At 29.5% G+C, this 55863-nt stretch carries 76 protein-coding genes and 3 pseudogenes; 13 read left to right on the plus strand and 66 right to left on the minus strand.

The window, feature by feature from the left end; all coding sequences use genetic code 11:
• The 5 genes from bpuSUM_RS06860 to bpuSUM_RS06880 all read left to right on the plus strand — a co-directional run bounded on the left by bpuSUM_RS06860 (position 1) and on the right by bpuSUM_RS06880 (position 4410).
• Positions 1 to 1098, plus strand: coding sequence for a plasmid maintenance protein (locus bpuSUM_RS06860; protein WP_247067323.1), 1098 nt, complete (start codon positions 1 to 3; stop codon positions 1096 to 1098).
• Between the two features lie 9 nt (positions 1099 to 1107).
• Positions 1108 to 1668: a DUF226 domain-containing protein gene (locus bpuSUM_RS06865; protein WP_247067240.1), complete on the plus strand. Its 561-nt coding sequence runs from the start codon at positions 1108 to 1110 to the stop codon at positions 1666 to 1668.
• Positions 1644 to 2405: a ParA family protein gene (locus bpuSUM_RS06870; RefSeq protein WP_247067242.1), complete on the plus strand. Its 762-nt coding sequence runs from the start codon at positions 1644 to 1646 to the stop codon at positions 2403 to 2405. The genes bpuSUM_RS06865 and bpuSUM_RS06870 overlap by 25 nt, the downstream gene beginning before the upstream one ends.
• A gap of 51 nt (positions 2406 to 2456) precedes the next feature.
• Positions 2457 to 2978 carry a chromosome replication/partitioning protein gene (locus bpuSUM_RS06875; RefSeq protein WP_247067256.1) on the plus strand — a complete coding sequence of 174 codons (522 nt, stop codon included), beginning with the start codon at positions 2457 to 2459 and terminating at the stop codon, positions 2976 to 2978.
• Between the two features lie 379 nt (positions 2979 to 3357).
• Positions 3358 to 4410: an ERF family protein gene (locus bpuSUM_RS06880; RefSeq protein WP_247067264.1), complete on the plus strand. Its 1053-nt coding sequence runs from the start codon at positions 3358 to 3360 to the stop codon at positions 4408 to 4410.
• 57 nt (positions 4411 to 4467) lie between these two features.
• Here bpuSUM_RS06880 and bpuSUM_RS06885 read toward each other — a convergent pair whose 3' ends face one another.
• The 28 genes and pseudogenes from bpuSUM_RS06885 to bpuSUM_RS07020 all read right to left on the minus strand — a co-directional run bounded on the left by bpuSUM_RS06885 (position 4468) and on the right by bpuSUM_RS07020 (position 23906).
• Positions 4468 to 4821, minus strand: coding sequence for a BBA14 family lipoprotein (locus bpuSUM_RS06885; RefSeq protein ID WP_247067069.1), 354 nt, complete (start codon positions 4819 to 4821; stop codon positions 4468 to 4470).
• Between the two features lies 1 nt (position 4822).
• Entirely contained in the window at positions 4823 to 5158 is a 336-nt protein-coding gene (locus bpuSUM_RS06890) for a BlyB family putative holin accessory protein (RefSeq protein WP_247067078.1), read from the minus strand.
• Positions 5155 to 5352, minus strand: coding sequence for a BlyA family holin (locus bpuSUM_RS06895; protein ID WP_247067265.1), 198 nt, complete (start codon positions 5350 to 5352; stop codon positions 5155 to 5157). Before bpuSUM_RS06895 ends, bpuSUM_RS06890 begins: the two co-directional genes overlap by 4 nt.
• Positions 5353 to 5435: 83 nt before the next feature.
• Positions 5436 to 6353, minus strand: coding sequence for a DUF685 domain-containing protein (locus bpuSUM_RS06900; RefSeq protein ID WP_247067267.1), 918 nt, complete (start codon positions 6351 to 6353; stop codon positions 5436 to 5438).
• Between the two features lie 17 nt (positions 6354 to 6370).
• Positions 6371 to 6976: a DUF735 family protein gene (locus tag bpuSUM_RS06905; RefSeq protein WP_247067325.1), complete on the minus strand. Its 606-nt coding sequence runs from the start codon at positions 6974 to 6976 to the stop codon at positions 6371 to 6373.
• 15 nt (positions 6977 to 6991) lie between these two features.
• On the minus strand, positions 6992 to 7873 hold the full coding sequence (locus tag bpuSUM_RS06910) for a DUF276 domain-containing protein (RefSeq protein WP_247067327.1): 882 nt from the start codon (positions 7871 to 7873) through the stop codon (positions 6992 to 6994).
• Positions 7870 to 8202, minus strand: a complete 333-nt coding sequence (locus bpuSUM_RS06915; RefSeq protein ID WP_247066849.1) for a contractile injection system sheath initiator — start codon at positions 8200 to 8202, stop codon at positions 7870 to 7872. The genes bpuSUM_RS06910 and bpuSUM_RS06915 overlap by 4 nt, the downstream gene beginning before the upstream one ends.
• A 47-nt stretch (positions 8203 to 8249) precedes the next feature.
• Positions 8250 to 8792 (minus strand): DUF777 family protein, encoded by a 543-nt coding sequence (locus tag bpuSUM_RS06920; protein WP_247067276.1) that lies wholly within the window; start codon positions 8790 to 8792, stop codon positions 8250 to 8252.
• 2 nt (positions 8793 to 8794) lie between these two features.
• Positions 8795 to 9769 carry a DUF693 family protein gene (locus bpuSUM_RS06925; RefSeq protein WP_247067278.1) on the minus strand — a complete coding sequence of 325 codons (975 nt, stop codon included), beginning with the start codon at positions 9767 to 9769 and terminating at the stop codon, positions 8795 to 8797.
• Between the two features lie 4 nt (positions 9770 to 9773).
• A complete protein-coding gene (locus bpuSUM_RS06930) occupies positions 9774 to 10409 on the minus strand; it encodes a DUF792 family protein (protein WP_247067280.1) in 636 nt (211 codons plus the stop codon).
• Between the two features lie 4 nt (positions 10410 to 10413).
• The gene (locus bpuSUM_RS06935; protein WP_247067282.1) at positions 10414 to 11688 is read right to left on the minus strand and encodes a DUF759 family protein; all 1275 of its coding nucleotides are present in this window, start codon (positions 11686 to 11688) and stop codon (positions 10414 to 10416) included.
• On the minus strand, positions 11685 to 11921 hold the full coding sequence (locus bpuSUM_RS06940) for a DUF1322 family protein (protein ID WP_025407617.1): 237 nt from the start codon (positions 11919 to 11921) through the stop codon (positions 11685 to 11687). Before bpuSUM_RS06940 ends, bpuSUM_RS06935 begins: the two co-directional genes overlap by 4 nt.
• 16 nt (positions 11922 to 11937) lie before the next feature.
• Positions 11938 to 12360: a DUF1473 family protein gene (locus bpuSUM_RS06945; RefSeq protein ID WP_247066929.1), complete on the minus strand. Its 423-nt coding sequence runs from the start codon at positions 12358 to 12360 to the stop codon at positions 11938 to 11940.
• A 22-nt stretch (positions 12361 to 12382) separates the two neighbouring features.
• Positions 12383 to 12802: a DUF1463 family protein gene (locus bpuSUM_RS06950; protein ID WP_247066930.1), complete on the minus strand. Its 420-nt coding sequence runs from the start codon at positions 12800 to 12802 to the stop codon at positions 12383 to 12385.
• 3 nt (positions 12803 to 12805) lie between these two features.
• On the minus strand, positions 12806 to 13933 hold the full coding sequence (locus bpuSUM_RS06955) for a DUF787 family protein (protein WP_247067284.1): 1128 nt from the start codon (positions 13931 to 13933) through the stop codon (positions 12806 to 12808).
• A complete protein-coding gene (locus bpuSUM_RS06960; RefSeq protein ID WP_247066934.1) occupies positions 13934 to 14479 on the minus strand; it encodes a DUF764 family protein in 546 nt (181 codons plus the stop codon). It lies immediately after the preceding gene.
• On the minus strand, positions 14476 to 14844 hold the full coding sequence (locus tag bpuSUM_RS06965) for a hypothetical protein (RefSeq protein ID WP_247067298.1): 369 nt from the start codon (positions 14842 to 14844) through the stop codon (positions 14476 to 14478). The genes bpuSUM_RS06960 and bpuSUM_RS06965 overlap by 4 nt, the downstream gene beginning before the upstream one ends.
• Positions 14835 to 15215, minus strand: a complete 381-nt coding sequence (locus bpuSUM_RS06970; RefSeq protein ID WP_247067300.1) for a DUF1506 family protein — start codon at positions 15213 to 15215, stop codon at positions 14835 to 14837. Before bpuSUM_RS06970 ends, bpuSUM_RS06965 begins: the two co-directional genes overlap by 10 nt.
• A complete protein-coding gene (locus tag bpuSUM_RS06975) occupies positions 15212 to 15607 on the minus strand; it encodes a DUF3890 domain-containing protein (RefSeq protein ID WP_247067146.1) in 396 nt (131 codons plus the stop codon). The genes bpuSUM_RS06970 and bpuSUM_RS06975 overlap by 4 nt, the downstream gene beginning before the upstream one ends.
• A gap of 29 nt (positions 15608 to 15636) precedes the next feature.
• Positions 15637 to 16515: pseudogene (locus tag bpuSUM_RS10085) on the minus strand (hypothetical protein); the annotation flags it as partial.
• An 884-nt stretch (positions 16516 to 17399) separates the two neighbouring features.
• Positions 17400 to 17951: a DUF228 domain-containing protein gene (locus tag bpuSUM_RS06985; protein ID WP_247066943.1), complete on the minus strand. Its 552-nt coding sequence runs from the start codon at positions 17949 to 17951 to the stop codon at positions 17400 to 17402.
• 15 nt (positions 17952 to 17966) lie between these two features.
• The gene (locus bpuSUM_RS06990; RefSeq protein ID WP_247067304.1) at positions 17967 to 18752 is read right to left on the minus strand and encodes a DUF228 domain-containing protein; all 786 of its coding nucleotides are present in this window, start codon (positions 18750 to 18752) and stop codon (positions 17967 to 17969) included.
• Positions 18752 to 19309 carry a DUF228 domain-containing protein gene (locus bpuSUM_RS06995; protein ID WP_247067306.1) on the minus strand — a complete coding sequence of 186 codons (558 nt, stop codon included), beginning with the start codon at positions 19307 to 19309 and terminating at the stop codon, positions 18752 to 18754. The genes bpuSUM_RS06990 and bpuSUM_RS06995 overlap by 1 nt, the downstream gene beginning before the upstream one ends.
• Positions 19310 to 19324: 15 nt before the next feature.
• A complete protein-coding gene (locus bpuSUM_RS07000; RefSeq protein ID WP_247066949.1) occupies positions 19325 to 20011 on the minus strand; it encodes a DUF1357 family protein in 687 nt (228 codons plus the stop codon).
• Between the two features lie 12 nt (positions 20012 to 20023).
• Positions 20024 to 21235, minus strand: a complete 1212-nt coding sequence (locus tag bpuSUM_RS07005; RefSeq protein ID WP_247067308.1) for an anti-CBASS protein Acb1 family protein — start codon at positions 21233 to 21235, stop codon at positions 20024 to 20026.
• A 165-nt stretch (positions 21236 to 21400) separates the two neighbouring features.
• Positions 21401 to 21934 carry a Bdr family repetitive protein gene (gene bdr / locus bpuSUM_RS07010; protein WP_247067309.1) on the minus strand — a complete coding sequence of 178 codons (534 nt, stop codon included), beginning with the start codon at positions 21932 to 21934 and terminating at the stop codon, positions 21401 to 21403.
• Between the two features lie 41 nt (positions 21935 to 21975).
• Entirely contained in the window at positions 21976 to 23328 is a 1353-nt protein-coding gene (locus tag bpuSUM_RS07015) for a PBSX family phage terminase large subunit (protein WP_247067311.1), read from the minus strand.
• 11 nt (positions 23329 to 23339) lie between these two features.
• On the minus strand, positions 23340 to 23906 hold the full coding sequence (locus bpuSUM_RS07020; RefSeq protein ID WP_247067313.1) for a DUF603 domain-containing protein: 567 nt from the start codon (positions 23904 to 23906) through the stop codon (positions 23340 to 23342).
• A 164-nt stretch (positions 23907 to 24070) separates the two neighbouring features.
• Between bpuSUM_RS07020 and bpuSUM_RS07025 the strand changes: the two genes are divergently transcribed.
• A complete protein-coding gene (locus bpuSUM_RS07025; RefSeq protein WP_247067335.1) occupies positions 24071 to 25000 on the plus strand; it encodes an Mlp family lipoprotein in 930 nt (309 codons plus the stop codon).
• 471 nt (positions 25001 to 25471) lie between these two features.
• Positions 25472 to 26230, plus strand: coding sequence for a tyrosine-type recombinase/integrase (locus bpuSUM_RS07030; RefSeq protein WP_247066967.1), 759 nt, complete (start codon positions 25472 to 25474; stop codon positions 26228 to 26230).
• A 294-nt stretch (positions 26231 to 26524) separates the two neighbouring features.
• Here the strand turns inward: bpuSUM_RS07030 and bpuSUM_RS07035 are convergent, their stop codons facing one another.
• The 5 genes from bpuSUM_RS07035 to bpuSUM_RS07055 form a co-directional block, all read right to left on the minus strand.
• Positions 26525 to 27313, minus strand: a complete 789-nt coding sequence (locus bpuSUM_RS07035) for a DNA adenine methylase (protein ID WP_247067317.1) — start codon at positions 27311 to 27313, stop codon at positions 26525 to 26527.
• Entirely contained in the window at positions 27276 to 27692 is a 417-nt protein-coding gene (locus bpuSUM_RS07040; RefSeq protein WP_247067163.1) for a DUF261 family protein, read from the minus strand. The genes bpuSUM_RS07035 and bpuSUM_RS07040 overlap by 38 nt, the downstream gene beginning before the upstream one ends.
• A gap of 69 nt (positions 27693 to 27761) precedes the next feature.
• A complete protein-coding gene (locus bpuSUM_RS07045) occupies positions 27762 to 28133 on the minus strand; it encodes a single-stranded DNA-binding protein (RefSeq protein WP_247066503.1) in 372 nt (123 codons plus the stop codon).
• Positions 28134 to 28149: 16 nt separating this feature from the next.
• Positions 28150 to 28359, minus strand: a complete 210-nt coding sequence (locus bpuSUM_RS07050) for a hypothetical protein (protein ID WP_247067319.1) — start codon at positions 28357 to 28359, stop codon at positions 28150 to 28152.
• 10 nt (positions 28360 to 28369) lie between these two features.
• Positions 28370 to 29710, minus strand: coding sequence for a DUF244 domain-containing protein (locus bpuSUM_RS07055; protein ID WP_247067321.1), 1341 nt, complete (start codon positions 29708 to 29710; stop codon positions 28370 to 28372).
• A gap of 184 nt (positions 29711 to 29894) precedes the next feature.
• On the opposite strand from bpuSUM_RS07055, the gene bpuSUM_RS07060 reads away from it, so the two are divergent.
• From bpuSUM_RS07060 to bpuSUM_RS07080, 5 genes are all read left to right on the plus strand, one after another.
• A complete protein-coding gene (locus tag bpuSUM_RS07060) occupies positions 29895 to 30992 on the plus strand; it encodes a plasmid maintenance protein (protein ID WP_247067323.1) in 1098 nt (365 codons plus the stop codon).
• 9 nt (positions 30993 to 31001) lie between these two features.
• Positions 31002 to 31562, plus strand: coding sequence for a DUF226 domain-containing protein (locus tag bpuSUM_RS07065; protein ID WP_247067240.1), 561 nt, complete (start codon positions 31002 to 31004; stop codon positions 31560 to 31562).
• Positions 31538 to 32299 (plus strand): ParA family protein, encoded by a 762-nt coding sequence (locus bpuSUM_RS07070; RefSeq protein WP_247067242.1) that lies wholly within the window; start codon positions 31538 to 31540, stop codon positions 32297 to 32299. Before bpuSUM_RS07065 ends, bpuSUM_RS07070 begins: the two co-directional genes overlap by 25 nt.
• A 51-nt stretch (positions 32300 to 32350) precedes the next feature.
• Complete coding sequence (locus tag bpuSUM_RS07075) at positions 32351 to 32872, plus strand: chromosome replication/partitioning protein (protein ID WP_247067256.1); 522 nt, start codon at positions 32351 to 32353, stop codon at positions 32870 to 32872.
• Between the two features lie 377 nt (positions 32873 to 33249).
• The gene (locus bpuSUM_RS07080; protein ID WP_247067264.1) at positions 33250 to 34302 is read left to right on the plus strand and encodes an ERF family protein; all 1053 of its coding nucleotides are present in this window, start codon (positions 33250 to 33252) and stop codon (positions 34300 to 34302) included.
• A gap of 57 nt (positions 34303 to 34359) precedes the next feature.
• Here bpuSUM_RS07080 and bpuSUM_RS07085 read toward each other — a convergent pair whose 3' ends face one another.
• From bpuSUM_RS07085 to bpuSUM_RS07235, 33 genes and pseudogenes are all read right to left on the minus strand, one after another.
• On the minus strand, positions 34360 to 34713 hold the full coding sequence (locus bpuSUM_RS07085) for a BBA14 family lipoprotein (RefSeq protein ID WP_247067069.1): 354 nt from the start codon (positions 34711 to 34713) through the stop codon (positions 34360 to 34362).
• Position 34714: 1 nt separating this feature from the next.
• The gene (locus tag bpuSUM_RS07090; protein WP_247067078.1) at positions 34715 to 35050 is read right to left on the minus strand and encodes a BlyB family putative holin accessory protein; all 336 of its coding nucleotides are present in this window, start codon (positions 35048 to 35050) and stop codon (positions 34715 to 34717) included.
• Entirely contained in the window at positions 35047 to 35244 is a 198-nt protein-coding gene (locus tag bpuSUM_RS07095; protein ID WP_247067265.1) for a BlyA family holin, read from the minus strand. Before bpuSUM_RS07095 ends, bpuSUM_RS07090 begins: the two co-directional genes overlap by 4 nt.
• Before the next feature lie 83 nt (positions 35245 to 35327).
• The gene (locus tag bpuSUM_RS07100) at positions 35328 to 36245 is read right to left on the minus strand and encodes a DUF685 domain-containing protein (protein ID WP_247067267.1); all 918 of its coding nucleotides are present in this window, start codon (positions 36243 to 36245) and stop codon (positions 35328 to 35330) included.
• A gap of 17 nt (positions 36246 to 36262) precedes the next feature.
• On the minus strand, positions 36263 to 36388 hold the full coding sequence (locus bpuSUM_RS09900) for a DUF735 family protein (protein ID WP_283848861.1): 126 nt from the start codon (positions 36386 to 36388) through the stop codon (positions 36263 to 36265).
• Entirely contained in the window at positions 36385 to 36867 is a 483-nt protein-coding gene (locus tag bpuSUM_RS07105; protein ID WP_283848862.1) for a DUF735 family protein, read from the minus strand. The genes bpuSUM_RS09900 and bpuSUM_RS07105 overlap by 4 nt, the downstream gene beginning before the upstream one ends.
• Before the next feature lie 15 nt (positions 36868 to 36882).
• Positions 36883 to 37419, minus strand: a complete 537-nt coding sequence (locus tag bpuSUM_RS07110) for a DUF276 domain-containing protein (RefSeq protein WP_430644665.1) — start codon at positions 37417 to 37419, stop codon at positions 36883 to 36885.
• Between the two features lie 89 nt (positions 37420 to 37508).
• Positions 37509 to 37754, minus strand: a complete 246-nt coding sequence (locus bpuSUM_RS07115) for a DUF276 domain-containing protein (protein ID WP_247067271.1) — start codon at positions 37752 to 37754, stop codon at positions 37509 to 37511.
• Between the two features lie 128 nt (positions 37755 to 37882).
• On the minus strand, positions 37883 to 38098 hold the full coding sequence (locus tag bpuSUM_RS07120; RefSeq protein WP_247067273.1) for a hypothetical protein: 216 nt from the start codon (positions 38096 to 38098) through the stop codon (positions 37883 to 37885).
• A 188-nt stretch (positions 38099 to 38286) separates the two neighbouring features.
• Positions 38287 to 38555 (minus strand): annotated as a pseudogene (locus tag bpuSUM_RS09905) (DUF777 family protein).
• The gene (locus bpuSUM_RS09910; RefSeq protein WP_283848863.1) at positions 38495 to 38677 is read right to left on the minus strand and encodes a DUF777 family protein; all 183 of its coding nucleotides are present in this window, start codon (positions 38675 to 38677) and stop codon (positions 38495 to 38497) included. The pseudogene bpuSUM_RS09905 and the gene bpuSUM_RS09910 overlap by 61 nt, the downstream one beginning before the upstream one ends.
• Positions 38661 to 38948, minus strand: a complete 288-nt coding sequence (locus bpuSUM_RS07130) for a contractile injection system sheath initiator (RefSeq protein WP_247067274.1) — start codon at positions 38946 to 38948, stop codon at positions 38661 to 38663. The genes bpuSUM_RS09910 and bpuSUM_RS07130 overlap by 17 nt, the downstream gene beginning before the upstream one ends.
• Positions 38949 to 38995: 47 nt before the next feature.
• On the minus strand, positions 38996 to 39538 hold the full coding sequence (locus tag bpuSUM_RS07135; protein WP_247067276.1) for a DUF777 family protein: 543 nt from the start codon (positions 39536 to 39538) through the stop codon (positions 38996 to 38998).
• A gap of 2 nt (positions 39539 to 39540) precedes the next feature.
• The gene (locus tag bpuSUM_RS07140) at positions 39541 to 40515 is read right to left on the minus strand and encodes a DUF693 family protein (protein WP_247067278.1); all 975 of its coding nucleotides are present in this window, start codon (positions 40513 to 40515) and stop codon (positions 39541 to 39543) included.
• Positions 40516 to 40519: 4 nt separating this feature from the next.
• The gene (locus bpuSUM_RS07145; RefSeq protein WP_247067280.1) at positions 40520 to 41155 is read right to left on the minus strand and encodes a DUF792 family protein; all 636 of its coding nucleotides are present in this window, start codon (positions 41153 to 41155) and stop codon (positions 40520 to 40522) included.
• Between the two features lie 4 nt (positions 41156 to 41159).
• A complete protein-coding gene (locus bpuSUM_RS07150; protein ID WP_247067282.1) occupies positions 41160 to 42434 on the minus strand; it encodes a DUF759 family protein in 1275 nt (424 codons plus the stop codon).
• A complete protein-coding gene (locus tag bpuSUM_RS07155; RefSeq protein WP_025407617.1) occupies positions 42431 to 42667 on the minus strand; it encodes a DUF1322 family protein in 237 nt (78 codons plus the stop codon). Before bpuSUM_RS07155 ends, bpuSUM_RS07150 begins: the two co-directional genes overlap by 4 nt.
• A 16-nt stretch (positions 42668 to 42683) precedes the next feature.
• Positions 42684 to 43106 carry a DUF1473 family protein gene (locus tag bpuSUM_RS07160; RefSeq protein WP_247066929.1) on the minus strand — a complete coding sequence of 141 codons (423 nt, stop codon included), beginning with the start codon at positions 43104 to 43106 and terminating at the stop codon, positions 42684 to 42686.
• A gap of 22 nt (positions 43107 to 43128) precedes the next feature.
• Positions 43129 to 43548, minus strand: a complete 420-nt coding sequence (locus bpuSUM_RS07165; protein WP_247066930.1) for a DUF1463 family protein — start codon at positions 43546 to 43548, stop codon at positions 43129 to 43131.
• Between the two features lie 3 nt (positions 43549 to 43551).
• Complete coding sequence (locus bpuSUM_RS07170) at positions 43552 to 44679, minus strand: DUF787 family protein (RefSeq protein ID WP_247067284.1); 1128 nt, start codon at positions 44677 to 44679, stop codon at positions 43552 to 43554.
• Positions 44680 to 45225, minus strand: coding sequence for a DUF764 family protein (locus tag bpuSUM_RS07175; RefSeq protein WP_247066934.1), 546 nt, complete (start codon positions 45223 to 45225; stop codon positions 44680 to 44682).
• On the minus strand, positions 45222 to 45590 hold the full coding sequence (locus bpuSUM_RS07180) for a hypothetical protein (protein WP_247067298.1): 369 nt from the start codon (positions 45588 to 45590) through the stop codon (positions 45222 to 45224). The genes bpuSUM_RS07175 and bpuSUM_RS07180 overlap by 4 nt, the downstream gene beginning before the upstream one ends.
• A complete protein-coding gene (locus bpuSUM_RS07185) occupies positions 45581 to 45961 on the minus strand; it encodes a DUF1506 family protein (protein ID WP_247067300.1) in 381 nt (126 codons plus the stop codon). The genes bpuSUM_RS07180 and bpuSUM_RS07185 overlap by 10 nt, the downstream gene beginning before the upstream one ends.
• Positions 45958 to 46353: a DUF3890 domain-containing protein gene (locus bpuSUM_RS07190; protein WP_247067146.1), complete on the minus strand. Its 396-nt coding sequence runs from the start codon at positions 46351 to 46353 to the stop codon at positions 45958 to 45960. The genes bpuSUM_RS07185 and bpuSUM_RS07190 overlap by 4 nt, the downstream gene beginning before the upstream one ends.
• A gap of 29 nt (positions 46354 to 46382) precedes the next feature.
• Positions 46383 to 47261: pseudogene (locus bpuSUM_RS10090) on the minus strand (hypothetical protein); the annotation flags it as partial.
• Positions 47262 to 48145: 884 nt separating this feature from the next.
• Entirely contained in the window at positions 48146 to 48697 is a 552-nt protein-coding gene (locus tag bpuSUM_RS07200) for a DUF228 domain-containing protein (protein ID WP_247066943.1), read from the minus strand.
• 15 nt (positions 48698 to 48712) lie between these two features.
• Complete coding sequence (locus bpuSUM_RS07205) at positions 48713 to 49498, minus strand: DUF228 domain-containing protein (protein WP_247067304.1); 786 nt, start codon at positions 49496 to 49498, stop codon at positions 48713 to 48715.
• A complete protein-coding gene (locus bpuSUM_RS07210; protein WP_247067306.1) occupies positions 49498 to 50055 on the minus strand; it encodes a DUF228 domain-containing protein in 558 nt (185 codons plus the stop codon). Before bpuSUM_RS07210 ends, bpuSUM_RS07205 begins: the two co-directional genes overlap by 1 nt.
• 15 nt (positions 50056 to 50070) lie before the next feature.
• Positions 50071 to 50757 (minus strand): DUF1357 family protein, encoded by a 687-nt coding sequence (locus bpuSUM_RS07215; RefSeq protein WP_247066949.1) that lies wholly within the window; start codon positions 50755 to 50757, stop codon positions 50071 to 50073.
• Between the two features lie 12 nt (positions 50758 to 50769).
• Positions 50770 to 51981: an anti-CBASS protein Acb1 family protein gene (locus tag bpuSUM_RS07220; protein WP_247067308.1), complete on the minus strand. Its 1212-nt coding sequence runs from the start codon at positions 51979 to 51981 to the stop codon at positions 50770 to 50772.
• Between the two features lie 165 nt (positions 51982 to 52146).
• The gene (bdr, locus tag bpuSUM_RS07225; RefSeq protein ID WP_247067309.1) at positions 52147 to 52680 is read right to left on the minus strand and encodes a Bdr family repetitive protein; all 534 of its coding nucleotides are present in this window, start codon (positions 52678 to 52680) and stop codon (positions 52147 to 52149) included.
• A gap of 41 nt (positions 52681 to 52721) precedes the next feature.
• On the minus strand, positions 52722 to 54074 hold the full coding sequence (locus tag bpuSUM_RS07230; protein ID WP_247067311.1) for a PBSX family phage terminase large subunit: 1353 nt from the start codon (positions 54072 to 54074) through the stop codon (positions 52722 to 52724).
• 11 nt (positions 54075 to 54085) lie between these two features.
• Positions 54086 to 54652, minus strand: coding sequence for a DUF603 domain-containing protein (locus bpuSUM_RS07235; RefSeq protein WP_247067313.1), 567 nt, complete (start codon positions 54650 to 54652; stop codon positions 54086 to 54088).
• A gap of 164 nt (positions 54653 to 54816) precedes the next feature.
• Between bpuSUM_RS07235 and bpuSUM_RS07240 the strand changes: the two genes are divergently transcribed.
• Positions 54817 to 55746 (plus strand): Mlp family lipoprotein, encoded by a 930-nt coding sequence (locus bpuSUM_RS07240; RefSeq protein ID WP_247067315.1) that lies wholly within the window; start codon positions 54817 to 54819, stop codon positions 55744 to 55746.
• The last annotated feature ends 117 nt before the right edge of the window (positions 55747 to 55863 follow it).

A 55863-nucleotide genomic window follows, 5' to 3' on the forward strand; every position in this document is an offset into this window, starting at 1 on the left:
ATGAGGAGAACAAAAAAACCTACCAACAAACACCAACACAAATTAATCGTTTTAATATCTACACTAAATTATATGAACTTAAATCTTAATCAATACACTCAAAGCAACATACTTTATTACTTTAATAACAATATGAAAAAAAACGACCAAAAACCTATTAAACTTAAAACTCTACAAAGCTATCTCTATAAATTAGAAAAAGTATTTAAAGTAACAATTAATTATTACAAACATTTGGGTGTTAACATGGGTACTGAAATTCATTACAAACTTAAATACTCTAAAAAAGAATGTTACCGAATAATCAATAAACACTTTAGAGATAAAAAAGAAGAAAGACACAAAAACCGTGTTAGTGCATATCTTGAAAAGACTTGTACTAAAAATAGCAGTGTAGAAAAATGGGAGTGTTCTAATAATACTTATAATAATAAAAAAGAAGATAAAAACAGAATAAAATCTATAGAAAAATTACAAGTAGAAAAGTACGCTAAGAAATGCAATTTTAAATCAAATGCTTTCCTTTCTATTTTGAATTTAGAAGCGAACAAGGATTTTAAAATTCAATTATTAAAAGCTATTAAAATAGCTGAAAATAGTGAGTATAAAAGAATAAATGATATTAAACCAAATAACAGTAAACTTGAAAGTAAACAAAAAGAATTGAGTAAGATACTAGATGAGATAAAAGCCACTTTAAAGAATGAAGGGTATGACAGTAAACAATTAGAAACCCAAATACAAAACGTATATGAACAATATAAAAATAAACCACACTTTATCATAGAAAAAGATAAATACAGTGATTTAAAAAAGATAATAGTAAAACTTAAAAAAACAGTTGAATTTGCTAATAAAAATGCAAAAGAAAATGAAGGAAACATTAGGAATAACGTATTTAGCATACTTCTTGAACAATTAAGACACAAAGTAGACGTATCGATTTTAGCACCAATATTAAAGAATTATTTAAGCAAACAGAACAAATTAGGATATAGCAAAATATTTAGTAACCATTACTATCATGAGCTTTTAGAGTTAATGGAAAATAATAAAGATAATTTACAATTAGGGGAATCTAAAAAAGTTACTAGTTAAGGATTAATTATGAAGAGTGTGTTAGAACGTCTTAAAAAGAAGAAGTTAGAGATTAAATCAAATAAAAATAAATCCATTTTTCTTAAAATAGAAGAAACTAGCAATAGAAAGATTTATCATACAAAAATTGTGATGGATTTCTATGCATTTGGAGTAGATAAGAAAAAAAAGAACAGATTTTTTGTTACATTGAGAGAATTATTAAATCAAGAAAAAGTAAAATCATTTAATTTATTTTCTATAAAAGGAGATGATAAATTTTTAGGCATTTATTATGGCTATAGTAAACCGATACAGAATGTGGTTAGAAGATATGAAGATAATGGAGTTATCAAAAAGCACACATTCTCAAAAGTTTATTATATAGAATTTAGATTTAAAAAAGGAAGTGTTCGTTGTTACATCAAAGGGATATCTCGTTTACTTAAAAAAGATAAAATTTACACAAAATATTACAGTTCTTTAATAACAACACTTTTGACTTTAGAGAAAGAAGTATATGAGTTTTACAATAAAAAATTACCAGAAGGAGGTCTTATAACTAAATGGATAGAAAAAAACCTAAAGTAATTACGATCGCATCAATTAAAGGAGGAGTTGGTAAAAGTGTTTTAACTATTATTTTCAGTTATGTTTTAAAAAAAATGGGTAAAAAAGTACTTTTAGTAGACTTAGATCCACAAAATAGTATAACTAGTTATTTCATTAAATATATAAAAAATATAGAAGAATTTAATATTTATGCTTTGTTAAAAGAAGATTTTAATACTAATTTTAGTAAATATTTGAATGAGATAAATAACAATATGTATATTATCGCATCTCATCCTATACTGAGAAATTTTGAACAAGAGTTAATTGAATATAAAGAATTATTATTGGAATTTTGTTTAAATGGTAATTTACCAAATTATCATTTTGATTATGTAATTATTGATACAGCCCCAAATTCAAAGGCTTTATTGTTTAATGCTTTAAATATCACGGATAATCTTGTCGTTCCTATTGAAGTTGAAAGGTGGTCAGTTGAAACATTTCCACAGATTTTAAATTCAGTAAAAAAAACAGAGATTATTAAGAATAAAAAAATAGAAGTATCAATAGTAAAAAATAAATTTATCAAAAATAGGAACACCTTAAAAGATATAGAAAACCTCTTAAATGAGCATTATGAAAAGCTTATTAAGGGTAAAATCCATTTTTCGAATGGAATAAGAGTTTTTATTAACGAATTACTTGTTCCAAATGAAAGTGAAAATTATTATAAAGAAATAAAAGAGGCTTTAAGTAACATACTATTTATATAAATAAGTACACCGGGTGTACTTATTTATATAAATAGTATGCAAGGAGGTTTTATGCAAAATAAAAATATTATTTTAAATGATAGAGAGCAAAATTTAAGTACTAAGGATAATAAGATAAAATATGAGGCTTATAAAAATCAATTAAGAGCCATTCTGTTGAATGAAATAGAAGATAGAATTAAGATAATGAAAATTTTATATGAAATTAAAGAAAATAAATTGTATAAAATTGATGGGTATATTAATTTTAATAGTTTTTTAGAAGACTTCGTCATAGCAAGGACCCAGGCTTTTAAATATTTAAAGATATATAAGGAAATATTAAAAGGAACTTTGAATTTAGAAGAGCTTAAAAAAGAGGGTATAAAAGGTGTTCTCAAAAAGATTAAGATATCTCAAAAATCAAAAGAAAATCCAATAAAACCATTAAGATTTCAACTTAAGAGTCAAGAGAGTTATGATTTTTATAAGCAAAATGCAAAGTTTACAAGTTTTTTAATGGATAGGCTTTTTTCAAGTAAGAAAGATCTGATTGAAGAATTTATGAAAGAATTTAAAAGTTTAAAAGGTTGATAGTGGTACAGATTATTACTTTTATTCTTGTAAACAAGTTTTTTAACTCATATACAGTTGAAGTATAAAAATTACGTGTATGTTAGTTTTTTATATTTGAAATAATAGTTGATTTTATTCTAGCTTTATTATACACTAGTTGTTATCAGTAGTGCTATCATTTAGAACTACCTGTTTTATGTTCGTTTAGGATAAGCCTTAGAGCGTGATTAAGCATTCTATTTAAGAGTTCTTAATTATGTTCTAAGGATTTTTTAATAATAATCTTATTTTTTAATACTTTTCATATAAAAGTTACTGAAAATAATGCAATAAAAATTGACAAGTTTAGTTTTTGATAATAAAATTATATTTATAACATAGAAACAGGAGTTTAAATATGACAAAAACTAGAATGCGCAGAGCAGTTAAGAAACTGGGTAAACAAAAGATAAAAGTAACAGATATAAGAGTAAATAATCAAGCTTTAGTAACTGATGAGAATCAAGCAAGGGTAAACTTTCTAAAATCTCTATACAGTCTACGTATGAATTTAAGTGGTGTTGCTAAGAATCTTAATGGATATGGGTATAAATATCAAAATTTCAATGAGATAATCAGAGAGATAAAGAATGTTATAAAGAGTAACAATTTAGATATTGATTTCCTGCAATGTCCAACATTTAAAGTTGTGGGAAATAATACAATTAATGTTATTACAACAACATTTTACAGTCCAAGTAGTGGGTATAGCGAGTCATTTGATACTCCAATTTACACAGAAGAATTTTCTTCTCTAGGGGCAAAGAATCAAAATACTTTATCGCAACTTGTAGGTTCATGCATAACATATCATAAAAGATATGCTCTTGTAGGATACCTATCAATAGAGAGTGAAGTTGACACCGATGCTAGTTCATTGGAGCATATTCAAGGAGCTAATGAGGAATTAGCCAGTAGTGTAAATGTTCCACTTGTAAATTCTCTAAAGAGAGATAAAACTGTTAATACTAAAAGAGTAACTAAAGGTGAAACAAAACAGCCACCTGTAAGTCACAAATCTGTAACTAGTCTTGATAAGCTGCCTAAACGTATACCCGTTAAGTATCATTATTACAAAAATTTACTTCAAGCATCTAAAAGAATGCATTCGGTATTAGATCATACACCTTTTGATAGTTTAGAAACAATAGATAAGTTTTTACTGCAATTAAATAATGCTGATGATTCGAGTATACTTGAGTTTTTTGAAACTAAACCAGAGCTTAAGACTATAGATTATTGGAGAGATCTTATAAATAGTTATTTAAAGAGAACAAAGTCTGATCCAGAAGTAATTGAAGGTTTTTCTAAATTTTTAGCCTGCAGAGAGTCAAAATATGGCCAGAGTCCACTCAAATTATTTGGATATATAGCTAGTGATGATAATTTTGGATATCTATGTAATAATTAAGTATAATCTCTATTCCATTTAAAGAGAGGCCTTAAGATAAAAACCTCTCTTTTTTATTTAATTTTGTAATTTTGAATATTTCCTATACACCATTTGGACAATGGGTTTAGTTATACTGATATATTCTTGAAACAAATTGATGTTAAACATTAAATTATCAATTGTACTCTCATATTTCAGTGTTGATGCGTCAAAATAAGTAAACTTAGGATACTTTGGGTCATTAACCTTTTTCTTTGTTCTAGTTAAGAATACTTGTAAGTACATAACATAATCAGATAACTTAGCTTCATAGACACTAAGTTCTTTAATAGTGTGTGTTTTAGGTGGTGTTGGTTCTTCAGTTAGTGATGCTATGGATGTACATGAGAGAATAAGTGTTGAGAGGGTCAATTTTATAAATTTGCTCAAATTATGCCTCCTTTAACATTTTGATGTAAGTACTCATTATCTTGTTACGTTTAGCTCTAAGTTGAGATGTGTATTTTGAAAGCTCATCAGAGTCAATAGAATTTTCTATAATTTCAATGTTAATCCTTAGTATCTCCTCAATTTCAGAAAGTAGTTTAATAGCCTCCCTCCCTTCCATTTGGTATATGCTAGCCTCATATAGAGCGTAAAAATAATTAACCACTTTAGTAAAAATGTTGATGTAAGTAGCAGTATTTTTCCCGTGATGATTATTTTTAATAATTTCGGTAAAGTTATTTAAAATATCAACACTTAATTTAGCAGTGCTTAATTTCATAAATCCTCCCCTTTATCTGTGTCTCCTTTTTGTGTTTTTATCTTACTAGCTAAAATAGTTAGTATATCTTTAATTGCTGGCTTGAAAATCAGCCCAAGACTTAAGATAAATGCAGCAATAATAACTAACTTAACTTCATTGATGTTAATTAGTTGAAGTAAAAAATTTAATAAATTATTATCAAGTTCATTCAATTTGTCTCTCCTTTAATTTAATTTGGTAGATACAACTATATATCAATATAGCAAAAACTAAGGTAAAAAATACAAATAAAAAATTATAGCTTCACAAGTAAAGGAGAGCCACTCACATTCTTTTGCATATACCAACCTTCTAAAATATTTCCATTAAAACCTGTACCGCCGTGTACACTTGAAAGCCTAAATAGGGTTCGTTTTGAAGAATAGCTATATTTTATGCTTACTTCTTTGTTAGATTGAGCAGTTGAATTAGAGATTGCATCAACTTTTACAATTAAATATATAGGAGTATCATCATATGAACTGTCTGTTTGTATAATAATTTCTTCATGGTTAGATGTGGATGTGGCTCCAAGTTCAAAAATATAACGACCATATTTTAAACTAGACATGTACACAGTGTTTCTATAATAATCGTCACTACTATTATAACTAGTTGCTCTTATTGTAGTAGTACTACTTACACTAAAACTATTACTAATACCAGTTAGATATTCTTGTACTGGGATTTTCTTTAAACTAGAGTAGTAAAGTCCTATAAGGTAATGACTTTTGCTTAAATTATCTTCAGGTAAGTTAGATTCAAATTTATTTGTAACTTTACTTATAATACTGTCCATAACACTAGATTCATTATTGTTAAGTTTTTCTACAACTTTACTATATGTCTTTGAAATACTACTAGAGTCATCATTTAAAAATTTGGTAAGTACTTGACTATAAACTTGGTTTATAAAGTTGGAGTCACCTAGTAATTCATTGGCAATTAGTGTTTTGATAACTTGTTTGAAATCATTCTTTCGATCGCCATCATCAATAAATATTTTTGTATGTAAGTCTTTATGGAAGTTATCAAGAGTAATGGCATGACAACTAGAAAACCCATCATCTAGGACTAAAAGATTAGTAGGTTCAAGTTTGGTTACTTTATTTAGATTTTTAATCTCAATTGTATCATCGTGTTTTACAACACTCTCTTGTGCTTGAGTTGACATAAAATCTCCTTAAATTATTATCCTTTAAATTCTCTGACGAATTTACCCTCATGGTTTTGTATCTTAAGTACCCTTCCAATAGGAATCAGTTTTTTGATAAATGCATAAATTGAATGCTCATATCCTTTAGGAAGCAAGGTCATAGTCCAAGCTTTTTTAAAGATTTGCCCATTCTCTTTAGTCCTGAATATAATTTTTTTATATGGGGTGTCTTTTGGAGTACTACCTACAATAAATACGATAACATTAGTTTTAATATGACTCTTAAGTTTGATATTAATAACACCAGGTTCTAGGGTAGTAGGCACAATATCAACATTAAGAAAAGCCTTAAATAGTTTTATAAATGATTCATGTGTTCCAATATGACGTAGAGCAAACAGCACACTATCAATATTTTTAGCAAGTGTGTCAAGTGTTTGGTTGGTTGAGTAAATAATTTGTAGTATATCAGATAACCAAAACGCTATGAATCTTGAATTTAAATGCTCGCTAGCATGAGTATCTTCAAAATTAGCAATAAGCTCTTTAATTTCTTTTATGATTTTATTTATAAACACCAGTTCAGTATTTATTATTTTTTCAACTTGGGTGTCTTTAAGAAATGTAGGTATATTTACCATAATCTATCCTTTTTTTTATGAAGAGATATCAATTAGCAAGCGATCAGCATTAAAATCTAGATCTAAAATTTCATTTGCTTGAATTTGAATATTCTCATTTTGCTTGAACTCACTTGTATTAATATCAGTAATTTTTACCTCCAGGTTATCTTTTATAGCAATGGAGATGTCAATGCAATGAACACCTTTAATTTCATTAACAGGAGCAAAGAAATCTTGATATTCAAAACTGATTCCCATATCTGTGTAGTTATTATTTTTAATTCGAGTATAAATTTCTCTAATTTTAGAGTCAATGTTCAAATATATGTGATTTTCAAGATTGACTTTGTATTTACTCTTAAGATATGCGTACTTGCGTTTGCCAATTGATACTTTGTAATCAATTTTTTGGTTTTGGCTATTAATTCCATCTATGAGAATATCGCCTTCAAAAACTGTACCAACAGGACATGTAAGATAAAGTGTCTCCCAAATTAATGCTTTAAGATTAGAGTTTGTAATTTGACTCTTATCTTCACTCATCATCAAGTCATCTAATATTAGGTAAATACTAGCCTTTCCGGCTGTGCTTTTAATATTGACATTACTAATTCCATTAAGATTTAGTAATGCACTCTTTATAGCATCATAGGTAGTACTTTTAATGCTTATATGTTTTTGTATCTCCTTCCAATAAGGAGCATCTGGTTTAAGAAGAGAGAATAATTTGTTAACCTCACCTATAAGTTCATATTCTTTTATTGCAAGTGAGCTTGCAATGATATTGTAAATTGATGTGGGGTCATTATTAATTGTAATTCCATACATGTCTTTTAAATATTCACGTTTGGTATTAATTATTTGTTGTATATCCTGTTTTAAAGTTCCAAAGTCAGGATCAAAGAGAATACTCATATGCAAATCTCCATATCTAGGGTGTCGTTTGCAAATTCAAATGTAATGTTTAATTTTTTATTTATAATCGTTGTTTCAATGTTGATAGCGTCAATCTTTAGGTCTTGTATAATATTTGAAAGGTAAGTTTTAATTTGTGTTAAAGAGCTTACCTTAGCAAATCTTAAAGCTAAATCATAATCAAATCCCCAATTAGGAGCATTTTTAATACTACCCTTTGGAGTTTTAAGGAAAATAAATAAACGTTGCTTTTGTTCGTTTATTCCATTAATTAATGCTAAGTCCTCATTAAAGACAGAATTAAATTGATTGTCAATTTGTAAATCCAATGTCTAACCCTCAAGTTAGCAAGTATATTGCTTAATTTAACAAAAACCTATTTAAGTAACATATTTATCTTAGTTGTAATCTTTGTAAGATTACTGTAAAAACTAGGATCAACGACTGATTGTCCAGTAACCCTTAAATTGTATAGACAAGAGACAATCTCTTCTAGTACTGCCTTTAAACTTGTATTATTAGCTTTAATGTCTATTGGGTGTTGTATGTCAATTGCAAAGTCATTAACTTTGATAGTAACATTTTGCATATTAATAGGCTTTAGAATATAGAAATAGTTTTTATCAAAATAATTATCATCATCCTCATTAAAAAGGTTAATACTACTTTGAAGAAGGATAACACTCTCACCTTCGCTAAGATTAAAGTGCATATTTGATATATTTCGTGTTTTAATCTCTAAATCTGTCTCTCCAGAGAGTAAAACAACACCTTCTTGTGTAGAGGAGTTAAAAGATTTAATTATTCCTAGCCTAGAGATAAAGATGTTTCTGTAAGTCCATAGTTTGATCTCTTCTTGTGTTAGTGCTGAACCTTTCATTTGGCTATTCATTCTGTATATTTCATAATTCAAGTTCATATTTATTTAGCTTCTCCTTTGATATTTAAATAATTAGAGTCATCATAAAGCTTCAAGGTAAGTGAGCACTCACCAGTATTGCTTAAAGCAGCACTAGTCTCTATAATGCTACTCTTAACTTCACTCCCCAGAGAGTCTAGAAATTTGACCCTATCACCAACTTTTAGTTTGTGTGTATACATAATCTTGGCATTCCAATATATAAGTCTTATATTGCGGGTACTTCCGATAGCAATTTCTTGTTGCGGGATAAAGTGAAGACCAAAATCTTCAAGTAGTAAATAATTTGTATGTCCAGCTTCAGGTGTTGCGTTAGTAAAGATATAATTACACTCAACATGCTCAAGTCCTAGAGTTGATTCTTTAATAATTTGTCTTTGATCTTTAGGTATAATATCTGTCCTAACACTTTGAACATACTTTTTAGTTATCTTTTCAATAAACTCAAGAGGAGTATTTGCACAAAAACTCTCATCTATAATTTTTGTTCTATCAGCATAACTCATATTGATTATATGTCTATTAGGAAATGCTATAGAGATGGCATTCTCTACACTCATGCCTTGAAATTGATTTATGTCAAGTTTGCGATTGAAATAATTACTTTTTGTTGACAGATGAACTTCAAGATCAACACTAAAATCACCAGTATCATAATCAGTACTCATAGGAACACCTAAATACCCTGACATAATAAAATCATAATCTCTAGAGTCAGCAAATTTTTTATAAAATATCTTTACAATATCTCCTTCATTTACATTACGAGTAAAATCAAGAGATAAATTCCAAAGAGTTAGCTTGATTCTCTTTGCACACACATAATTATTGCTTGAGTAAATATCAGATATTGATATGTCAATGTGTATACCGTCTTCAGTTTTAATTATGATTTTAGGTTTTTCTTCTGATGTGCTAGTTTGACTTAGGTTATAAAATTCGATTTTAAAGTCGTATTTGATAAGCCTGAGATCCATTTTCTTATCCTTTATATACATTAAATGTTTTAAGAACTTCTAATGTGAGACTAATTTCAACCTCATCAAGGTATACTGTGTCTTTAAGGGTAAGAGATGTAATTGCAACTATGCTTCTAAACCCTAGAGTTGGGCTGTAGAGGCTAAATGGTACACTCTCTTGAACTCTGTTAACCAGTTGTTGTTTTGCTAAATTACTAGTATGAGGAAAAATTAACTTTCCAAAAGCCGTACTGGTTGAAAAATTAAGCAGTTCCTTATAAGCACTAGTTAATACAGCATTATTTAGTGTGATAACTTCGCCAGTAAAAGTTGGATTGTAGCTTACATATTCAGCTTTACGTGTATAATAGTCAATTACAGGACGTTTTGAACATGTTGTGGTGTAAGTTGTGCTAATTAGTTCACTTTTAGGTAAAATGAAGAACCCTTGAGGGACATATCCAAGTCCTTTAAAGTCCATCCTTGGACATAAACTTAAGAAATTATATGCCATAAACACAGTAGAGATTTCATTAAATGTTTCTTTAAGAATATTTGTTATTTGTGATGGTGTAAGATTTAAAGGGTCTAGGGTTGCCTTTAGGGGTGCTGTGTCTTTGTATTTATAAGTAAAATCAGTTGTAATTTGTGATATCATATATTTAAGGTGTCCTTATACTTGAATCTTCTTCTGTTTTAAGTTTATCAAGACTCTTACCACCATCTCCGCCTAAAAATTTAGGAAGTATTGCTTTAAGTCTTGCAATTAATGCGTCTAGAGAAAAAATACTTTTAATGCCCTTTATTAAAGGGTCGGTAACATGTGTTTGAAAATTAAACGTTAAAGCCCAATCGAGTATTTTGTTTAAAGAAGTAACTAACGGTTCTAATACCTTGGCAGTAAGTTTTGAACCTGTGTCATTAAGCTTTTCTAAGCTACTTTTAGCCTCTTCGCTCGAGCTTGAGTAAGTAGGAAATTTAAGTGAGTTCCAATCGTTAATTACTTCCTTTAGTTTATGACTTCTGTAATCAAGGGCCTGGCCTGGTGCTAGTATGTCATATTCCATTGCGGCTCGTTCATTATATTTACCAGTAAACTCTTTAAATGAGCTCATAATGTCATAAAGAGGACCGCTTTTACCTTGCAAGAATTCTACTACTGCTTTGGTAGCCGAGTTAGTATCATCAACAACCCCAGTAGATTTAAGCTTTGCAGCAAATTCTACTGCCTTTTTAAGATTACTTTCATTGTTTTGACCTAAAAATACGAGTTCTTTTCTAATTATCCCAGCCAAGTTTAGGAAATCTTCTCTCTCTAAATCCCTTTCAAATCCGGAAATTCCTTTAAGCATACCACTTAGTGATTTCTTCTCACCTTCTGTAAATACTTTTGAAGTAATTGAATGTGTTTTACTTAATTTTGCATTGTCTTCTAAAGATTTCTTAGCATAACTAAATATTCCCGAAGCACCACTACTAACAGCATTTCCAAGAGCAGTCCCAGCAGCGATTTTTAAAATACTAGCGCCTTTAAGAATACTACTTTGAACGGTTTTGTTAAGTGCTATTTCTTTGTGCCGCCCACGTTTCAAATTTTCATATTCTAGTAGTCTTAGCTCTTTAGTTGACATTAAGGAATGCTTGAATGCTTTTCGCCTAGCGTTTTCAAATGTGTATCCAAGCTTAATGAGTTTTTTAGTCTCACTGAGTCTAAACTTTTCTACACCCTCCCTTAAACGTTCATATTTGTTTTGTTTAGATAGTTCACGTTTCTTCTCATATAAATTGTGTTTTAATATATCCTTAGTACTCTTTAGATGTGATCGCTTAGGTTTAATTAAACGTTCTAGTTTAGAAATGTCGCTCTCTAAAGATTTGCGAGTTGATGCGTGATCAAGTACACCTTTAAATTTAATTGTAAATTTTGTTGTGTTCATAATACACCTTTACTAAGGAACATTTCAAATATTTGCTTTTCAAGTTTAAGTTCAGATATTTTGTTAACTTCCATTAAATCTTTATAATTTAGTGTTTTGACGTCATTTAAAGTGCAAACACCCATGATAATTGGAAAGAAATATTTGTTTTGTTTTATCTCTTCAAGTAGCTTAAAATATTCAAGCTTAGTTTCATGTAATACTTGTATATACTCATTACTACTGCTTTTCATAAATTTTAAATACCTTCTATATTTTGATATTTTGTATTATCTCTTCATAATTCCAACTATCATCAATGTAATCAAATTGTATAAAGCCACTAGTATTATTTAGATAATGACTTAAGTAAACTAAATTTGGTCTCTTAAAGTCAGGATCTGATTTGAATGTATCAAACTGAATTGAGTAAAGTATGGCTTGAAGATATTCTTTATAGTAAGTAATGTACTCTCTATTTTCATTTAAGATAAGATAAAATTCATCTAAAAATCCAGGTTTAATCATTAAATTAGTAATTTCGTTTAAGTATTTAATTTCATTTAGTTTATGTATGCCTTCACTTTGTGAAAATCCTAATATAGAGTCCCACTTGTAAACAGGAAGTACTCTAACTTCAAATGTATGCGTCTTACTTTTAGTTAAAATATTCATTTTGTAACGTGTAATCACAAATCCTCCTTAATTATTAAATTTAATTGTCAACTGTGCATCCAACAGCTCTTATCTCAAAAGTAACTTTTTCAGCTTCAACAGAGTAACTTCTTGAAGGTTCTTCTGCAAAAAATGCAGAGTTAGATATGATTTTGATGTCTTCTAGGTCATTGAATACTAAATCTAACATTCTTTCATTTTTACTTTTGGATATGTTATAAAATTGGTCTTTTGAAAGCTTTGTTAGGAGTTTGTAATCATAAGTACCAATTGAAACCTCAATATTGAATATGAAAACAATGGTTCTAGGGTCTCTAAAGCTAACTATAGGCATTCCTCTATCTTCACTGCTAGCTACCGCTCTTGTTGTAGGTTCACTTGTAAGTTCTAACTTACCGCTTTGAATCTCATGGCCGCCAATAGAGAAAACTATGTTTCTTAAATCATAACATTGTGTCATTTCTTAAGTCTCCTTTAAGCTATTTAAGTAATTTTGTATATCTTGTGCTGTAATGTTTAGAAGAACTGCGTTCATAGAGTAGTTATAAGTAATCTCTACTGATAAGAAAAGCTTTAGAGCTTGTGTTGGTGATATTTGGGTTTTAAGATTAGAGTACGCAACAATTACACCCCTATCAATGAAACGTTTAAGCATACACTCAACAGCCGCACTGTAAGCATTGTCTCGCTTACCTGAGAGTTGCAATTCTGATAATTTACTATTTTGTCTGTTATTAAAATTCCATACTCTAATAAGCTGTGATGTAAGTTCATATTTGATATAATGATAAGTGAAAATTTCATCAATTGGAGCACCTTCAAGTGTGACTCCTTCTTTAAAAGCTTTAACACCATCAAGACCAGTCTCATTAAGCAGTGCATAAAAATTAATATTCGCGTTCCGAAGTTTAGAAATTGTATCATTATCAGTAATAGGCTCCAAGCTGCTAAATTTGAGTCCATAAGGATTAGCAGCTTGAAATATGCTAGCTTCATGTAAGTATTTAGATATAAATCTTAAGTGAAGATGTGCATCACCTTGTGAGTGGATAACAATAATTTTAGATTTAGAATTCGCACCATCTTTAAACAACTCTTTTACTTCAGATTCTTTTGTTGCAAATACAAAAAAGTGCTTATCGTCTTTAAAATGTGTATAATCATCTTTGTAAAGTACAAGCCCATCACCACCATCACTGTTATTTACGTAAGTGTTTATAAGTACAATAAATGTATATCTATTGTCTTTAAGCTCTGATTTTATTGCTTTTGATTCAGTTCCTTCTTTATATATGAGTAGTTTAACTGATTTAAGTCCAGAATCACCTGCTGAGAAGAATGCTTGGATTGCTCCCTTTAAGTATTCCTTCTCTTTACCAAATTCATCATCACTATTACTTCCTTCCTTCTCAAGTACATCAATTTGTCTCTCAAAGCTATTTATATTTAAGTTTAATATCTTAATCTTAGGCGTTGTGGTGTTAACTTTAATTTTGGAACATTTGTACACAAGTAAAGGTGTGTAGTAATTTACATAATTTATATCTAATTTAGAATGTACCAAATTCACACTAATTGTATCTTGTGGCATTTACTTCTCCTCCTTAATTAGTTGTTCGATTACTTGCACACTAGCTTTAAAAGCTTGATTGCAACAATATGCAGCATTGCTATAATTAGAATCAATTTTAACAAGTCCACTATTTTGCATATTTGTTGTAGGATAAATATAAAAATTAAGTTCAGTTAAGTACCGCTCATCTTCACTTTGCAGCGTTACCTTATGAGTATTCTCATAAATAAAATCACTAAGTAGACTATAGATTTGAAACATTGTGTAATAAGCATCTCTCTCTTTAGAGCTTATAACCTGACTTAAGATGAATATTTGAAAATTCAGGACAAACTCATTCACATTCTTATAAAATGCACCAGCTCTTGAGCCTAATGTTAGGTCATCCATATTTTCAAATTTAATTGCAATAATGTTTGCACACTCAAGAGTGTATTTAGACATGTATGGATGATTGTATGTATTAATTAAATCTAAATTTAGAGCTAATTTAGAAGTACGTTCTTTAAAATTTTTAAAATACGAGATTAGGCTTTTATGTATGTCTTTTGTACTTAATATCACTCATTTATCCTATAGCTAATAGAATGTATCATCTCCTCAGTATCAACTAGAGTAACTTCTGGATGATGCGAACCTTTATCTCTCTTAAAGTCAATTGTCTTGCTAGATAGTGCGGGTTTTACCTTTTTTGACATGACATAATTTGTGTAATAAGTAATAAATGCTTCTCCTATAGCTTGCATGCCTTTTTTTGGACTTTTAAGAAAACAGGTTCTTATATAAGGTGTATTTATATACTCTCTAAATTCATAAGCCTCAGCTACAGAATAAAGATGTGACCTTATAGGCAATTTGCTACTACCCATCTGATGAAGACTTGCAATTTTAGCATTGCGTTTATCAAACCAACCAATCTCTACTTCCATTCTACTTCCTTCAAAATCATAGTAAGATAGCCAATACTAGAGTCGATACTTAAAATTTCATAAAATGTACTTTGAGCTGAAATTCTATCTTTAAGTTCAAACTCTAGACTAGAGGTAGTATAAAGTTTATGAAGTGACTTAACATCATAAAGATTAATTTCAGGTAAACTTGCAAGCGTGTCAGCTTTGATACTAAAGAGTACCCCTGTAAACTTGCTAAACTTACCCTTATCATAAGTTATCTCATGGGAATCTAACTCCTCACACTTAGAGTAATTACCTTTGTGAAGTTTGAAATTCTCTTCATTTTGAAAGTAAGAGATTACTCTTGATGCTAGTCTTGAAAACCCATTTCTAACGTTACTAATCACTTTATAAATCCTATACAACAAGAGGGCATGTTTGTTTGGCTTTTTAGAGCACCAAGTAGCGATTCAAACTGTCTACAAAAACTTAAATTAGTATTAGCCTCATTACTAGCAGGATGATATGAAATTTCAAGCTCATTTAGCTTTTCATTTTTAATCCTCTCAAGGCCAAATTCACGTATTACTCCTGCTTGACTTAGCTTGCAGCCTATATAGTAACAAAGCAGTAATATCAGACTTGAGGAGCTAAGCATACGAGCATCAATGCTTTTAGTAATTATTATCATCTCAAGTAATTCTGTGTAAGTTTCAAACTGTGTAAATGATAATATGTCTTCATTTAAGTTAAGTAAACTTAAGACTTTACTGTGAAGTGTTTGAAGCTCGCCTGACATATCTTCTCCTCTCCTAATAATTATTAACTTTATGCCTTAATATCAACTCTTAAAATAGTATTTGCTGTTGCTAAGAGACCACCAAGCACAAAATCAAGGTATGAATGTGCAATAGTAGTTGAATCCTTATCAATTTGTTCATTTGGAATTGGCAACATGTATTTACTTGGTTTAAATTTAATAAGCTCTGCATTTAATGGATAAATTAGTATCTGATTTTGAAGTAAGTTACTTGTCTGTATATATACTTCTCTTCTATTATTAACAGCCTTTATGGTCTTAATAAGGAAGTCTTCCCATGAATCATTAGAAGAATAGGTGTTAGATGATGAGGACGTATTTGTTATTGCATATGGTTTGATAAGTTTCAAACTGGTTTGTGGATCAACTAATACCATAAATGGTGTTGAGAATTCATCTCCTAGCTCTAATTTTGCAAGTCCTGACTCAATCTTTTCAAATATCTTATCCATTTTATCTTTATCGCTACTTTGAACTTCTTCTTTAACTTGTTTTGGCATATTAAGAAGTCCGTACATATTAGGAAGCATGCGTTTTTCATTCTTTCCATCTCTCTGGATTGAAACAGCACCTGTTAAGATAAAATGGTCAATAAGTTTAATAATTTCATTGCTTGCAAGCTTATATGCTTCTCTAAAGGGGAGTAAATTGTTATTTACATCACCTGCATAATCATTATTTTTATAAAACTTCTCAGCGGTTTGCTTTAAATGTCTAAACCTGTACTGTAAGCTAAGGTAATTAAGCTTGATTGATTCTGATTTAAATCCTATCGTTGCAATAGTATTAACTTCATTTACTAATGTTGTAGGATTTGCATCAAGAAACGCATCCCATTTTATTGTTTTTAAGTATCCTATCGTTAAATTGACATCTTCGATTTGTTCATTTGGAATTGGCAACATGTATTTACTTGGTTTAAATTTAATAAGCTCTGCATTTAATGGATAAATTAGTATCTGATTTTGAAGTAAGTTACTTGTCTGTATATATACTTCTCTTCTATTATTAACAGCCTTTATGGTCTTAATAAGGAAGTCTTCCCATGAATCATTAGAAGAATAGGTGTTAGATGATGAGGACGTATTTGTTATTGCATATGGTTTGATAAGTTTCAAACTGGTTTGTGGATCAACTAATACCATAAATGGTGTTGAGAATTCATCTCCTAGCTCTAATTTTGCAAGTCCTGACTCAATCTTTTCAAATATCTTATCCATTTTATCTTTATCGCTACTTTGAACTTCTTCTTTAACTTGTTTTGGCATATTAAGAAGTCCGTACATATTAGGAAGCATGCGTTTTTCATTCTTTCCATCTCTCTGGATTGAAACAGCACCTGTTAAGATAAAATGGTCAATAAGTTTAATAATTTCATTGCTTGCAAGCTTATATGCTTCTCTAAAGGGGAGTAAATTGTTATTTACATCACCTGCATAATCATTATTTTTATAAAACTTCTCAGCGGTTTGCTTTAAATGTCTAAACCTGTACTGTAAGCTAAGGTAATTAAGCTTGATTGATTCTGATTTAAATCCTATCGTTGCAATAGTATTAACTTCATTTACTAATGTTGTAGGATTTGCATCAAGAAACGCATCCCATTTTATTGTTTTTAAGTATCCTATCGTTAAATTGACATCTTCGATTTGTTCATTTGAAAACCATTTGTAAAATACTGGTGTTTTTATCTCCGGGAATACATTTGCTATTTCTTTAGCATAATAGTTTTGGTCATATAATTCTGACATTTTTAAACTCCTTTAATTTATTAACTTGGCTTACCTTTATTACCATAAACAGCCACATGTACTATGTAAAGGTTATCCGTACTATCAATTTCGATTGAATTTGACAATGCTACTGCATTAATTTTGTTATTACTTGAAGTATTCTTTTCAACTTGTCCATTTGAGTTAAATTTAAGCTTATCTTTTTCCTTAATAGAATTATCTTTAGCTACAAGATACCCTTGAAATCTATTTGTAATAGGAATTACTGTTGCGGTACTAGTAAATTCATCAACATCTATGCATATTCCATAAAGGTCATCCTCACCTCCAGCTTCAACATGTGGTTCATAGTGTGGATCTACAACACGTTTTACTCCTCTTTTGTATGGATAGCCTTTAAAGAAGTAATTCTCTAACTTGTCATGCTTACTAGTTAGAGTCCCGCCAGAATTACTAAAATGTAAATTCTTATCTCTAAAATCAGTAGTGTTACTAAAGACACAACCATCATTGCTAGGATTCTTCATTAGCTTTTTTAGTTTTTTAGCTTGTTCTTCATATTTATTTACTAACTCAGTTACACTTGACACTGTAATCCTCCTATTTTAAGAAATTGCCTTATTACCATAAAGAGATATCTTTACTAAATACAATTTATAATCTTCTTGCCCTCGCTTATCATTCTCATCAGTAAGGTGTAATGTAAATATGTTACTTAGTGCAATTGCGTTAATTGAAACTGACGAGCTACTAGATGCTTTAATCACTTCTCCATTTGAATTGAAATCTAATCTATCACCTATTGCAATCCCACTTGAGCTTCCAGATACAACGTAACCCTCAAAATTATCAGTTATTGGTATTACCGTTGCCACATTAGTATTCTCATCTATATCAATGCATATTCCATACATATTCTTGCCATCAGAAACTTCTACTTGCACTTCATCAGATTTACTTGTTTCAATTTTTAATTTAACAGCACGTTTGTATGGAAATCCTAAAGATGGGTATTCTTCTAATTTATCTGTGCTACTTGATACAGATTGACATATAGCATCAAATGTTAAATTTTTATCTCTAAATCCAGTCTTGGCTTTAAAAACAGGTGACTCATCATCAAAACTTTTAGAGTATTTTCGCAATTTTAACAAATATTCTTTAAGCGTCTTACCTTGGTCTGTCTCTAGTACTGCTGCATGTCTCTTACCTCTTCGCCTAACTTTTGTAGAATCATCTTGCATGGATGCTTCTTGTTCTTGTTCTAGTTGTTGTTTTAAAACCTGGATAACTTCAGTATCATCCATTTGAGAATAAATATCAGAATCAACCGATTCATGCTTAACATTTGGTATTAAGTTTGGATCTTGATGATCTTCTCTACTCACCATTAATTAATCCCTCGATTCCCAAATATACTTACAAGTGCTATGTACAGGTTTTCATTAATTTTAAATGCCTTTGATAAGGCAGTACCATTAATAACACGAGAACCTGAACCGCTGTCATTTTCAATCTCTCCATTAGCATCAAATTTAACTTTGACACCTGGTGTAATTGAAGATTGACTACTCTTCTTTACTACTAAATATCCAGTAAAATTATTTGTAATAGGAATTACTGTTGCGGTCCCAGTAAACTCATCAATATCAATGCATATTCCATAAAGGTCAGAACCACCCCCAGCCTCAACACAAGGTTCATAACCATCCTCAAAAGATAACTTTACTCCTCTCTTGTATGGATATCCCTTAATTGGATGATTTTCTAACCTATCAACACTGCTGGATATAGTCCCACCTTGATTTGCAAAGTGTATTCCTTTATCTTTAAAACCTATATCTACATGAAATAGACCAGCATCTCTATTTGGGTTCTTCATTAGGTCTTGTATTTCTTCTACTTTCTTTAAGTATTCTTCTCTAATCTGTGTTATAGTCTGTGACATATATACTTATCTCCTTTAAGCAGCTTTTTGACTTTTAAGCTTATAAAACTCATGTCTCATGTCTTTATAACCATTTGCAATAGAAATACTAAATTCATCAAAGTTTTGGGGACTAAAGTTAGAATTTAATATGGATATATCCTCATTTATTAAGTCAAGTTTAATCTCCCCTTTTGGACTGGAACTAGTAGTAGAGCGAGTTCTTTTTCTTATATTTGATTTAGCAAGGTTTACAAGTTGTTCAAGTACTTTTCCATCTAAATGTTGTACTTCCCTTACATTAGCAATAGCTTGAATATCATCAACCGGTACATATTTCCTAACAAGTTCCCTACGTTGTGCTTGTATTATATCTTTCAGTGAGTATCCCCTAGCAAGAAGTGTCTCTTTATTGAAATGTGAACTTAAATGTTTACGTGCTAAAGTATCAATCTCATTAATACGAGTAGCTTCACTGAGTAATCTATTTTCTTCTTCCAAGCGCACTTGTGAATCAGCAAGCTCTTTTGATATCATCTCATTAATACTTAAATTCTTATCTTCAGATTCTTTTGCTGCTTTGTACGCTTTATATTCTTCATATTCCTTATATTCTTTTAAACTTAAAGTAATACCATTGCTACCCTCCAAGTTATCCTCTACACTCTTAGCTAAGCCATCATTTTGTGTGCTATCTATATTTTCTTGTATGTTTTGATTCATAAAATCTCCTTATTAACCTTCATAAAAAAATAATTTATGCTTTAAAACATTAAGTTCTCTTGTGCTTAATGTTTTACTTAACTCCAATTCCTTATATTTAAGGGCTAATTCTATAAGTCGCATATCACTCTCATACTTTTCTTCTTCAGTTAGTACATAAAGTGAATTAAATCTCATGTCTAAATGATAATGTTTAACAAGTTTACTATTACAACTAATCTCTAACTCTTCTTGAACACTTTTTAAAAAGTCATAATAATTAGACCTATCACCTTTACCATCATTCCCAAGCCCCTTGGTTTGTTCATTAAAACTTCTAGTTAATGGCTCTTTTGTGTCAGCACCAATCTTTGCCTTTACTAAGGCTAATGCGTCCTTTAAATAGGTTAAGTCATACTTAATAACTTCAAGTGACGCATCTGGTGTTCCACTGTAAAAAATACCATTATTATTTATGTTAGATATAAGTTTAGAGAGCTCTCGCTCTAAATCTCTATTTACACTCTTAAGTGCGCTTATATGACTCTTCTCTTCATCTACATTTCTTTTAAACAGGTTAGAAAATATGCTTGGCTTATAATTAACACCTTTAGTTAAAAGCTCTAATGAGTTTGTAGCATCACTTAAGGCATCTTGTAATGTTGCTAATGATTCATCCTTATAAAATAAAAAGTTATGTTGCCCTATTCGCCGCTCTATTTCTTTATATATTTCTTCAAAAAGATATATATTAAGCAAAAAACTTTGCGTATAACATGGACTGTAGGCTTTAAGTATATAATCATAATTAGAGTGTATGATTACCCTACTCTTATGAATCTTTACTTCTCTATAAGATACCTTCTCATCTGTATTTACTTTGAAATTGTATGTTATATAAGTAAAGTCAGGCCCCTCATCGCGAACGCTGTTATAGTCAAGATACATAAATCCAGTAGGAAGTTCTCGGTTCACGCTTAAGTGTAAATCTTCTAAAGCGTCAGCAGTTTTAACTAAAATGTATCCAACACCATTAAAACGGTAACTAATTAGGCACTGCAATAATGCTGTCTTTAACTCTATTTTTAAGGCTTCTAAAGCATCATTAATATTAATAACAGTATTAATACTATTTAAGGTGATTCCATTCTTAAGAGTATCTTCTGCTACATTTGAAATGTAGTTTCTAAAAAATATTGAATATTTATATAAGTCTTTTGCGTTTATATTGCTATTTAAAATCATGGCTTCTTTAACCTTTCACCATCAATTAAGCATATGGAGAAAATATAACGCAACAATTGACAAAAACTAATTATTTCTAACAAAATTTAAATAATTTTTGTAAAAAATGACTAAAAAAAGATAATTTACAGAAGGTCAATTAAATAAAGGAATAGGTAAATAAATTTACTTTACTAATAATGACATTAATGCTAAGAATATTCCTATATTAAGGGTAATAAGAGTTCCAAACATCCAACCATGAAGTTTAAGTTTATTATCGAGTACATTGAATTTAGTATCAATCTTATTATCAAGTTCGGCTTTAACAGATTTAATTTCAGCTTGTAAGCTTGACTCTACCTTTTCAATCTTGGTGTTAAGATTATTCTCAACAGAATCAATTTTGTTATCTAGGTCGGTTTTGACAGATTTAATCTCAGATTGTAAGAGAGCTTCAACTTTTTCAAGCTTAAGGTTAAAGTTATTCTCTACAGTGTCTATTTTGGTATTAAGCTCATCCTTAACACTACTAATACCATCTTCTAAGTGTTTTAACTTTATGTCAAAGTTTTCTTTTAAGAATTCAATATCTTTATAAGTCAGTTCATTTTTATAATACCTATAAGACAGGTCAATAGCAATATCTCTTTTAATACCGGCTTTAGTAAGTTCAGCTATAACCATTTGCTGTGTAATAACTGGTTGCGCAAGTCCCATAAAAACACTCCTTATGTAATTATTATATAATATTTTAACTGTTATAGGAACCTTATTTTAGTAAAATGTGCTCTGAGGGTACGCATACTTAGAGTCAATAACATATATGATGCTGATAGGCTATCTAATGAATCATCATCACTCTTACCATCCCCTTTGTACTTATAAATATCAGATATAGCTGATTTACTTGAATAATCCATAATACTAAGTTTAGATGTTGCAAATGGCTCTATTAACGTAGCAATTCTAGTAAATTTATTACTTATAGGTTTAATTGGAGCAATTTTAAAATTATGACTCATACCCGCCCTAAGTTTAAGAAACATTTTAGTCACATTCCCATGCCCAGAAACGTTATCCCTATCTTCAACATATAGTTTGTGTACATTAAGATTTGTAAGTATAGTTTTAATTGTATTTAACATCTTAGGATCACCTACTGGTAACTTTTCTTGAAAAATAAATGCATAATAACTTTGATCTACTCGCTCCAAAACACAAAGGGCTGTATTATCTCCTCCTATACTATATGCAGGATCTAAATATGCTATTGGGGATATAAATTCATGGTTACTTGTAAGATTAACATTAGTAAATATCAAGTCACAGGACGGGACCCATTCTCCAAGTAGAACCCTTGCCTTATATGTTGGAATGTTCCTGTAAATCTCTTCTTGGGTTTTAATAAAATCCCGAGAAATTAATTCATTATCATATGTTGTAAAGTTATATGTAGAGTAAATTTTTGTATTATCAATATAATCAAGCTTAAAGAAATGTTCAGGACTATCTGGATTGGTATCAAATATAATTGCCTGCATTCCTACTCTAAGTCTTTTTAAACATTCTATTAATGTTTCTTTATGCAGTGTAGTAGCTTCATTAACGTAAATAAGTGCCGAATTAGAGCCTCTAAACCGCTCAAAATCACTTGCCCTATCACCACCATACAAATTAACTCTTAGTGAGTCTATTTCAAAATATGATGTATTAGAAAATTTTGGCCTAAAGGGTATTTTAAGCATACTAGCAATATCTTCTAACTCACTCATAACATTAACCTCTAATGATTTTTGTGAATTTCCTATTATAAAATTATTAGTATTTCTTTTATACACATTCCTATTTGTAAGCAGTATTTTTAAGAATAGATAACATGCTAGAAATGTTTTACCACTTGCAATCCCACCAGATAAAATAATTTTACTTTGATTATTCTTCTCGATATTACGTACTACTTTAAGTTGTTTTGAAGTTAAATATTTACTTTCAAATCCTTTAAAATCAATATCCAATGCTTTAGGCTTAATAAAATCCATTATATCAATACCAAAATCACGCTTGTACTCTCGCTGCATTTCTTTAAATATAGGCAGTTTATATATATCCATTACCATATCCTTTAAATTTGTAATTTAGAGCGCACATCTGTATCAGTAGCTTTAAGCTTTAGCATTGTCTTGTAACATAGTGACATCTTCTTAAGTTCTCTCTCCCTTTTAAGCTCATCTAGTTTAAGTTTTAACTCTTCAAGCTCACGACTCTCTTCTTCTGAATGTGCAACTTTTTTACTTAAAGTCTTCTTATAAAGATTGCTAATTTGAGACTCGAGTTCTTCTATTTTGTAATTATAAGTTTTAAGTTCCAACTCTAAATAACGACTAAATGAATTTATAAATTCTAGTCCCAACATACTTTTAGCCATACTAAACTGACTTTTAAGATCACGCGCCTGGGCTGTACTTTGTGATGCATGAAATAAGATATTATTTAAAGTATCTTCACAAATAGTAAGCTTAGCAGCACCAGTAATATACTCAGGGTCATCCTTAATCTCTTCCCATTTGCGTCTCATCTTTCCTACATTAACACGACTAACTCCCATCTCTTTTGCTATACCAGTGTTATTAAGCTTCCCTTCTCTAAAATACACAACATAATCATCTAATGATTTCTTTACCCTATTCATACCTTTTAATATAAGTTAACTAATAGGTTAACAAAAATATATTTAACATAAAATTTATAACAAAACAACAAATTTTACAAAAACAATTAATACTTATAAATAACTATACAGAACAAAATAACCAGGTTATACTGTTAACTAAATATTAAGAAAGGGGAATATTTATGACTAAATTTATAAATTATTTAGTGCTATGTAGCACATTGCTTTTATACTGTTGTGGGGATCGCAATCCTATATCTAACCCACAAAACAATTTTGTTGTGGAGCATAGTGGTTTACAACAAAGAGATAATAAACAAACTGATGAACAAATTAAATTTGATACTATAATTCATGCATTTAATAGTATCATAAAAAATGATACTCAATTGAGCACAGAAAAAAAAGAAAAATATAAAAAATTTGAAAATTGGCTATTAAAAGATATACACAAACAAAAAGAACTGGCTGAGCATTTTCAATATATATACGAATTTTTAAGAATAGAGAAACCAGAACAAGCAAACAACATAACTATTAAACAACTTATAGGAAATACTATTGATTGTATATCGTCAGATACATGTGAGGGAAGACAAGATATATATTCTTATGAAATCGATGATAGTACGTCTGAGGGAGAACGAATAAAAATAGCTTTTGAAAATCTTTTATCCAAGATGCTTAGCATATCTAATAATGTCACAGATAATATAAATGAAAAAATGTTTAAATATCTTAAATCAGAACTAATTTTTGAAAACAGCTCTATCGTTCAAGATTTAGGTTGGACTCACGTTAAATTTCATGAATTAAGATTCAATGATATTCAAAGAAAAGTAATAAAAAACTTACCGGAACCAATCAAAGATCCCTATGACCGAAGACTCTACACTTCCGAACATATTACCTTTTTAAAATTAAGCGATTCAACAATCAAACCTGTACTAGATCATATACATAAAGAACTTTCAAAGTGTGATGGAAATCAAAAAAGTATTAATGATTTTAATAATGATTTAAAATCATATTTTAAGACAAATGAAATCAATGAGGAAACAATGAATAAATTACCAAGTATAGTGATTATCAAATGTGAAAATGGAAGTTAAATGAAACTCTAATAACTAAAGATGAAAGTTAAGAAATGGGGATTTAAAAAAGAATATTTAAAAGAACAAGACAACAAAAATTCTAGATAAAGATGTGTAAGAGAAAATAAATTAAACTCGTTATAAAAATGGTAAGAGTAACTATAAAAGTAAACTTTAAGTTAACAGAAATAGAGAATTTAAATTTTATACTAAAAAACCCATCATTGCAAAATTGAAAGCTACTGAGTAGATAAATAAAGTAAATGTAGAGTAAAATTATAAGTATTTGTTAAAGATAGCAAGAAGTATGGTAGATATTTATTGCTGCTTCTCCTTAAAACAACTTTTCTCTAAATTACAAGCATTCTACACACCATATTTTCCATGCAATGGAAACCTTTAAAAATTGACTCTACGTGTAAGTATTTGCTAATATTTTTATAACTAATTTTATCTATTTTTAATATGTTTAGTTAACTTTGAAATTACATGAAAGGAAAACATTTAATTAACTGCAATCTTAACTTAAAAATTAAAGAATTAGAAATGCAAAATCAACGCTTAAGTGAAGAATTAACTTTAATTAAAAGTAAAAGCAAAACTAGACATACTAAAAAATTATCCCCACCTTTAAGATTTTATCTAAATGACAAGACAATTAGACTTGTAAAACGCGCTATAGAGAGATTTAAAGAACAAGACCCAATATCTGGATGGTTTGTACACTTACTCTCAATTACTGGTTGTAGAGGTGTTGAGATACAAAATGTAAAACTTACTGATATATATAAAGAGACGTGTAGTAATGGTGAAGTATTTTATTCTATTCGCGTTAATGTAGCTAAAAAGCGTAGCAATATCTGTATTAGAGAAGTAGTCATTAGTAAATCTGAATTTAAATCTATAATGCAAGCCCATCAAAACTATTTTTTATCTAAAGGAAAAGACACAAGACGTACATATCTATTTCAAAAAAGTAAACTTAAATTTCGTGACAATAAAATTAACATAAGTGAGATCGCAACTAGGTTTAAGGAATTACTCATTAAGGGAGGATTTAAACATCGCAAATCTTTGCATATACTTCGTAATATATTTATAGCATCACTAAAGTCTAGAGGATATAATTCATTTGAAATTAAAGAACTTATGAAATATTCATCTACTTCTGAGATTGATAATGTTTATGGTCTCTCAAGTGCAAGTAAAATACAGGCTTACAAAGATATCAAAACTAGCTTGAAATAACTTTTAAGTTTTGCTAATATTTTTAAGGACTACTCCCCCCACTTCAAGATTTTTACCAAGCACCAGTAAATACCTAATTTAACATTTAGGTATTTATTTTACAAAAAAAATATTTGTTAATCCTTTGTTTTTGATAAAATTATAGTTTATAATAAATATATTCTTTTAACCAAAATCTTATTTTGTAAAGAAAAAGGAACTCTAAACTTTTCTAGAGTCCTTTCTCTTTACGCTTGCATTTTAAACATTTCCGTTCAAGCATAACGAATACTCTTTAAATCCATACTTGACCTATTAGTTTTGTATGAAGTAGCTAGTACCCTTATGTTTAGTTTGATTGAAAATACTAGCTATACCACTAAAGCGTGCTACATAGTTTACAAAAAGATTATGCTTTAAGAAAAGCTTAACTACTCTTAAATCATCAAATTCACTTACTGCAAACTGCCAGTTATATCTCTTAAGCTCTAGAATAAGTCTCTCTAGAGAATCTAAATTCCATCCACGATTATCAACAAGATTCCCATGAGAAATTGAATATGGAGGGTCAAGATATACAAATGTTGAGCTTACCTTGTCTCGATTAGGTAGTGCAGCTAAAAATTTAAATATATCTCGTGATGTAAATATTGCATTATCAAGCATCTCTTTAAATCTAGACTTATATGTTTGAAGGTTTTCTAAAAACAATCTCTTGGCATTACTTCGATCCAACTTCATAGTTGAACTAGATGAACCATAAAGTGAATATAAACATCTAAGCACCATGTACTCAATTTTGTCTCTGTTCTCATCAATTATGCTGTCATAAATAATCGCATCTCTTACACGATTGTAAAGCAACTCAGGGTCTTGCTTTAAGATATAGAAAAACTTATATATAAATTTAGAATTATCATTGAGTATATTATAATGGGCTAATGGTTTTGCAAAAAATACTGCTCCTGTACCAAAAAATCCTTCAATATACTGAGTATGCTTAGGAAAAAGACTTATAATATCAGCACTACAAAGGTACTTAACTTCCTTCTCATGTTTAGTAGTTTCAATATTTCTTAAATATTCTCCTTGATGTAATCTCATATTCAACGCCCCGCTCTTTAAGTGTCAGTGAATCATAAAGTACAGATGACAAATTAGTTGCTATAAAATGATATCCTGGTGTATTTTTAATTTTAACTTCACTTATCTCAAATTCTCCATCTAAACATCTGTAAGCAGGGCCCTCCCACCTCACACTTGCACTGATATCAAACCGTCTCAGCACAGCGCATGGATTTAGAATATAACAATTACTTCTCATACACCCTGACTTAACAAAGTTATGATAATTCCTATTTATATCAAGAACACTAAACTGCAACTTTTTAAAAACTGATACGTAATAATGAAGAGATAAAAAGTAACATCCCCACTGACGTACTGCTGAGACTAAATTTGGATTATTTTGCGTTATTTTCATATATAATCTCACTTATAATCTTTATTTTTTAAACCACCACCCCTACTTCCCTTAACTTAAATATAGATATTAAAAAGGAATATCTTCATAAAACTCATCTTCAAGCTTATTCTCATTAATATCTTGTGTTTTAATTGATGAGTTTAAGACGCAAATATCATTTACCAAAATACTGTATTTACTCTTACCCTCACCTGTACGCTTATCATTCCAACTTGAATAAGATAGAGCTCCACTTAGTACAACTTGAACCCCTCGTTTAAGTAAAGCAGCAAGACTCTCAGCTCTAGCTCCAAAAATCACACAGTCAAAAAATTGAGCCTGTCTTGTCACACAGTTATTCTTCTTTACACCTCTATTATTAGCTAGTGTAAATTTTAATATAGGAAAACTATTACTAGTATAAATAACCTCACAGTTTCTTGTTAAACGACCAGACATACTTAACGAGTTAATATCAAACACCAGGACTCTCCTCATCAGAAATCCTACTTAAAAGTTCCATACGTCTTAAATCACAATCAAGTCTATCAAGATTTTCTAAAAATTCTCGTCTTGCATAATAAGCTTGAAAGAGATCCTTTATACTTCTCACACCAAACTTACATAAAAATCTTAAAATCTTGTAAGTAATTACTAAAATTACAACCATAAACATAAATTTCATAAAGTTACCCTTAAACAGCTTTTAAAATAGGTGTAGACCATTCATTTGAATTACTACTAAAATTAGAAAGCCCATTCACTTGTATATAACTATCACTAAACACCTTAAACCTATCTTTAATGGCTCTTTTTCTCATGTTTAACGAAAATAAAATTCCTTCAAAATTATAATAGATATTATCAATAATTGAATAAGTCCTCATCATATCTTGAATTTTTTCTTTTACTTTTAATTTAACTACTTTGGTAATCTCCTCAGCTTCTTTTGCTTTCTCAGATTCAACTTTACTTATATGCTCAACCATTTTATTTAAAATAAAAATATCATTTTTTAAACCAAGCTCATTCTCAACTTCTAGATTTGTCAACTTAACAAACTTAAGAAATTCTTGTCTAAAGTCTAATTGTGCCAAGGTATTATAAAATTCACTTTTATTTAAAAATGATTTTATTCTCTCAACCAACTCTTCATTACTTGCACTCTCAATATCATTATAGCTTCTCATATACTTAAGAGCGTTGTTAATCTCAACATTAAAAGCCACCATATAAAACATAATCTTTGCTATAAATGCATCGTCTCTCTCAATAACACAGTTTGTAGTATCTCCACCAAATAAAAAGAATAAGTTTCCTTTTTTTAATCCTGTACATAAGAGTTGCATCTGTACTTGTACGTAATACTTAAAGAAATATTTATTATCTAGAAAATTACCAATTCTATTATATTCAGAAGCACCGCATTGTATTTGAAATGAATCGCTGCATTTTGTCTCTAAAAGTTCAGCATCACCTTCCCCGTTAACAAACCAAGCATCAATTGTAGCACCAACTAAACAATCACTCTTTCCAACTTTTTTAAAGTAATTATATTTATCAATACCGTTTGAATATTTATTTTTATGTAATATATGAATATTCTTATCATAGGTTTTTACAAATTCGTCAATTATTAAATTCTCTAAAGCCTTTCCCTTTCTCATACTCAAATTTTCTTCAAATGGTATTTCCCTTCCTATAGCTTTAAGTACTCGCTCTCGCATTAATTTTTCTAAAGCATCAGCACCAATAAACATGCTTCCAACTTCACTCGCTCCTACCCTGTGTAAAGCTCTTCGTTGAATACTAAAGTCAATCTTACTATTAAACCTGCAACACTCATTCTTGTTAATATTAGGTATCTTGCGTCCTACCTTATTTATTTTACTTAACTGTTTTTGTTTACCTTTAAGATTTTTTTGACTCTGATATGCAAAAGATTCAAAACCCTTAAATACCATTTGCCTGTACAAATCAAATTGTTGCATCTCTTCCTTTGATCTTTGTTCATTTATTTTTGTTACATTTACCATATTTAAACTCCTGTTTTTATGTTATAACAAAAATATATAACAAAAAATTGTTTTTGTCAAAACTTTTGCTATATATTTTTGTAAAATTTTATAAAAAAATATTTTTATTAAAAGGACAGTTTACTTTATAGTGAAAATTGCGTTATCATGAATAACAACAATTCACATAAAGCAGGAGATTTAGATGAGGAGAACAAAAAAACCTACCAACAAACACCAACACAAATTAATCGTTTTAATATCTACACTAAATTATATGAACTTAAATCTTAATCAATACACTCAAAGCAACATACTTTATTACTTTAATAACAATATGAAAAAAAACGACCAAAAACCTATTAAACTTAAAACTCTACAAAGCTATCTCTATAAATTAGAAAAAGTATTTAAAGTAACAATTAATTATTACAAACATTTGGGTGTTAACATGGGTACTGAAATTCATTACAAACTTAAATACTCTAAAAAAGAATGTTACCGAATAATCAATAAACACTTTAGAGATAAAAAAGAAGAAAGACACAAAAACCGTGTTAGTGCATATCTTGAAAAGACTTGTACTAAAAATAGCAGTGTAGAAAAATGGGAGTGTTCTAATAATACTTATAATAATAAAAAAGAAGATAAAAACAGAATAAAATCTATAGAAAAATTACAAGTAGAAAAGTACGCTAAGAAATGCAATTTTAAATCAAATGCTTTCCTTTCTATTTTGAATTTAGAAGCGAACAAGGATTTTAAAATTCAATTATTAAAAGCTATTAAAATAGCTGAAAATAGTGAGTATAAAAGAATAAATGATATTAAACCAAATAACAGTAAACTTGAAAGTAAACAAAAAGAATTGAGTAAGATACTAGATGAGATAAAAGCCACTTTAAAGAATGAAGGGTATGACAGTAAACAATTAGAAACCCAAATACAAAACGTATATGAACAATATAAAAATAAACCACACTTTATCATAGAAAAAGATAAATACAGTGATTTAAAAAAGATAATAGTAAAACTTAAAAAAACAGTTGAATTTGCTAATAAAAATGCAAAAGAAAATGAAGGAAACATTAGGAATAACGTATTTAGCATACTTCTTGAACAATTAAGACACAAAGTAGACGTATCGATTTTAGCACCAATATTAAAGAATTATTTAAGCAAACAGAACAAATTAGGATATAGCAAAATATTTAGTAACCATTACTATCATGAGCTTTTAGAGTTAATGGAAAATAATAAAGATAATTTACAATTAGGGGAATCTAAAAAAGTTACTAGTTAAGGATTAATTATGAAGAGTGTGTTAGAACGTCTTAAAAAGAAGAAGTTAGAGATTAAATCAAATAAAAATAAATCCATTTTTCTTAAAATAGAAGAAACTAGCAATAGAAAGATTTATCATACAAAAATTGTGATGGATTTCTATGCATTTGGAGTAGATAAGAAAAAAAAGAACAGATTTTTTGTTACATTGAGAGAATTATTAAATCAAGAAAAAGTAAAATCATTTAATTTATTTTCTATAAAAGGAGATGATAAATTTTTAGGCATTTATTATGGCTATAGTAAACCGATACAGAATGTGGTTAGAAGATATGAAGATAATGGAGTTATCAAAAAGCACACATTCTCAAAAGTTTATTATATAGAATTTAGATTTAAAAAAGGAAGTGTTCGTTGTTACATCAAAGGGATATCTCGTTTACTTAAAAAAGATAAAATTTACACAAAATATTACAGTTCTTTAATAACAACACTTTTGACTTTAGAGAAAGAAGTATATGAGTTTTACAATAAAAAATTACCAGAAGGAGGTCTTATAACTAAATGGATAGAAAAAAACCTAAAGTAATTACGATCGCATCAATTAAAGGAGGAGTTGGTAAAAGTGTTTTAACTATTATTTTCAGTTATGTTTTAAAAAAAATGGGTAAAAAAGTACTTTTAGTAGACTTAGATCCACAAAATAGTATAACTAGTTATTTCATTAAATATATAAAAAATATAGAAGAATTTAATATTTATGCTTTGTTAAAAGAAGATTTTAATACTAATTTTAGTAAATATTTGAATGAGATAAATAACAATATGTATATTATCGCATCTCATCCTATACTGAGAAATTTTGAACAAGAGTTAATTGAATATAAAGAATTATTATTGGAATTTTGTTTAAATGGTAATTTACCAAATTATCATTTTGATTATGTAATTATTGATACAGCCCCAAATTCAAAGGCTTTATTGTTTAATGCTTTAAATATCACGGATAATCTTGTCGTTCCTATTGAAGTTGAAAGGTGGTCAGTTGAAACATTTCCACAGATTTTAAATTCAGTAAAAAAAACAGAGATTATTAAGAATAAAAAAATAGAAGTATCAATAGTAAAAAATAAATTTATCAAAAATAGGAACACCTTAAAAGATATAGAAAACCTCTTAAATGAGCATTATGAAAAGCTTATTAAGGGTAAAATCCATTTTTCGAATGGAATAAGAGTTTTTATTAACGAATTACTTGTTCCAAATGAAAGTGAAAATTATTATAAAGAAATAAAAGAGGCTTTAAGTAACATACTATTTATATAAATAAGTACACCGGGTGTACTTATTTATATAAATAGTATGCAAGGAGGTTTTATGCAAAATAAAAATATTATTTTAAATGATAGAGAGCAAAATTTAAGTACTAAGGATAATAAGATAAAATATGAGGCTTATAAAAATCAATTAAGAGCCATTCTGTTGAATGAAATAGAAGATAGAATTAAGATAATGAAAATTTTATATGAAATTAAAGAAAATAAATTGTATAAAATTGATGGGTATATTAATTTTAATAGTTTTTTAGAAGACTTCGTCATAGCAAGGACCCAGGCTTTTAAATATTTAAAGATATATAAGGAAATATTAAAAGGAACTTTGAATTTAGAAGAGCTTAAAAAAGAGGGTATAAAAGGTGTTCTCAAAAAGATTAAGATATCTCAAAAATCAAAAGAAAATCCAATAAAACCATTAAGATTTCAACTTAAGAGTCAAGAGAGTTATGATTTTTATAAGCAAAATGCAAAGTTTACAAGTTTTTTAATGGATAGGCTTTTTTCAAGTAAGAAAGATCTGATTGAAGAATTTATGAAAGAATTTAAAAGTTTAAAAGGTTGATAGTGGTACAGATTATTACTTTTATTCTTGTAAACAAGTTTTTTAACTCATATACAGTTGAAGTATAAAAATTACGTGTATGTTAGTTTTTTATATTTGAAATAATAGTTGATTTTATTCTAGCTTTATTATACACTAGTTGTTATCAGTAGTGCTATCATTTAGAACTACCTGTTTTATGTTCGTTTAGGATAAGCCTTAGAGCGTGATTAAGCATTCTATTTAAGAGTTCTTAATTATGTTCTAAGGATTTTTTTAATAATCTTATTTTTTAATACTTTTCATATAAAAGTTACTGAAAATAATGCAATAAAAATTGACAAGTTTAGTTTTTGATAATAAAATTATATTTATAACATAGAAACAGGAGTTTAAATATGACAAAAACTAGAATGCGCAGAGCAGTTAAGAAACTGGGTAAACAAAAGATAAAAGTAACAGATATAAGAGTAAATAATCAAGCTTTAGTAACTGATGAGAATCAAGCAAGGGTAAACTTTCTAAAATCTCTATACAGTCTACGTATGAATTTAAGTGGTGTTGCTAAGAATCTTAATGGATATGGGTATAAATATCAAAATTTCAATGAGATAATCAGAGAGATAAAGAATGTTATAAAGAGTAACAATTTAGATATTGATTTCCTGCAATGTCCAACATTTAAAGTTGTGGGAAATAATACAATTAATGTTATTACAACAACATTTTACAGTCCAAGTAGTGGGTATAGCGAGTCATTTGATACTCCAATTTACACAGAAGAATTTTCTTCTCTAGGGGCAAAGAATCAAAATACTTTATCGCAACTTGTAGGTTCATGCATAACATATCATAAAAGATATGCTCTTGTAGGATACCTATCAATAGAGAGTGAAGTTGACACCGATGCTAGTTCATTGGAGCATATTCAAGGAGCTAATGAGGAATTAGCCAGTAGTGTAAATGTTCCACTTGTAAATTCTCTAAAGAGAGATAAAACTGTTAATACTAAAAGAGTAACTAAAGGTGAAACAAAACAGCCACCTGTAAGTCACAAATCTGTAACTAGTCTTGATAAGCTGCCTAAACGTATACCCGTTAAGTATCATTATTACAAAAATTTACTTCAAGCATCTAAAAGAATGCATTCGGTATTAGATCATACACCTTTTGATAGTTTAGAAACAATAGATAAGTTTTTACTGCAATTAAATAATGCTGATGATTCGAGTATACTTGAGTTTTTTGAAACTAAACCAGAGCTTAAGACTATAGATTATTGGAGAGATCTTATAAATAGTTATTTAAAGAGAACAAAGTCTGATCCAGAAGTAATTGAAGGTTTTTCTAAATTTTTAGCCTGCAGAGAGTCAAAATATGGCCAGAGTCCACTCAAATTATTTGGATATATAGCTAGTGATGATAATTTTGGATATCTATGTAATAATTAAGTATAATCTCTATTCCATTTAAAGAGAGGCCTTAAGATAAAAACCTCTCTTTTTTATTTAATTTTGTAATTTTGAATATTTCCTATACACCATTTGGACAATGGGTTTAGTTATACTGATATATTCTTGAAACAAATTGATGTTAAACATTAAATTATCAATTGTACTCTCATATTTCAGTGTTGATGCGTCAAAATAAGTAAACTTAGGATACTTTGGGTCATTAACCTTTTTCTTTGTTCTAGTTAAGAATACTTGTAAGTACATAACATAATCAGATAACTTAGCTTCATAGACACTAAGTTCTTTAATAGTGTGTGTTTTAGGTGGTGTTGGTTCTTCAGTTAGTGATGCTATGGATGTACATGAGAGAATAAGTGTTGAGAGGGTCAATTTTATAAATTTGCTCAAATTATGCCTCCTTTAACATTTTGATGTAAGTACTCATTATCTTGTTACGTTTAGCTCTAAGTTGAGATGTGTATTTTGAAAGCTCATCAGAGTCAATAGAATTTTCTATAATTTCAATGTTAATCCTTAGTATCTCCTCAATTTCAGAAAGTAGTTTAATAGCCTCCCTCCCTTCCATTTGGTATATGCTAGCCTCATATAGAGCGTAAAAATAATTAACCACTTTAGTAAAAATGTTGATGTAAGTAGCAGTATTTTTCCCGTGATGATTATTTTTAATAATTTCGGTAAAGTTATTTAAAATATCAACACTTAATTTAGCAGTGCTTAATTTCATAAATCCTCCCCTTTATCTGTGTCTCCTTTTTGTGTTTTTATCTTACTAGCTAAAATAGTTAGTATATCTTTAATTGCTGGCTTGAAAATCAGCCCAAGACTTAAGATAAATGCAGCAATAATAACTAACTTAACTTCATTGATGTTAATTAGTTGAAGTAAAAAATTTAATAAATTATTATCAAGTTCATTCAATTTGTCTCTCCTTTAATTTAATTTGGTAGATACAACTATATATCAATATAGCAAAAACTAAGGTAAAAAATACAAATAAAAAATTATAGCTTCACAAGTAAAGGAGAGCCACTCACATTCTTTTGCATATACCAACCTTCTAAAATATTTCCATTAAAACCTGTACCGCCGTGTACACTTGAAAGCCTAAATAGGGTTCGTTTTGAAGAATAGCTATATTTTATGCTTACTTCTTTGTTAGATTGAGCAGTTGAATTAGAGATTGCATCAACTTTTACAATTAAATATATAGGAGTATCATCATATGAACTGTCTGTTTGTATAATAATTTCTTCATGGTTAGATGTGGATGTGGCTCCAAGTTCAAAAATATAACGACCATATTTTAAACTAGACATGTACACAGTGTTTCTATAATAATCGTCACTACTATTATAACTAGTTGCTCTTATTGTAGTAGTACTACTTACACTAAAACTATTACTAATACCAGTTAGATATTCTTGTACTGGGATTTTCTTTAAACTAGAGTAGTAAAGTCCTATAAGGTAATGACTTTTGCTTAAATTATCTTCAGGTAAGTTAGATTCAAATTTATTTGTAACTTTACTTATAATACTGTCCATAACACTAGATTCATTATTGTTAAGTTTTTCTACAACTTTACTATATGTCTTTGAAATACTACTAGAGTCATCATTTAAAAATTTGGTAAGTACTTGACTATAAACTTGGTTTATAAAGTTGGAGTCACCTAGTAATTCATTGGCAATTAGTGTTTTGATAACTTGTTTGAAATCATTCTTTCGATCGCCATCATCAATAAATATTTTTGTATGTAAGTCTTTATGGAAGTTATCAAGAGTAATGGCATGACAACTAGAAAACCCATCATCTAGGACTAAAAGATTAGTAGGTTCAAGTTTGGTTACTTTATTTAGATTTTTAATCTCAATTGTATCATCGTGTTTTACAACACTCTCTTGTGCTTGAGTTGACATAAAATCTCCTTAAATTATTATCCTTTAAATTCTCTGACGAATTTACCCTCATGGTTTTGTATCTTAAGTACCCTTCCAATAGGAATCAGTTTTTTGATAAATGCATAAATTGAATGCTCATATCCTTTAGGAAGCAAGGTCATAGTCCAAGCTTTTTAAAGATTTGCCCATTCTCTTTAGTCCTGAATATAATTTTTTTATATGGGGTGTCTTTTGGAGTACTACCTACAATAAATACGATAACATTAGTTTTAATATGACTCTTAAGTTTGATATTAATAACACCAGGTTCTAGGGTAGTAGGCACAATATCAACATTAAGAAAAGCCTTAAATAGTTTTATAAATGATTCATGTGTTCCAATATGACGTAGAGCAAACAGCACACTATCAATATTTTTAGCAAGTGTGTCAAGTGTTTGGTTGGTTGAGTAAATAATTTGTAGTATATCAGATAACCAAAACGCTATGAATCTTGAATTTAAATGCTCGCTAGCATGAGTATCTTCAAAATTAGCAATAAGCTCTTTAATTTCTTTTATGATTTTATTTATAAACACCAGTTCAGTATTTATTATTTTTTCAACTTGGGTGTCTTTAAGAAATGTAGGTATATTTACCATAATCTATCCTTTTTTTTATGAAGAGATATCAATTAGCAAGCGATCAGCATTAAAATCTAGATCTAAAATTTCATTTGCTTGAATTTGAATATTCTCATTTTGCTTGAACTCACTTGTATTAATATCAGTAATTTTTACCTCCAGGTTATCTTTTATAGCAATGGAGATGTCAATGCAATGAACACCTTTAATTTCATTAACAGGAGCAAAGAAATCTTGATATTCAAAACTGATTCCCATATCTGTGTAGTTATTATTTTTAATTCGAGTATAAATTTCTCTAATTTTAGAGTCAATGTTCAAATATATGTGATTTTCAAGATTGACTTTGTATTTACTCTTAAGATATGCGTACTTGCGTTTGCCAATTGATACTTTGTAATCAATTTTTTGGTTTTGGCTATTAATTCCATCTATGAGAATATCGCCTTCAAAAACTGTACCAACAGGACATGTAAGATAAAGTGTCTCCCAAATTAATGCTTTAAGATTAGAGTTTGTAATTTGACTCTTATCTTCACTCATCATCAAGTCATCTAATATTAGGTAAATCTTTGCCTATGCTATTTGAGTTTAATTTTAATATTACCATTACTATTTCGATTGAGACTTACTATTTACTTTTTTTATCTTTAAAAGTTTTAATGTTTTATGTTTTTATTTTTTAAATCTATCTGGTGCAATTTGTTTAAGAAGAGGTAATCTTTAAATATCATCTCATATTTTTTTATTTTATTAGTGCAGTAACACAGTGATACACTAAATTGTGTGGGGTCATTATTAAATGTAATTCCAAACATGTCTTTTAAATATTCACGTTTGGTATTAATTATTTGTTGTATATCCTGTTTTAAAGTTCCAAAGTCAGGATCAAAGAGAATACTCATATGCAAATCTCCATATCTAGGGTGTCGTTTGCAAATTCAAATGTAATGTTTAATTTTTATTTATAATCGTTGTTTCAATGTAGATAGCGTCAATCTTTAGGTCTTGTATAATATTTGAAAGGTAAGTTTTAATTTGTGTTAAAGAACTTACCTTGAGCAAATCTAAAAGCCAAATCATAATCAAATCCCCAATTAGGAGCATTTTTAATACTACCCTTTGGAGTTTTAAGGAAAATAAATAAACGTTGCTTTTGTTCGTTTATTCCATTAATTAATGCTAAGTCCTCATTAAAGACAGAATTAAATTGATTGTCAAATTTGTAAATCCAATGTCTAACCCTCAAGTTAGCAAGTATATTGCTTAATTTAACAAAAAACCTATTTAAGTAACATATTTATCTTAGTTGTAATCTTTGAAGTTACTGTAAAAACTAGGATCAACGACTGATTGTCCAGTAACCCTTAAATTGTATAGACAAGAGACAATCTCTTCTAGTACTGCCTTTTAAACTTGTATTATTAGCTTTAATGTCTATTGGGTGTTGTATGTCAATTGCAAAGTCATTAACTTTGATAGTAGCATTTGCATATTAATAGGCTTTAGAATATAGAAATAGTTTTTATCAAAATAATTATCATCATCCTCATTAAAAGGTTAATACTACTTTGAAGAAGGATAACACTCTCACCTTCGCACAAGATTAAAGTGCATATTTGATATATTTCGTATGTTTTAATCTCTAAATCTGTCTCCCAGAGAGTAAAAACAACACCTTCTTGTGTAGAGGGGTGTTGAAAGATTTAATTATTCCTAGCCTAGAGATAAAGATGTTTCTGTAAGTCCATAGTTTGATCTCTTCTTGTGTTAGTGCTGAACCTTTCATTTGGCTATTCATTCTGTATATTTCATAATTCAAGTTCATATTTATTTAGCTTTGTTTCAATGTTGATAGCGTCAATCTTTAGGTCTTGTATAATATTTGAAAGGTAAGTTTTAATTTGTGTTAAAGAGCTTACCTTAGCAAATCTTAAAGCTAAATCATAATCAAATCCCCAATTAGGAGCATTTTTAATACTACCCTTTGGAGTTTTAAGGAAAATAAATAAACGTTGCTTTTGTTCGTTTATTCCATTAATTAATGCTAAGTCCTCATTAAAGACAGAATTAAATTGATTGTCAATTTGTAAATCCAATGTCTAACCCTCAAGTTAGCAAGTATATTGCTTAATTTAACAAAAACCTATTTAAGTAACATATTTATCTTAGTTGTAATCTTTGTAAGATTACTGTAAAAACTAGGATCAACGACTGATTGTCCAGTAACCCTTAAATTGTATAGACAAGAGACAATCTCTTCTAGTACTGCCTTTAAACTTGTATTATTAGCTTTAATGTCTATTGGGTGTTGTATGTCAATTGCAAAGTCATTAACTTTGATAGTAACATTTTGCATATTAATAGGCTTTAGAATATAGAAATAGTTTTTATCAAAATAATTATCATCATCCTCATTAAAAAGGTTAATACTACTTTGAAGAAGGATAACACTCTCACCTTCGCTAAGATTAAAGTGCATATTTGATATATTTCGTGTTTTAATCTCTAAATCTGTCTCTCCAGAGAGTAAAACAACACCTTCTTGTGTAGAGGAGTTAAAAGATTTAATTATTCCTAGCCTAGAGATAAAGATGTTTCTGTAAGTCCATAGTTTGATCTCTTCTTGTGTTAGTGCTGAACCTTTCATTTGGCTATTCATTCTGTATATTTCATAATTCAAGTTCATATTTATTTAGCTTCTCCTTTGATATTTAAATAATTAGAGTCATCATAAAGCTTCAAGGTAAGTGAGCACTCACCAGTATTGCTTAAAGCAGCACTAGTCTCTATAATGCTACTCTTAACTTCACTCCCCAGAGAGTCTAGAAATTTGACCCTATCACCAACTTTTAGTTTGTGTGTATACATAATCTTGGCATTCCAATATATAAGTCTTATATTGCGGGTACTTCCGATAGCAATTTCTTGTTGCGGGATAAAGTGAAGACCAAAATCTTCAAGTAGTAAATAATTTGTATGTCCAGCTTCAGGTGTTGCGTTAGTAAAGATATAATTACACTCAACATGCTCAAGTCCTAGAGTTGATTCTTTAATAATTTGTCTTTGATCTTTAGGTATAATATCTGTCCTAACACTTTGAACATACTTTTTAGTTATCTTTTCAATAAACTCAAGAGGAGTATTTGCACAAAAACTCTCATCTATAATTTTTGTTCTATCAGCATAACTCATATTGATTATATGTCTATTAGGAAATGCTATAGAGATGGCATTCTCTACACTCATGCCTTGAAATTGATTTATGTCAAGTTTGCGATTGAAATAATTACTTTTTGTTGACAGATGAACTTCAAGATCAACACTAAAATCACCAGTATCATAATCAGTACTCATAGGAACACCTAAATACCCTGACATAATAAAATCATAATCTCTAGAGTCAGCAAATTTTTTATAAAATATCTTTACAATATCTCCTTCATTTACATTACGAGTAAAATCAAGAGATAAATTCCAAAGAGTTAGCTTGATTCTCTTTGCACACACATAATTATTGCTTGAGTAAATATCAGATATTGATATGTCAATGTGTATACCGTCTTCAGTTTTAATTATGATTTTAGGTTTTTCTTCTGATGTGCTAGTTTGACTTAGGTTATAAAATTCGATTTTAAAGTCGTATTTGATAAGCCTGAGATCCATTTTCTTATCCTTTATATACATTAAATGTTTTAAGAACTTCTAATGTGAGACTAATTTCAACCTCATCAAGGTATACTGTGTCTTTAAGGGTAAGAGATGTAATTGCAACTATGCTTCTAAACCCTAGAGTTGGGCTGTAGAGGCTAAATGGTACACTCTCTTGAACTCTGTTAACCAGTTGTTGTTTTGCTAAATTACTAGTATGAGGAAAAATTAACTTTCCAAAAGCCGTACTGGTTGAAAAATTAAGCAGTTCCTTATAAGCACTAGTTAATACAGCATTATTTAGTGTGATAACTTCGCCAGTAAAAGTTGGATTGTAGCTTACATATTCAGCTTTACGTGTATAATAGTCAATTACAGGACGTTTTGAACATGTTGTGGTGTAAGTTGTGCTAATTAGTTCACTTTTAGGTAAAATGAAGAACCCTTGAGGGACATATCCAAGTCCTTTAAAGTCCATCCTTGGACATAAACTTAAGAAATTATATGCCATAAACACAGTAGAGATTTCATTAAATGTTTCTTTAAGAATATTTGTTATTTGTGATGGTGTAAGATTTAAAGGGTCTAGGGTTGCCTTTAGGGGTGCTGTGTCTTTGTATTTATAAGTAAAATCAGTTGTAATTTGTGATATCATATATTTAAGGTGTCCTTATACTTGAATCTTCTTCTGTTTTAAGTTTATCAAGACTCTTACCACCATCTCCGCCTAAAAATTTAGGAAGTATTGCTTTAAGTCTTGCAATTAATGCGTCTAGAGAAAAAATACTTTTAATGCCCTTTATTAAAGGGTCGGTAACATGTGTTTGAAAATTAAACGTTAAAGCCCAATCGAGTATTTTGTTTAAAGAAGTAACTAACGGTTCTAATACCTTGGCAGTAAGTTTTGAACCTGTGTCATTAAGCTTTTCTAAGCTACTTTTAGCCTCTTCGCTCGAGCTTGAGTAAGTAGGAAATTTAAGTGAGTTCCAATCGTTAATTACTTCCTTTAGTTTATGACTTCTGTAATCAAGGGCCTGGCCTGGTGCTAGTATGTCATATTCCATTGCGGCTCGTTCATTATATTTACCAGTAAACTCTTTAAATGAGCTCATAATGTCATAAAGAGGACCGCTTTTACCTTGCAAGAATTCTACTACTGCTTTGGTAGCCGAGTTAGTATCATCAACAACCCCAGTAGATTTAAGCTTTGCAGCAAATTCTACTGCCTTTTTAAGATTACTTTCATTGTTTTGACCTAAAAATACGAGTTCTTTTCTAATTATCCCAGCCAAGTTTAGGAAATCTTCTCTCTCTAAATCCCTTTCAAATCCGGAAATTCCTTTAAGCATACCACTTAGTGATTTCTTCTCACCTTCTGTAAATACTTTTGAAGTAATTGAATGTGTTTTACTTAATTTTGCATTGTCTTCTAAAGATTTCTTAGCATAACTAAATATTCCCGAAGCACCACTACTAACAGCATTTCCAAGAGCAGTCCCAGCAGCGATTTTTAAAATACTAGCGCCTTTAAGAATACTACTTTGAACGGTTTTGTTAAGTGCTATTTCTTTGTGCCGCCCACGTTTCAAATTTTCATATTCTAGTAGTCTTAGCTCTTTAGTTGACATTAAGGAATGCTTGAATGCTTTTCGCCTAGCGTTTTCAAATGTGTATCCAAGCTTAATGAGTTTTTTAGTCTCACTGAGTCTAAACTTTTCTACACCCTCCCTTAAACGTTCATATTTGTTTTGTTTAGATAGTTCACGTTTCTTCTCATATAAATTGTGTTTTAATATATCCTTAGTACTCTTTAGATGTGATCGCTTAGGTTTAATTAAACGTTCTAGTTTAGAAATGTCGCTCTCTAAAGATTTGCGAGTTGATGCGTGATCAAGTACACCTTTAAATTTAATTGTAAATTTTGTTGTGTTCATAATACACCTTTACTAAGGAACATTTCAAATATTTGCTTTTCAAGTTTAAGTTCAGATATTTTGTTAACTTCCATTAAATCTTTATAATTTAGTGTTTTGACGTCATTTAAAGTGCAAACACCCATGATAATTGGAAAGAAATATTTGTTTTGTTTTATCTCTTCAAGTAGCTTAAAATATTCAAGCTTAGTTTCATGTAATACTTGTATATACTCATTACTACTGCTTTTCATAAATTTTAAATACCTTCTATATTTTGATATTTTGTATTATCTCTTCATAATTCCAACTATCATCAATGTAATCAAATTGTATAAAGCCACTAGTATTATTTAGATAATGACTTAAGTAAACTAAATTTGGTCTCTTAAAGTCAGGATCTGATTTGAATGTATCAAACTGAATTGAGTAAAGTATGGCTTGAAGATATTCTTTATAGTAAGTAATGTACTCTCTATTTTCATTTAAGATAAGATAAAATTCATCTAAAAATCCAGGTTTAATCATTAAATTAGTAATTTCGTTTAAGTATTTAATTTCATTTAGTTTATGTATGCCTTCACTTTGTGAAAATCCTAATATAGAGTCCCACTTGTAAACAGGAAGTACTCTAACTTCAAATGTATGCGTCTTACTTTTAGTTAAAATATTCATTTTGTAACGTGTAATCACAAATCCTCCTTAATTATTAAATTTAATTGTCAACTGTGCATCCAACAGCTCTTATCTCAAAAGTAACTTTTTCAGCTTCAACAGAGTAACTTCTTGAAGGTTCTTCTGCAAAAAATGCAGAGTTAGATATGATTTTGATGTCTTCTAGGTCATTGAATACTAAATCTAACATTCTTTCATTTTTACTTTTGGATATGTTATAAAATTGGTCTTTTGAAAGCTTTGTTAGGAGTTTGTAATCATAAGTACCAATTGAAACCTCAATATTGAATATGAAAACAATGGTTCTAGGGTCTCTAAAGCTAACTATAGGCATTCCTCTATCTTCACTGCTAGCTACCGCTCTTGTTGTAGGTTCACTTGTAAGTTCTAACTTACCGCTTTGAATCTCATGGCCGCCAATAGAGAAAACTATGTTTCTTAAATCATAACATTGTGTCATTTCTTAAGTCTCCTTTAAGCTATTTAAGTAATTTTGTATATCTTGTGCTGTAATGTTTAGAAGAACTGCGTTCATAGAGTAGTTATAAGTAATCTCTACTGATAAGAAAAGCTTTAGAGCTTGTGTTGGTGATATTTGGGTTTTAAGATTAGAGTACGCAACAATTACACCCCTATCAATGAAACGTTTAAGCATACACTCAACAGCCGCACTGTAAGCATTGTCTCGCTTACCTGAGAGTTGCAATTCTGATAATTTACTATTTTGTCTGTTATTAAAATTCCATACTCTAATAAGCTGTGATGTAAGTTCATATTTGATATAATGATAAGTGAAAATTTCATCAATTGGAGCACCTTCAAGTGTGACTCCTTCTTTAAAAGCTTTAACACCATCAAGACCAGTCTCATTAAGCAGTGCATAAAAATTAATATTCGCGTTCCGAAGTTTAGAAATTGTATCATTATCAGTAATAGGCTCCAAGCTGCTAAATTTGAGTCCATAAGGATTAGCAGCTTGAAATATGCTAGCTTCATGTAAGTATTTAGATATAAATCTTAAGTGAAGATGTGCATCACCTTGTGAGTGGATAACAATAATTTTAGATTTAGAATTCGCACCATCTTTAAACAACTCTTTTACTTCAGATTCTTTTGTTGCAAATACAAAAAAGTGCTTATCGTCTTTAAAATGTGTATAATCATCTTTGTAAAGTACAAGCCCATCACCACCATCACTGTTATTTACGTAAGTGTTTATAAGTACAATAAATGTATATCTATTGTCTTTAAGCTCTGATTTTATTGCTTTTGATTCAGTTCCTTCTTTATATATGAGTAGTTTAACTGATTTAAGTCCAGAATCACCTGCTGAGAAGAATGCTTGGATTGCTCCCTTTAAGTATTCCTTCTCTTTACCAAATTCATCATCACTATTACTTCCTTCCTTCTCAAGTACATCAATTTGTCTCTCAAAGCTATTTATATTTAAGTTTAATATCTTAATCTTAGGCGTTGTGGTGTTAACTTTAATTTTGGAACATTTGTACACAAGTAAAGGTGTGTAGTAATTTACATAATTTATATCTAATTTAGAATGTACCAAATTCACACTAATTGTATCTTGTGGCATTTACTTCTCCTCCTTAATTAGTTGTTCGATTACTTGCACACTAGCTTTAAAAGCTTGATTGCAACAATATGCAGCATTGCTATAATTAGAATCAATTTTAACAAGTCCACTATTTTGCATATTTGTTGTAGGATAAATATAAAAATTAAGTTCAGTTAAGTACCGCTCATCTTCACTTTGCAGCGTTACCTTATGAGTATTCTCATAAATAAAATCACTAAGTAGACTATAGATTTGAAACATTGTGTAATAAGCATCTCTCTCTTTAGAGCTTATAACCTGACTTAAGATGAATATTTGAAAATTCAGGACAAACTCATTCACATTCTTATAAAATGCACCAGCTCTTGAGCCTAATGTTAGGTCATCCATATTTTCAAATTTAATTGCAATAATGTTTGCACACTCAAGAGTGTATTTAGACATGTATGGATGATTGTATGTATTAATTAAATCTAAATTTAGAGCTAATTTAGAAGTACGTTCTTTAAAATTTTTAAAATACGAGATTAGGCTTTTATGTATGTCTTTTGTACTTAATATCACTCATTTATCCTATAGCTAATAGAATGTATCATCTCCTCAGTATCAACTAGAGTAACTTCTGGATGATGCGAACCTTTATCTCTCTTAAAGTCAATTGTCTTGCTAGATAGTGCGGGTTTTACCTTTTTTGACATGACATAATTTGTGTAATAAGTAATAAATGCTTCTCCTATAGCTTGCATGCCTTTTTTTGGACTTTTAAGAAAACAGGTTCTTATATAAGGTGTATTTATATACTCTCTAAATTCATAAGCCTCAGCTACAGAATAAAGATGTGACCTTATAGGCAATTTGCTACTACCCATCTGATGAAGACTTGCAATTTTAGCATTGCGTTTATCAAACCAACCAATCTCTACTTCCATTCTACTTCCTTCAAAATCATAGTAAGATAGCCAATACTAGAGTCGATACTTAAAATTTCATAAAATGTACTTTGAGCTGAAATTCTATCTTTAAGTTCAAACTCTAGACTAGAGGTAGTATAAAGTTTATGAAGTGACTTAACATCATAAAGATTAATTTCAGGTAAACTTGCAAGCGTGTCAGCTTTGATACTAAAGAGTACCCCTGTAAACTTGCTAAACTTACCCTTATCATAAGTTATCTCATGGGAATCTAACTCCTCACACTTAGAGTAATTACCTTTGTGAAGTTTGAAATTCTCTTCATTTTGAAAGTAAGAGATTACTCTTGATGCTAGTCTTGAAAACCCATTTCTAACGTTACTAATCACTTTATAAATCCTATACAACAAGAGGGCATGTTTGTTTGGCTTTTTAGAGCACCAAGTAGCGATTCAAACTGTCTACAAAAACTTAAATTAGTATTAGCCTCATTACTAGCAGGATGATATGAAATTTCAAGCTCATTTAGCTTTTCATTTTTAATCCTCTCAAGGCCAAATTCACGTATTACTCCTGCTTGACTTAGCTTGCAGCCTATATAGTAACAAAGCAGTAATATCAGACTTGAGGAGCTAAGCATACGAGCATCAATGCTTTTAGTAATTATTATCATCTCAAGTAATTCTGTGTAAGTTTCAAACTGTGTAAATGATAATATGTCTTCATTTAAGTTAAGTAAACTTAAGACTTTACTGTGAAGTGTTTGAAGCTCGCCTGACATATCTTCTCCTCTCCTAATAATTATTAACTTTATGCCTTAATATCAACTCTTAAAATAGTATTTGCTGTTGCTAAGAGACCACCAAGCACAAAATCAAGGTATGAATGTGCAATAGTAGTTGAATCCTTATCAATTTGTTCATTTGGAATTGGCAACATGTATTTACTTGGTTTAAATTTAATAAGCTCTGCATTTAATGGATAAATTAGTATCTGATTTTGAAGTAAGTTACTTGTCTGTATATATACTTCTCTTCTATTATTAACAGCCTTTATGGTCTTAATAAGGAAGTCTTCCCATGAATCATTAGAAGAATAGGTGTTAGATGATGAGGACGTATTTGTTATTGCATATGGTTTGATAAGTTTCAAACTGGTTTGTGGATCAACTAATACCATAAATGGTGTTGAGAATTCATCTCCTAGCTCTAATTTTGCAAGTCCTGACTCAATCTTTTCAAATATCTTATCCATTTTATCTTTATCGCTACTTTGAACTTCTTCTTTAACTTGTTTTGGCATATTAAGAAGTCCGTACATATTAGGAAGCATGCGTTTTTCATTCTTTCCATCTCTCTGGATTGAAACAGCACCTGTTAAGATAAAATGGTCAATAAGTTTAATAATTTCATTGCTTGCAAGCTTATATGCTTCTCTAAAGGGGAGTAAATTGTTATTTACATCACCTGCATAATCATTATTTTTATAAAACTTCTCAGCGGTTTGCTTTAAATGTCTAAACCTGTACTGTAAGCTAAGGTAATTAAGCTTGATTGATTCTGATTTAAATCCTATCGTTGCAATAGTATTAACTTCATTTACTAATGTTGTAGGATTTGCATCAAGAAACGCATCCCATTTTATTGTTTTTAAGTATCCTATCGTTAAATTGACATCTTCGATTTGTTCATTTGGAATTGGCAACATGTATTTACTTGGTTTAAATTTAATAAGCTCTGCATTTAATGGATAAATTAGTATCTGATTTTGAAGTAAGTTACTTGTCTGTATATATACTTCTCTTCTATTATTAACAGCCTTTATGGTCTTAATAAGGAAGTCTTCCCATGAATCATTAGAAGAATAGGTGTTAGATGATGAGGACGTATTTGTTATTGCATATGGTTTGATAAGTTTCAAACTGGTTTGTGGATCAACTAATACCATAAATGGTGTTGAGAATTCATCTCCTAGCTCTAATTTTGCAAGTCCTGACTCAATCTTTTCAAATATCTTATCCATTTTATCTTTATCGCTACTTTGAACTTCTTCTTTAACTTGTTTTGGCATATTAAGAAGTCCGTACATATTAGGAAGCATGCGTTTTTCATTCTTTCCATCTCTCTGGATTGAAACAGCACCTGTTAAGATAAAATGGTCAATAAGTTTAATAATTTCATTGCTTGCAAGCTTATATGCTTCTCTAAAGGGGAGTAAATTGTTATTTACATCACCTGCATAATCATTATTTTTATAAAACTTCTCAGCGGTTTGCTTTAAATGTCTAAACCTGTACTGTAAGCTAAGGTAATTAAGCTTGATTGATTCTGATTTAAATCCTATCGTTGCAATAGTATTAACTTCATTTACTAATGTTGTAGGATTTGCATCAAGAAACGCATCCCATTTTATTGTTTTTAAGTATCCTATCGTTAAATTGACATCTTCGATTTGTTCATTTGAAAACCATTTGTAAAATACTGGTGTTTTTATCTCCGGGAATACATTTGCTATTTCTTTAGCATAATAGTTTTGGTCATATAATTCTGACATTTTTAAACTCCTTTAATTTATTAACTTGGCTTACCTTTATTACCATAAACAGCCACATGTACTATGTAAAGGTTATCCGTACTATCAATTTCGATTGAATTTGACAATGCTACTGCATTAATTTTGTTATTACTTGAAGTATTCTTTTCAACTTGTCCATTTGAGTTAAATTTAAGCTTATCTTTTTCCTTAATAGAATTATCTTTAGCTACAAGATACCCTTGAAATCTATTTGTAATAGGAATTACTGTTGCGGTACTAGTAAATTCATCAACATCTATGCATATTCCATAAAGGTCATCCTCACCTCCAGCTTCAACATGTGGTTCATAGTGTGGATCTACAACACGTTTTACTCCTCTTTTGTATGGATAGCCTTTAAAGAAGTAATTCTCTAACTTGTCATGCTTACTAGTTAGAGTCCCGCCAGAATTACTAAAATGTAAATTCTTATCTCTAAAATCAGTAGTGTTACTAAAGACACAACCATCATTGCTAGGATTCTTCATTAGCTTTTTTAGTTTTTTAGCTTGTTCTTCATATTTATTTACTAACTCAGTTACACTTGACACTGTAATCCTCCTATTTTAAGAAATTGCCTTATTACCATAAAGAGATATCTTTACTAAATACAATTTATAATCTTCTTGCCCTCGCTTATCATTCTCATCAGTAAGGTGTAATGTAAATATGTTACTTAGTGCAATTGCGTTAATTGAAACTGACGAGCTACTAGATGCTTTAATCACTTCTCCATTTGAATTGAAATCTAATCTATCACCTATTGCAATCCCACTTGAGCTTCCAGATACAACGTAACCCTCAAAATTATCAGTTATTGGTATTACCGTTGCCACATTAGTATTCTCATCTATATCAATGCATATTCCATACATATTCTTGCCATCAGAAACTTCTACTTGCACTTCATCAGATTTACTTGTTTCAATTTTTAATTTAACAGCACGTTTGTATGGAAATCCTAAAGATGGGTATTCTTCTAATTTATCTGTGCTACTTGATACAGATTGACATATAGCATCAAATGTTAAATTTTTATCTCTAAATCCAGTCTTGGCTTTAAAAACAGGTGACTCATCATCAAAACTTTTAGAGTATTTTCGCAATTTTAACAAATATTCTTTAAGCGTCTTACCTTGGTCTGTCTCTAGTACTGCTGCATGTCTCTTACCTCTTCGCCTAACTTTTGTAGAATCATCTTGCATGGATGCTTCTTGTTCTTGTTCTAGTTGTTGTTTTAAAACCTGGATAACTTCAGTATCATCCATTTGAGAATAAATATCAGAATCAACCGATTCATGCTTAACATTTGGTATTAAGTTTGGATCTTGATGATCTTCTCTACTCACCATTAATTAATCCCTCGATTCCCAAATATACTTACAAGTGCTATGTACAGGTTTTCATTAATTTTAAATGCCTTTGATAAGGCAGTACCATTAATAACACGAGAACCTGAACCGCTGTCATTTTCAATCTCTCCATTAGCATCAAATTTAACTTTGACACCTGGTGTAATTGAAGATTGACTACTCTTCTTTACTACTAAATATCCAGTAAAATTATTTGTAATAGGAATTACTGTTGCGGTCCCAGTAAACTCATCAATATCAATGCATATTCCATAAAGGTCAGAACCACCCCCAGCCTCAACACAAGGTTCATAACCATCCTCAAAAGATAACTTTACTCCTCTCTTGTATGGATATCCCTTAATTGGATGATTTTCTAACCTATCAACACTGCTGGATATAGTCCCACCTTGATTTGCAAAGTGTATTCCTTTATCTTTAAAACCTATATCTACATGAAATAGACCAGCATCTCTATTTGGGTTCTTCATTAGGTCTTGTATTTCTTCTACTTTCTTTAAGTATTCTTCTCTAATCTGTGTTATAGTCTGTGACATATATACTTATCTCCTTTAAGCAGCTTTTTGACTTTTAAGCTTATAAAACTCATGTCTCATGTCTTTATAACCATTTGCAATAGAAATACTAAATTCATCAAAGTTTTGGGGACTAAAGTTAGAATTTAATATGGATATATCCTCATTTATTAAGTCAAGTTTAATCTCCCCTTTTGGACTGGAACTAGTAGTAGAGCGAGTTCTTTTTCTTATATTTGATTTAGCAAGGTTTACAAGTTGTTCAAGTACTTTTCCATCTAAATGTTGTACTTCCCTTACATTAGCAATAGCTTGAATATCATCAACCGGTACATATTTCCTAACAAGTTCCCTACGTTGTGCTTGTATTATATCTTTCAGTGAGTATCCCCTAGCAAGAAGTGTCTCTTTATTGAAATGTGAACTTAAATGTTTACGTGCTAAAGTATCAATCTCATTAATACGAGTAGCTTCACTGAGTAATCTATTTTCTTCTTCCAAGCGCACTTGTGAATCAGCAAGCTCTTTTGATATCATCTCATTAATACTTAAATTCTTATCTTCAGATTCTTTTGCTGCTTTGTACGCTTTATATTCTTCATATTCCTTATATTCTTTTAAACTTAAAGTAATACCATTGCTACCCTCCAAGTTATCCTCTACACTCTTAGCTAAGCCATCATTTTGTGTGCTATCTATATTTTCTTGTATGTTTTGATTCATAAAATCTCCTTATTAACCTTCATAAAAAAATAATTTATGCTTTAAAACATTAAGTTCTCTTGTGCTTAATGTTTTACTTAACTCCAATTCCTTATATTTAAGGGCTAATTCTATAAGTCGCATATCACTCTCATACTTTTCTTCTTCAGTTAGTACATAAAGTGAATTAAATCTCATGTCTAAATGATAATGTTTAACAAGTTTACTATTACAACTAATCTCTAACTCTTCTTGAACACTTTTTAAAAAGTCATAATAATTAGACCTATCACCTTTACCATCATTCCCAAGCCCCTTGGTTTGTTCATTAAAACTTCTAGTTAATGGCTCTTTTGTGTCAGCACCAATCTTTGCCTTTACTAAGGCTAATGCGTCCTTTAAATAGGTTAAGTCATACTTAATAACTTCAAGTGACGCATCTGGTGTTCCACTGTAAAAAATACCATTATTATTTATGTTAGATATAAGTTTAGAGAGCTCTCGCTCTAAATCTCTATTTACACTCTTAAGTGCGCTTATATGACTCTTCTCTTCATCTACATTTCTTTTAAACAGGTTAGAAAATATGCTTGGCTTATAATTAACACCTTTAGTTAAAAGCTCTAATGAGTTTGTAGCATCACTTAAGGCATCTTGTAATGTTGCTAATGATTCATCCTTATAAAATAAAAAGTTATGTTGCCCTATTCGCCGCTCTATTTCTTTATATATTTCTTCAAAAAGATATATATTAAGCAAAAAACTTTGCGTATAACATGGACTGTAGGCTTTAAGTATATAATCATAATTAGAGTGTATGATTACCCTACTCTTATGAATCTTTACTTCTCTATAAGATACCTTCTCATCTGTATTTACTTTGAAATTGTATGTTATATAAGTAAAGTCAGGCCCCTCATCGCGAACGCTGTTATAGTCAAGATACATAAATCCAGTAGGAAGTTCTCGGTTCACGCTTAAGTGTAAATCTTCTAAAGCGTCAGCAGTTTTAACTAAAATGTATCCAACACCATTAAAACGGTAACTAATTAGGCACTGCAATAATGCTGTCTTTAACTCTATTTTTAAGGCTTCTAAAGCATCATTAATATTAATAACAGTATTAATACTATTTAAGGTGATTCCATTCTTAAGAGTATCTTCTGCTACATTTGAAATGTAGTTTCTAAAAAATATTGAATATTTATATAAGTCTTTTGCGTTTATATTGCTATTTAAAATCATGGCTTCTTTAACCTTTCACCATCAATTAAGCATATGGAGAAAATATAACGCAACAATTGACAAAAACTAATTATTTCTAACAAAATTTAAATAATTTTTGTAAAAAATGACTAAAAAAAGATAATTTACAGAAGGTCAATTAAATAAAGGAATAGGTAAATAAATTTACTTTACTAATAATGACATTAATGCTAAGAATATTCCTATATTAAGGGTAATAAGAGTTCCAAACATCCAACCATGAAGTTTAAGTTTATTATCGAGTACATTGAATTTAGTATCAATCTTATTATCAAGTTCGGCTTTAACAGATTTAATTTCAGCTTGTAAGCTTGACTCTACCTTTTCAATCTTGGTGTTAAGATTATTCTCAACAGAATCAATTTTGTTATCTAGGTCGGTTTTGACAGATTTAATCTCAGATTGTAAGAGAGCTTCAACTTTTTCAAGCTTAAGGTTAAAGTTATTCTCTACAGTGTCTATTTTGGTATTAAGCTCATCCTTAACACTACTAATACCATCTTCTAAGTGTTTTAACTTTATGTCAAAGTTTTCTTTTAAGAATTCAATATCTTTATAAGTCAGTTCATTTTTATAATACCTATAAGACAGGTCAATAGCAATATCTCTTTTAATACCGGCTTTAGTAAGTTCAGCTATAACCATTTGCTGTGTAATAACTGGTTGCGCAAGTCCCATAAAAACACTCCTTATGTAATTATTATATAATATTTTAACTGTTATAGGAACCTTATTTTAGTAAAATGTGCTCTGAGGGTACGCATACTTAGAGTCAATAACATATATGATGCTGATAGGCTATCTAATGAATCATCATCACTCTTACCATCCCCTTTGTACTTATAAATATCAGATATAGCTGATTTACTTGAATAATCCATAATACTAAGTTTAGATGTTGCAAATGGCTCTATTAACGTAGCAATTCTAGTAAATTTATTACTTATAGGTTTAATTGGAGCAATTTTAAAATTATGACTCATACCCGCCCTAAGTTTAAGAAACATTTTAGTCACATTCCCATGCCCAGAAACGTTATCCCTATCTTCAACATATAGTTTGTGTACATTAAGATTTGTAAGTATAGTTTTAATTGTATTTAACATCTTAGGATCACCTACTGGTAACTTTTCTTGAAAAATAAATGCATAATAACTTTGATCTACTCGCTCCAAAACACAAAGGGCTGTATTATCTCCTCCTATACTATATGCAGGATCTAAATATGCTATTGGGGATATAAATTCATGGTTACTTGTAAGATTAACATTAGTAAATATCAAGTCACAGGACGGGACCCATTCTCCAAGTAGAACCCTTGCCTTATATGTTGGAATGTTCCTGTAAATCTCTTCTTGGGTTTTAATAAAATCCCGAGAAATTAATTCATTATCATATGTTGTAAAGTTATATGTAGAGTAAATTTTTGTATTATCAATATAATCAAGCTTAAAGAAATGTTCAGGACTATCTGGATTGGTATCAAATATAATTGCCTGCATTCCTACTCTAAGTCTTTTTAAACATTCTATTAATGTTTCTTTATGCAGTGTAGTAGCTTCATTAACGTAAATAAGTGCCGAATTAGAGCCTCTAAACCGCTCAAAATCACTTGCCCTATCACCACCATACAAATTAACTCTTAGTGAGTCTATTTCAAAATATGATGTATTAGAAAATTTTGGCCTAAAGGGTATTTTAAGCATACTAGCAATATCTTCTAACTCACTCATAACATTAACCTCTAATGATTTTTGTGAATTTCCTATTATAAAATTATTAGTATTTCTTTTATACACATTCCTATTTGTAAGCAGTATTTTTAAGAATAGATAACATGCTAGAAATGTTTTACCACTTGCAATCCCACCAGATAAAATAATTTTACTTTGATTATTCTTCTCGATATTACGTACTACTTTAAGTTGTTTTGAAGTTAAATATTTACTTTCAAATCCTTTAAAATCAATATCCAATGCTTTAGGCTTAATAAAATCCATTATATCAATACCAAAATCACGCTTGTACTCTCGCTGCATTTCTTTAAATATAGGCAGTTTATATATATCCATTACCATATCCTTTAAATTTGTAATTTAGAGCGCACATCTGTATCAGTAGCTTTAAGCTTTAGCATTGTCTTGTAACATAGTGACATCTTCTTAAGTTCTCTCTCCCTTTTAAGCTCATCTAGTTTAAGTTTTAACTCTTCAAGCTCACGACTCTCTTCTTCTGAATGTGCAACTTTTTTACTTAAAGTCTTCTTATAAAGATTGCTAATTTGAGACTCGAGTTCTTCTATTTTGTAATTATAAGTTTTAAGTTCCAACTCTAAATAACGACTAAATGAATTTATAAATTCTAGTCCCAACATACTTTTAGCCATACTAAACTGACTTTTAAGATCACGCGCCTGGGCTGTACTTTGTGATGCATGAAATAAGATATTATTTAAAGTATCTTCACAAATAGTAAGCTTAGCAGCACCAGTAATATACTCAGGGTCATCCTTAATCTCTTCCCATTTGCGTCTCATCTTTCCTACATTAACACGACTAACTCCCATCTCTTTTGCTATACCAGTGTTATTAAGCTTCCCTTCTCTAAAATACACAACATAATCATCTAATGATTTCTTTACCCTATTCATACCTTTTAATATAAGTTAACTAATAGGTTAACAAAAATATATTTAACATAAAATTTATAACAAAACAACAAATTTTACAAAAACAATTAATACTTATAAATAACTATACAGAACAAAATAACCAGGTTATACTGTTAACTAAATATTAAGAAAGGGGAATATTTATGACTAAATTTATAAATTATTTAGTGCTATGTAGCACATTGCTTTTATACTGTTGTGGGGATCGCAATCCTATATCTAACCCACAAAACAATTTTGTTGTGGAGCATAGTGGTTTACAACAAAGAGATAATAAACAAACTGATGAACAAATTAAATTTGATACTATAATTCATGCATTTAATAGTATCATAAAAAATGATACTCAATTGAGCACAGAAAAAAAAAAAAAATATAAAAAATTTGAAAATTGGCTATTAAAAGATATACACAAACAAAAAGAACTGGCTGAGCATTTTCAATATATATACGAATTTTTAAGAATAGAGAAACCAGAACAAGCAAACAACATAACTATTAAACAACTTATAGGAAATACTATTGATTGTATATCGTCAGATACATGTGAGGGAAGACAAGATATATATTCTTATGAAATCGATGATAGTACGTCTGAGGGAGAACGAATAAAAATAGCTTTTGAAAATCTTTTATCCAAGATGCTTAGCATATCTAATAATGTCACAGATAATATAAATGAAAAAATGTTTAAATATCTTAAATCAGAACTAATTTTTGAAAACAGCTCTATCGTTCAAGATTTAGGTTGGACTCACGTTAAATTTCATGAATTAAGATTCAATGATATTCAAAGAAAAGTAATAAAAAACTTACCGGAACCAATCAAAGATCCCTATGACCGAAGACTCTACACTTCCGAACATATTACCTTTTTAAAATTAAGCGATTCAACAATCAAACCTGTACTAGATCATATACATAAAGAACTTTCAAAGTGTGATGGAAATCAAAAAAGTATTAATGATTTTAATAATGATTTAAAATCATATTTTAAGACAAATGAAATCAATGAGGAAACAATGAATAAATTACCAAGTATAGTGATTATCAAATGTGAAAATGGAAGTTAAATGAAACTCTAATAACTAAAGATGAAAGTTAAGAAATGGGGATTTAAAAAAGAATATTTAAAAGAACAAGACAACAAAAATTCTAGATAAAGATGTGTAAGAGAAAATAAATTAAAC

Origin of the sequence: Borrelia puertoricensis (assembly GCF_023035875.1) — a bacterium.
GTDB lineage: Bacteria > Spirochaetota > Spirochaetia > Borreliales > Borreliaceae > Borrelia > Borrelia puertoricensis.

Bases quoted from the DNA above. Each gene is read 5' to 3' on its own strand.
- bdr (WP_247067309.1), bottom strand. From the start codon at position 52,680: ATGGGACTTGCGCAACCAGTTATTACACAGCAAATGGTTATAGCTGAA.
- bpuSUM_RS06995 (WP_247067306.1), bottom strand. From the start codon at position 19,309: ATGTCACAGACTATAACACAGATTAGAGAAGAATACTTAAAGAAAGTA.
- bpuSUM_RS06865 (WP_247067240.1), top strand. From the start codon at position 1,108: ATGAAGAGTGTGTTAGAACGTCTTAAAAAGAAGAAGTTAGAGATTAAA.
- bpuSUM_RS07070 (WP_247067242.1), top strand. From the start codon at position 31,538: ATGGATAGAAAAAAACCTAAAGTAATTACGATCGCATCAATTAAAGGA.
- bpuSUM_RS07065 (WP_247067240.1), top strand. From the start codon at position 31,002: ATGAAGAGTGTGTTAGAACGTCTTAAAAAGAAGAAGTTAGAGATTAAA.
- bpuSUM_RS09900 (WP_283848861.1), bottom strand. From the start codon at position 36,388: ATGACCTTGCTTCCTAAAGGATATGAGCATTCAATTTATGCATTTATC.
- bpuSUM_RS07205 (WP_247067304.1), bottom strand. From the start codon at position 49,498: ATGGTGAGTAGAGAAGATCATCAAGATCCAAACTTAATACCAAATGTT.
- bpuSUM_RS06935 (WP_247067282.1), bottom strand. From the start codon at position 11,688: ATGAACACAACAAAATTTACAATTAAATTTAAAGGTGTACTTGATCAC.
- bpuSUM_RS09910 (WP_283848863.1), bottom strand. From the start codon at position 38,677: ATGAACTTGAATTATGAAATATACAGAATGAATAGCCAAATGAAAGGT.
- bpuSUM_RS07210 (WP_247067306.1), bottom strand. From the start codon at position 50,055: ATGTCACAGACTATAACACAGATTAGAGAAGAATACTTAAAGAAAGTA.
- bpuSUM_RS06930 (WP_247067280.1), bottom strand. From the start codon at position 10,409: ATGATATCACAAATTACAACTGATTTTACTTATAAATACAAAGACACA.
- bpuSUM_RS06910 (WP_247067327.1), bottom strand. From the start codon at position 7,873: ATGAGTATTCTCTTTGATCCTGACTTTGGAACTTTAAAACAGGATATA.
- bpuSUM_RS07040 (WP_247067163.1), bottom strand. From the start codon at position 27,692: ATGAAAATAACGCAAAATAATCCAAATTTAGTCTCAGCAGTACGTCAG.
- bpuSUM_RS06875 (WP_247067256.1), top strand. From the start codon at position 2,457: ATGCAAAATAAAAATATTATTTTAAATGATAGAGAGCAAAATTTAAGT.
- bpuSUM_RS06925 (WP_247067278.1), bottom strand. From the start codon at position 9,769: ATGGATCTCAGGCTTATCAAATACGACTTTAAAATCGAATTTTATAAC.
- bpuSUM_RS07220 (WP_247067308.1), bottom strand. From the start codon at position 51,981: ATGATTTTAAATAGCAATATAAACGCAAAAGACTTATATAAATATTCA.
- bpuSUM_RS07060 (WP_247067323.1), top strand. From the start codon at position 29,895: ATGAGGAGAACAAAAAAACCTACCAACAAACACCAACACAAATTAATC.
- bpuSUM_RS07150 (WP_247067282.1), bottom strand. From the start codon at position 42,434: ATGAACACAACAAAATTTACAATTAAATTTAAAGGTGTACTTGATCAC.
- bpuSUM_RS07105 (WP_283848862.1), bottom strand. From the start codon at position 36,867: ATGGTAAATATACCTACATTTCTTAAAGACACCCAAGTTGAAAAAATA.
- bpuSUM_RS07075 (WP_247067256.1), top strand. From the start codon at position 32,351: ATGCAAAATAAAAATATTATTTTAAATGATAGAGAGCAAAATTTAAGT.
- bdr (WP_247067309.1), bottom strand. From the start codon at position 21,934: ATGGGACTTGCGCAACCAGTTATTACACAGCAAATGGTTATAGCTGAA.
- bpuSUM_RS07055 (WP_247067321.1), bottom strand. From the start codon at position 29,710: ATGGTAAATGTAACAAAAATAAATGAACAAAGATCAAAGGAAGAGATG.
- bpuSUM_RS07170 (WP_247067284.1), bottom strand. From the start codon at position 44,679: ATGCCACAAGATACAATTAGTGTGAATTTGGTACATTCTAAATTAGAT.
- bpuSUM_RS07045 (WP_247066503.1), bottom strand. From the start codon at position 28,133: ATGTCTGGTCGTTTAACAAGAAACTGTGAGGTTATTTATACTAGTAAT.
- bpuSUM_RS06990 (WP_247067304.1), bottom strand. From the start codon at position 18,752: ATGGTGAGTAGAGAAGATCATCAAGATCCAAACTTAATACCAAATGTT.
- bpuSUM_RS07005 (WP_247067308.1), bottom strand. From the start codon at position 21,235: ATGATTTTAAATAGCAATATAAACGCAAAAGACTTATATAAATATTCA.
- bpuSUM_RS06940 (WP_025407617.1), bottom strand. From the start codon at position 11,921: ATGAAAAGCAGTAGTAATGAGTATATACAAGTATTACATGAAACTAAG.
- bpuSUM_RS07115 (WP_247067271.1), bottom strand. From the start codon at position 37,754: ATGAGTATTCTCTTTGATCCTGACTTTGGAACTTTAAAACAGGATATA.
- bpuSUM_RS06950 (WP_247066930.1), bottom strand. From the start codon at position 12,802: ATGACACAATGTTATGATTTAAGAAACATAGTTTTCTCTATTGGCGGC.
- bpuSUM_RS07235 (WP_247067313.1), bottom strand. From the start codon at position 54,652: ATGAATAGGGTAAAGAAATCATTAGATGATTATGTTGTGTATTTTAGA.
- bpuSUM_RS07215 (WP_247066949.1), bottom strand. From the start codon at position 50,757: ATGAATCAAAACATACAAGAAAATATAGATAGCACACAAAATGATGGC.
- bpuSUM_RS06890 (WP_247067078.1), bottom strand. From the start codon at position 5,158: ATGAAATTAAGCACTGCTAAATTAAGTGTTGATATTTTAAATAACTTT.
- bpuSUM_RS06905 (WP_247067325.1), bottom strand. From the start codon at position 6,976: ATGGTAAATATACCTACATTTCTTAAAGACACCCAAGTTGAAAAAATA.
- bpuSUM_RS06860 (WP_247067323.1), top strand. From the start codon at position 1: ATGAGGAGAACAAAAAAACCTACCAACAAACACCAACACAAATTAATC.
- bpuSUM_RS07080 (WP_247067264.1), top strand. From the start codon at position 33,250: ATGACAAAAACTAGAATGCGCAGAGCAGTTAAGAAACTGGGTAAACAA.
- bpuSUM_RS07230 (WP_247067311.1), bottom strand. From the start codon at position 54,074: ATGGATATATATAAACTGCCTATATTTAAAGAAATGCAGCGAGAGTAC.
- bpuSUM_RS07240 (WP_247067315.1), top strand. From the start codon at position 54,817: ATGACTAAATTTATAAATTATTTAGTGCTATGTAGCACATTGCTTTTA.
- bpuSUM_RS06900 (WP_247067267.1), bottom strand. From the start codon at position 6,353: ATGTCAACTCAAGCACAAGAGAGTGTTGTAAAACACGATGATACAATT.
- bpuSUM_RS06975 (WP_247067146.1), bottom strand. From the start codon at position 15,607: ATGTCAGGCGAGCTTCAAACACTTCACAGTAAAGTCTTAAGTTTACTT.
- bpuSUM_RS07190 (WP_247067146.1), bottom strand. From the start codon at position 46,353: ATGTCAGGCGAGCTTCAAACACTTCACAGTAAAGTCTTAAGTTTACTT.
- bpuSUM_RS07050 (WP_247067319.1), bottom strand. From the start codon at position 28,359: ATGAAATTTATGTTTATGGTTGTAATTTTAGTAATTACTTACAAGATT.
- bpuSUM_RS06870 (WP_247067242.1), top strand. From the start codon at position 1,644: ATGGATAGAAAAAAACCTAAAGTAATTACGATCGCATCAATTAAAGGA.
- bpuSUM_RS07035 (WP_247067317.1), bottom strand. From the start codon at position 27,313: ATGAGATTACATCAAGGAGAATATTTAAGAAATATTGAAACTACTAAA.
- bpuSUM_RS06955 (WP_247067284.1), bottom strand. From the start codon at position 13,933: ATGCCACAAGATACAATTAGTGTGAATTTGGTACATTCTAAATTAGAT.
- bpuSUM_RS07090 (WP_247067078.1), bottom strand. From the start codon at position 35,050: ATGAAATTAAGCACTGCTAAATTAAGTGTTGATATTTTAAATAACTTT.
- bpuSUM_RS07000 (WP_247066949.1), bottom strand. From the start codon at position 20,011: ATGAATCAAAACATACAAGAAAATATAGATAGCACACAAAATGATGGC.
- bpuSUM_RS07135 (WP_247067276.1), bottom strand. From the start codon at position 39,538: ATGAACTTGAATTATGAAATATACAGAATGAATAGCCAAATGAAAGGT.
- bpuSUM_RS07145 (WP_247067280.1), bottom strand. From the start codon at position 41,155: ATGATATCACAAATTACAACTGATTTTACTTATAAATACAAAGACACA.
- bpuSUM_RS07140 (WP_247067278.1), bottom strand. From the start codon at position 40,515: ATGGATCTCAGGCTTATCAAATACGACTTTAAAATCGAATTTTATAAC.
- bpuSUM_RS07155 (WP_025407617.1), bottom strand. From the start codon at position 42,667: ATGAAAAGCAGTAGTAATGAGTATATACAAGTATTACATGAAACTAAG.
- bpuSUM_RS07030 (WP_247066967.1), top strand. From the start codon at position 25,472: ATGAAAGGAAAACATTTAATTAACTGCAATCTTAACTTAAAAATTAAA.
- bpuSUM_RS06880 (WP_247067264.1), top strand. From the start codon at position 3,358: ATGACAAAAACTAGAATGCGCAGAGCAGTTAAGAAACTGGGTAAACAA.
- bpuSUM_RS07180 (WP_247067298.1), bottom strand. From the start codon at position 45,590: ATGGAAGTAGAGATTGGTTGGTTTGATAAACGCAATGCTAAAATTGCA.
- bpuSUM_RS07100 (WP_247067267.1), bottom strand. From the start codon at position 36,245: ATGTCAACTCAAGCACAAGAGAGTGTTGTAAAACACGATGATACAATT.
- bpuSUM_RS06920 (WP_247067276.1), bottom strand. From the start codon at position 8,792: ATGAACTTGAATTATGAAATATACAGAATGAATAGCCAAATGAAAGGT.
- bpuSUM_RS07025 (WP_247067335.1), top strand. From the start codon at position 24,071: ATGACTAAATTTATAAATTATTTAGTGCTATGTAGCACATTGCTTTTA.
- bpuSUM_RS07165 (WP_247066930.1), bottom strand. From the start codon at position 43,548: ATGACACAATGTTATGATTTAAGAAACATAGTTTTCTCTATTGGCGGC.
- bpuSUM_RS07020 (WP_247067313.1), bottom strand. From the start codon at position 23,906: ATGAATAGGGTAAAGAAATCATTAGATGATTATGTTGTGTATTTTAGA.
- bpuSUM_RS06965 (WP_247067298.1), bottom strand. From the start codon at position 14,844: ATGGAAGTAGAGATTGGTTGGTTTGATAAACGCAATGCTAAAATTGCA.
- bpuSUM_RS07015 (WP_247067311.1), bottom strand. From the start codon at position 23,328: ATGGATATATATAAACTGCCTATATTTAAAGAAATGCAGCGAGAGTAC.